General features: G+C 65.4%; 44 protein-coding genes and 3 tRNA genes (2 of these 47 cut by a window edge). 27 read left to right on the top strand and 20 right to left on the bottom strand.

The genetic code is table 11. From position 1 onward, the window contains the following. The 3 genes from IG178_RS05575 to IG178_RS25380 form a co-directional block, all read left to right on the top strand. Window positions 1-194: the final stretch of a GNAT family N-acetyltransferase gene (locus IG178_RS05575; protein ID WP_193211536.1), read on the top strand. It extends 355 nt beyond the left edge of the window; only the last 194 of its 549 coding nucleotides appear in the window; the start codon falls outside the window, past its left edge; its stop codon occupies window positions 192-194. A gap of 36 nt (window positions 195-230) precedes the next feature. Continuing rightward, complete coding sequence (locus tag IG178_RS05570; RefSeq protein ID WP_193211535.1) at window positions 231-956, top strand: RNA polymerase sigma factor; 726 nt, start codon at window positions 231-233, stop codon at window positions 954-956. 120 nt (window positions 957-1,076) lie between these two features. Next, window positions 1,077-3,275: a serine/threonine-protein kinase gene (locus IG178_RS25380; protein WP_226894921.1), complete on the top strand. Its 2,199-nt coding sequence runs from the start codon at window positions 1,077-1,079 to the stop codon at window positions 3,273-3,275. A gap of 8 nt (window positions 3,276-3,283) precedes the next feature. Here the strand turns inward: IG178_RS25380 and IG178_RS05560 are convergent, their stop codons facing one another. The 4 genes from IG178_RS05560 to pdxH form a co-directional block, all read right to left on the bottom strand. Beyond that, a complete protein-coding gene (locus tag IG178_RS05560) occupies window positions 3,284-7,288 on the bottom strand; it encodes a family 78 glycoside hydrolase catalytic domain (protein ID WP_193211534.1) in 4,005 nt (1,334 codons plus the stop codon). Between the two features lie 119 nt (window positions 7,289-7,407). Continuing rightward, a complete protein-coding gene (locus IG178_RS05555) occupies window positions 7,408-9,396 on the bottom strand; it encodes an ABC-F family ATP-binding cassette domain-containing protein (protein ID WP_193211533.1) in 1,989 nt (662 codons plus the stop codon). 186 nt (window positions 9,397-9,582) lie between these two features. Beyond that, the gene (locus IG178_RS05550; RefSeq protein WP_193211532.1) at window positions 9,583-10,686 is read right to left on the bottom strand and encodes an ECF-type sigma factor; all 1,104 of its coding nucleotides are present in this window, start codon (window positions 10,684-10,686) and stop codon (window positions 9,583-9,585) included. Between the two features lie 90 nt (window positions 10,687-10,776). After that, a complete protein-coding gene (gene pdxH, locus IG178_RS05545; protein ID WP_193211531.1) occupies window positions 10,777-11,412 on the bottom strand; it encodes a pyridoxamine 5'-phosphate oxidase in 636 nt (211 codons plus the stop codon). Window positions 11,413-11,509: 97 nt separating this feature from the next. On the opposite strand from pdxH, the gene IG178_RS05540 reads away from it, so the two are divergent. Continuing rightward, complete coding sequence (locus tag IG178_RS05540; protein ID WP_193211530.1) at window positions 11,510-12,076, top strand: hypothetical protein; 567 nt, start codon at window positions 11,510-11,512, stop codon at window positions 12,074-12,076. Window positions 12,077-12,214: 138 nt separating this feature from the next. Here the strand turns inward: IG178_RS05540 and IG178_RS05535 are convergent, their stop codons facing one another. Continuing rightward, window positions 12,215-15,859: a PQQ-dependent sugar dehydrogenase gene (locus IG178_RS05535; protein ID WP_193211529.1), complete on the bottom strand. Its 3,645-nt coding sequence runs from the start codon at window positions 15,857-15,859 to the stop codon at window positions 12,215-12,217. 138 nt (window positions 15,860-15,997) lie between these two features. On the opposite strand from IG178_RS05535, the gene IG178_RS05530 reads away from it, so the two are divergent. The 6 genes from IG178_RS05530 (at window position 15,998) to IG178_RS05505 (ending at window position 23,418) form a co-directional block, all read left to right on the top strand. After that, a complete protein-coding gene (locus IG178_RS05530; protein ID WP_193211528.1) occupies window positions 15,998-16,969 on the top strand; it encodes an AEC family transporter in 972 nt (323 codons plus the stop codon). Window positions 16,970-17,036: 67 nt separating this feature from the next. Further along, window positions 17,037-17,852 (top strand): IclR family transcriptional regulator, encoded by an 816-nt coding sequence (locus IG178_RS05525; protein ID WP_193211527.1) that lies wholly within the window; start codon window positions 17,037-17,039, stop codon window positions 17,850-17,852. Then, window positions 17,849-20,806: a PSD1 and planctomycete cytochrome C domain-containing protein gene (locus IG178_RS05520; RefSeq protein WP_193211526.1), complete on the top strand. Its 2,958-nt coding sequence runs from the start codon at window positions 17,849-17,851 to the stop codon at window positions 20,804-20,806. The genes IG178_RS05525 and IG178_RS05520 overlap by 4 nt, the downstream gene beginning before the upstream one ends. A gap of 2 nt (window positions 20,807-20,808) precedes the next feature. Next, the gene (locus IG178_RS05515; protein WP_193211525.1) at window positions 20,809-22,263 is read left to right on the top strand and encodes a DUF1501 domain-containing protein; all 1,455 of its coding nucleotides are present in this window, start codon (window positions 20,809-20,811) and stop codon (window positions 22,261-22,263) included. 50 nt (window positions 22,264-22,313) lie between these two features. Then, window positions 22,314-23,240 (top strand): ACP S-malonyltransferase, encoded by a 927-nt coding sequence (fabD, locus tag IG178_RS05510; RefSeq protein WP_193211524.1) that lies wholly within the window; start codon window positions 22,314-22,316, stop codon window positions 23,238-23,240. 101 nt (window positions 23,241-23,341) lie between these two features. Further along, window positions 23,342-23,418 (top strand) — tRNA-Asp (locus IG178_RS05505). Between the two features lie 265 nt (window positions 23,419-23,683). On the opposite strand, the gene IG178_RS05500 is transcribed toward IG178_RS05505, so the two are convergent. From IG178_RS05500 to IG178_RS05490, 3 genes are read right to left on the bottom strand one after another with little or no spacing between them, the layout of a single operon-like run. Then, window positions 23,684-24,190, bottom strand: coding sequence for a hypothetical protein (locus IG178_RS05500; RefSeq protein ID WP_193211523.1), 507 nt, complete (start codon window positions 24,188-24,190; stop codon window positions 23,684-23,686). Between the two features lie 7 nt (window positions 24,191-24,197). Then, entirely contained in the window at window positions 24,198-25,697 is a 1,500-nt protein-coding gene (locus IG178_RS05495) for a DUF1501 domain-containing protein (RefSeq protein ID WP_193211522.1), read from the bottom strand. Window positions 25,698-25,718: 21 nt separating this feature from the next. Continuing rightward, on the bottom strand, window positions 25,719-30,713 hold the full coding sequence (locus tag IG178_RS05490; RefSeq protein WP_193211521.1) for a DUF1800 family protein: 4,995 nt from the start codon (window positions 30,711-30,713) through the stop codon (window positions 25,719-25,721). 417 nt (window positions 30,714-31,130) lie between these two features. On the opposite strand from IG178_RS05490, the gene IG178_RS05485 reads away from it, so the two are divergent. The 3 genes from IG178_RS05485 to IG178_RS05475 all read left to right on the top strand — a co-directional run bounded on the left by IG178_RS05485 (window position 31,131) and on the right by IG178_RS05475 (window position 35,085). After that, a complete protein-coding gene (locus IG178_RS05485; protein ID WP_193211520.1) occupies window positions 31,131-31,586 on the top strand; it encodes an Hsp20/alpha crystallin family protein in 456 nt (151 codons plus the stop codon). A 272-nt stretch (window positions 31,587-31,858) separates the two neighbouring features. Beyond that, on the top strand, window positions 31,859-33,766 hold the full coding sequence (locus IG178_RS05480; protein ID WP_193211519.1) for a DUF1549 domain-containing protein: 1,908 nt from the start codon (window positions 31,859-31,861) through the stop codon (window positions 33,764-33,766). Between the two features lie 20 nt (window positions 33,767-33,786). Further along, window positions 33,787-35,085: a DUF1501 domain-containing protein gene (locus IG178_RS05475; RefSeq protein WP_193211518.1), complete on the top strand. Its 1,299-nt coding sequence runs from the start codon at window positions 33,787-33,789 to the stop codon at window positions 35,083-35,085. A 59-nt stretch (window positions 35,086-35,144) separates the two neighbouring features. On the opposite strand, the gene IG178_RS05470 is transcribed toward IG178_RS05475, so the two are convergent. The 3 genes from IG178_RS05470 to IG178_RS05460 all read right to left on the bottom strand — a co-directional run bounded on the left by IG178_RS05470 (window position 35,145) and on the right by IG178_RS05460 (window position 37,563). Next, complete coding sequence (locus tag IG178_RS05470) at window positions 35,145-36,314, bottom strand: helix-turn-helix transcriptional regulator (protein ID WP_193211517.1); 1,170 nt, start codon at window positions 36,312-36,314, stop codon at window positions 35,145-35,147. 121 nt (window positions 36,315-36,435) lie between these two features. Continuing rightward, window positions 36,436-36,939 (bottom strand): hypothetical protein, encoded by a 504-nt coding sequence (locus IG178_RS05465; RefSeq protein ID WP_193211516.1) that lies wholly within the window; start codon window positions 36,937-36,939, stop codon window positions 36,436-36,438. 12 nt (window positions 36,940-36,951) lie between these two features. Beyond that, window positions 36,952-37,563: an OmpH/Skp family outer membrane protein gene (locus tag IG178_RS05460; protein WP_193211515.1), complete on the bottom strand. Its 612-nt coding sequence runs from the start codon at window positions 37,561-37,563 to the stop codon at window positions 36,952-36,954. Window positions 37,564-37,678: 115 nt separating this feature from the next. On the opposite strand from IG178_RS05460, the gene IG178_RS05455 reads away from it, so the two are divergent. Further along, window positions 37,679-38,935: an FAD-dependent oxidoreductase gene (locus IG178_RS05455; protein ID WP_193211514.1), complete on the top strand. Its 1,257-nt coding sequence runs from the start codon at window positions 37,679-37,681 to the stop codon at window positions 38,933-38,935. A 3-nt stretch (window positions 38,936-38,938) separates the two neighbouring features. Here the strand turns inward: IG178_RS05455 and IG178_RS05450 are convergent, their stop codons facing one another. Next, a complete protein-coding gene (locus tag IG178_RS05450) occupies window positions 38,939-39,688 on the bottom strand; it encodes an AraC family transcriptional regulator (RefSeq protein ID WP_193211513.1) in 750 nt (249 codons plus the stop codon). A 97-nt stretch (window positions 39,689-39,785) separates the two neighbouring features. On the opposite strand from IG178_RS05450, the gene IG178_RS05445 reads away from it, so the two are divergent. The 12 genes from IG178_RS05445 to IG178_RS05390 all read left to right on the top strand — a co-directional run bounded on the left by IG178_RS05445 (window position 39,786) and on the right by IG178_RS05390 (window position 50,114). Next, window positions 39,786-40,742, top strand: coding sequence for a proline racemase family protein (locus tag IG178_RS05445; protein ID WP_193211512.1), 957 nt, complete (start codon window positions 39,786-39,788; stop codon window positions 40,740-40,742). A 12-nt stretch (window positions 40,743-40,754) separates the two neighbouring features. After that, the gene (locus tag IG178_RS05440) at window positions 40,755-41,660 is read left to right on the top strand and encodes a dihydrodipicolinate synthase family protein (protein WP_193211511.1); all 906 of its coding nucleotides are present in this window, start codon (window positions 40,755-40,757) and stop codon (window positions 41,658-41,660) included. A 49-nt stretch (window positions 41,661-41,709) separates the two neighbouring features. Next, window positions 41,710-43,284 carry an aldehyde dehydrogenase (NADP(+)) gene (locus IG178_RS05435; protein ID WP_193211510.1) on the top strand — a complete coding sequence of 525 codons (1,575 nt, stop codon included), beginning with the start codon at window positions 41,710-41,712 and terminating at the stop codon, window positions 43,282-43,284. A gap of 547 nt (window positions 43,285-43,831) precedes the next feature. Further along, window positions 43,832-43,902: transfer RNA gene (locus IG178_RS05430), tRNA-His, on the top strand. 22 nt (window positions 43,903-43,924) lie between these two features. After that, window positions 43,925-44,515 carry an HNH endonuclease gene (locus IG178_RS05425; protein ID WP_193211509.1) on the top strand — a complete coding sequence of 197 codons (591 nt, stop codon included), beginning with the start codon at window positions 43,925-43,927 and terminating at the stop codon, window positions 44,513-44,515. A gap of 69 nt (window positions 44,516-44,584) precedes the next feature. Further along, window positions 44,585-44,649, top strand: a tRNA-Phe gene (locus IG178_RS05420). Window positions 44,650-44,826: 177 nt separating this feature from the next. Then, window positions 44,827-45,579: a slipin family protein gene (locus tag IG178_RS05415; protein ID WP_193211508.1), complete on the top strand. Its 753-nt coding sequence runs from the start codon at window positions 44,827-44,829 to the stop codon at window positions 45,577-45,579. A gap of 150 nt (window positions 45,580-45,729) precedes the next feature. Next, on the top strand, window positions 45,730-46,290 hold the full coding sequence (locus IG178_RS05410; RefSeq protein ID WP_193211507.1) for a GNAT family N-acetyltransferase: 561 nt from the start codon (window positions 45,730-45,732) through the stop codon (window positions 46,288-46,290). 6 nt (window positions 46,291-46,296) lie between these two features. After that, window positions 46,297-46,851 carry a GNAT family N-acetyltransferase gene (locus IG178_RS05405; protein ID WP_193211506.1) on the top strand — a complete coding sequence of 185 codons (555 nt, stop codon included), beginning with the start codon at window positions 46,297-46,299 and terminating at the stop codon, window positions 46,849-46,851. Then, a complete protein-coding gene (locus IG178_RS05400) occupies window positions 46,848-47,408 on the top strand; it encodes a GNAT family N-acetyltransferase (protein WP_193211505.1) in 561 nt (186 codons plus the stop codon). The genes IG178_RS05405 and IG178_RS05400 overlap by 4 nt, the downstream gene beginning before the upstream one ends. Then, window positions 47,405-48,937, top strand: coding sequence for an RtcB family protein (locus IG178_RS05395; RefSeq protein ID WP_193211504.1), 1,533 nt, complete (start codon window positions 47,405-47,407; stop codon window positions 48,935-48,937). Before IG178_RS05400 ends, IG178_RS05395 begins: the two co-directional genes overlap by 4 nt. Before the next feature lie 58 nt (window positions 48,938-48,995). Next, on the top strand, window positions 48,996-50,114 hold the full coding sequence (locus IG178_RS05390) for a pyridoxal phosphate-dependent aminotransferase (RefSeq protein ID WP_193211503.1): 1,119 nt from the start codon (window positions 48,996-48,998) through the stop codon (window positions 50,112-50,114). Here IG178_RS05390 and IG178_RS05385 read toward each other — a convergent pair. From IG178_RS05385 to IG178_RS26130, 8 genes are all read right to left on the bottom strand, one after another. Then, the gene (locus IG178_RS05385; protein ID WP_193211502.1) at window positions 50,111-50,596 is read right to left on the bottom strand and encodes an MOSC domain-containing protein; all 486 of its coding nucleotides are present in this window, start codon (window positions 50,594-50,596) and stop codon (window positions 50,111-50,113) included. The two genes, IG178_RS05390 and IG178_RS05385, sit on opposite strands and share 4 nt — an antisense overlap. 31 nt (window positions 50,597-50,627) lie before the next feature. Next, a complete protein-coding gene (locus IG178_RS05380; protein ID WP_193211501.1) occupies window positions 50,628-52,841 on the bottom strand; it encodes a molybdopterin oxidoreductase family protein in 2,214 nt (737 codons plus the stop codon). Window positions 52,842-53,004: 163 nt separating this feature from the next. After that, window positions 53,005-53,433, bottom strand: coding sequence for an arsenate reductase ArsC (locus IG178_RS05375; RefSeq protein ID WP_193211500.1), 429 nt, complete (start codon window positions 53,431-53,433; stop codon window positions 53,005-53,007). Further along, the gene (locus tag IG178_RS05370) at window positions 53,430-54,101 is read right to left on the bottom strand and encodes an MIP/aquaporin family protein (RefSeq protein WP_193211499.1); all 672 of its coding nucleotides are present in this window, start codon (window positions 54,099-54,101) and stop codon (window positions 53,430-53,432) included. The genes IG178_RS05375 and IG178_RS05370 overlap by 4 nt, the downstream gene beginning before the upstream one ends. Window positions 54,102-54,103: 2 nt before the next feature. Beyond that, window positions 54,104-54,583, bottom strand: coding sequence for a DUF6428 family protein (locus tag IG178_RS05365; protein WP_193211498.1), 480 nt, complete (start codon window positions 54,581-54,583; stop codon window positions 54,104-54,106). Next, the gene (locus IG178_RS05360; protein WP_193211497.1) at window positions 54,580-54,957 is read right to left on the bottom strand and encodes an ArsR/SmtB family transcription factor; all 378 of its coding nucleotides are present in this window, start codon (window positions 54,955-54,957) and stop codon (window positions 54,580-54,582) included. Before IG178_RS05360 ends, IG178_RS05365 begins: the two co-directional genes overlap by 4 nt. Window positions 54,958-55,075: 118 nt before the next feature. Next, window positions 55,076-56,395, bottom strand: a complete 1,320-nt coding sequence (locus IG178_RS05355; RefSeq protein ID WP_193211496.1) for a DEAD/DEAH box helicase — start codon at window positions 56,393-56,395, stop codon at window positions 55,076-55,078. A gap of 205 nt (window positions 56,396-56,600) precedes the next feature. Then, window positions 56,601-57,149, bottom strand: a complete 549-nt coding sequence (locus IG178_RS26130) for a rhodanese-like domain-containing protein (protein WP_193211495.1) — start codon at window positions 57,147-57,149, stop codon at window positions 56,601-56,603. 109 nt (window positions 57,150-57,258) lie between these two features. Between IG178_RS26130 and pssA the strand changes: the two genes are divergently transcribed. Then, window positions 57,259-57,671, top strand: the 5' end (the start) of a protein-coding gene (gene pssA / locus IG178_RS05345) for a CDP-diacylglycerol--serine O-phosphatidyltransferase (protein ID WP_193211494.1). 454 nt of this gene lie beyond the right edge of the window; only the first 413 of its 867 coding nucleotides appear in the window; it begins with the start codon at window positions 57,259-57,261; its stop codon lies off the right edge, out of view.

Below are 57,671 nucleotides of genomic sequence, written 5' to 3'. Positions count from 1 at the left end.
GTGGGCTCGGCGTCGATCGGCTCCATGCGGAGGTTTCCATCACCGCGCTGCCCTTCTTCAAGCGCCACGGTTTCACGGTGCTGCGCGAGAACCTCGTCAACATCCGCGGGGTGGAATTGACGAATTTCATCATGGAGTGCTGGCTGCGGGAGCCGCCGGCGGCCGGTCAGCGGACGGACGCAATTGCTTTGTAATGCGGGGCGGCGATTCTGGTAAGGTGGATGAATCCGATGGACCCTTCCGATCCGAACCCGACGTTTTTCGCGACCACCCGCTGGACCCTGGTCGGCCAGGCCGTCCGGGGCGGCGACGACACCGTCAGTGCCACCGCGCTGGAGTCGATCTTCTCGACCTACTGGCAACCGTTGTACCGATATGCGCGGCGGCGCGGCCACAAGCCGGAGGATGCGGAGGATCTGGTGCAGGGCTTCTTTGCCCACCTGCTCGCCGGCAACGGGCTGCGGCTGGTCGATCAGGACCGCGGGCGCTTCCGGGCATTCATGCTGGGAGCGATGGCGAACTACATGGCCAACGAATGGCGGCGGGAGCACCGGCAGAAGCGGGGTGGATTCGCCGACCGCCTGTCGATCGATTGGAAAGACGCCGAGAGCGGCCTCGGGCTCGAGGTGGAGGACGGCCGCAGTCCGGACCGGGCCTTCGACCGGGAGTGGGCGCAGGCCTTGCTCGCCAAGGTGCTGCGTGACATGGCGGAGGACGAAGAGGACTTCGGGGCGTGGGAACCGTATCTGGCGATGAGCGGCGAGCAGCTGCCGTATGCCGAAATGTGCGCGCGTTTCGGGATGACGGAGAACGCGGCACGGGTGGCCGTGCACCGGCTGAGGAAGCGCTACCGGCAGCGGGTCCGCGACGAGATTGCGCGGACGCTGGAGAACCGCGAGATGGTGGACGAAGAGATGCGGGTGCTGTTTTCCGCCTTGGCCGAAGATTTTTCGTAATGCCCGCCGGGCTCCGGGTAAGGGCGCGATGCAATGAAAAGCAACCAATCATCGGAATGTCCGCAGTGCGGACGCACGCTGCCGGAGCAGGGCAAGCAACGCTTTTGTCCCACCTGCCTGATGGCGCAGGCGTTCGCCTCGCGGACGGGCGGGGATGATCCGCCCTTGCAAGCGGTCCCCGCGCCGGAGGACCTCGCCGAGCGCTTTCCGCAGTTCGAGGTGCTGGAGTGTCTCGGGCGCGGCGGCATGGGTGTGGTCTACAAGGCGCGCCAGAAAGCCCTCGACCGGCTGGTGGCGATCAAGGTGCTGGCCGGAGAGTGGCAGGGCGAACCCGGCTTCGCGGAGCGCTTCGAGCGCGAGGCCAAGACCCTCGCCCGGATGAGCCACCCCAACATCGTCACGGTGCACGATTTCGGCGAAACCGGCGGGCTCTACTACCTCGTGATGGAGTATGTCGACGGGGTGAACCTCCGGGACCTTTTGCGGGAGGGAAAGATTGCACCGGCACAAGCGCTGGCGATCGTGCCGCCGATCTGCGAGGCACTGCAGTATGCCCACGCCAAGCAGGTGGTTCATCGCGACATCAAGCCGGAGAACCTTTTGTTGGATCGCAGCGGGCAGGTGAAGATCGCGGACTTCGGGATCGCCGCGCTGGCCGGGGCGAGTGGCGACCGGTCCGGCACCCCGCCGTACATGGCCCCCGAGCAGGTGGCGGGTGAGACGGATGAGCGCGTGGATATCTACGCCTTGGGCGTGGTCCTGTACGAGATGCTCACCGGGGAACGGCCGTCAAAGGAACTGGTCGCGCCGTCGCGGAAGGTGCAACTGGATGTGAGGATCGACGAAATGGTGATGCGGGCCTTGGAGAAGGAACCGGAACGCCGCTACCAGACGATCGGGGAGTTCCGGACGATGGTCGAGACGGTCATCGACGGGAAGCCCGGACGGGCTCGCGGGACTTCGTGGCGGCGGGGCGCCGGGATCTTGTTCCTGATACTGCTCGGCATCGTGGGGTTCCTTCCTCCGGTCCCGGCCATCGCGGTTGCCCTGATCTTGCCGCTGGCGATCCTGTCGCTGGTCGTCGCCGTGTTTTCGTTCCGGACGAGCCTTGCCCGCGGACTGGCGACGGTCGCCGGGGTCGCGGCCTTGTTCTTTGTGATGTCGGGTGCGGGCAAGGGGCTGGCGAAGGCTCGGTGGGGCGCGCCGGGGGAGCTGGCGTTGTCGCCGCCCGCGCTGAGGTCGGCCAACACGGCGCGCGTGATCTCCGCGGGTCTGGCGGCGCCGGAGGAACCGTGGGCCTGGCAGGAACTTGAGCGCCGTCGCATCACGACCGCGGAGGCCGGGCAGATCTTCGATGGCCTGGCGAGCCGGCTCCGGGAGCAGGATCCGGACGGGCGGGAGCAGCCGTTGACCTGGATGCAGGGCCTGCTGGAGAAACTCCAGCAGGAAGGGTTGGTGGCGGACGAGTCGGCTGCCGGGCTGGTGAAGGTGGTGGAGGGCAAGGTCGTGCTCAATGAATTGCCCCGGGTGCGGGAGAAGGGAAGGAGCCTGACCGTGTCCGGAAAGTGGGGTTACCCTTGGGCGGAGTCCTTGCTCGGGCTGGTTATGATGAACGAGTTGCTGGAGGTGACCGTCGACGGGATTGCGGTGGAAGCCAGCAAACCGGCGGAATGGGACAGCGCGAGCTTCGTGTTGAATGTGCGGCTGCCGGCACTCGGCACCGGGACGCACGTCATGGAAGTGTCGGCGCGCCGGTCGCTGGTGAAGGAGACCGATGTGAAAGGCTTGCCGAGGAACGCGGCGCCCGCCGACTGGCCGCGTGCGCAGGAGAGCTGGGTCGAGAAGGTGAGCCGCGAGTTCCTCGTTTTCGGTCCGGACCAGCAGGTTGTGGCGATGACCCGTGAGCCGGGCTTGAACCCCGCCCTCGAGGGCGGTCTCAGCGTCGGCGACGTCGTGGTGCAGCCGGATGGCAATGGCGTTTCGCTGGTGATCCCGTTCGAGCCGGGCGACTTGAAGGTCCCGGTGAGCTTCGAGGTGACGATGAAAGCGGGAAAGCAGGAGTTTCCGTGCGGCACCTTCTGGATTGCTCCGGACCCGGTCGGGCGGCGGGTCACGACGAGTGGAACCGAGATGCGCGTCGACCTCGATCGCTTGGATCCCGGGGTGAGCGAGGTGACGCTGGTGTTGGAGCCTCAGCCCGATGCGATCGCGCCGGTGGCTTCGGTCGATCGCATCTGGGGCGAGCGGATGATCCTCGCAAAGGTGCCGGTGCGGCGGTTGGACCTGAACAAGACCGGGCCGGCTGGCGGCACCGATTGAGCGGAGACTCAGGGGAAGGTCGCCCGGTAGAAGCGGGCGGCCGGCAAGGGCGGGGTGTCGATGAATTCGAACATCCCGTCTTCGTCGGCCTGGATGCCGGCGCGGTTCACCCAGCCGGCGCCGCCCTCGAGTTGATCGCTCGATTGCACCTGATAGATGCGGCCCGGGATCCCGGCGAAGACGACACGGCAGGATCCGTCGGGCGACCGCTCGAAGGTCAGGGTGTACTGGACGGCGGCATCCTCGGGGATGATCCCGATCTCGACGGTCCGCGTGCTCACACCTCCCTGCTCGTCCCGGATCACGTAGCTGAAGGTATCGGGGCCGGTGACCCCGGGGGCGGGGGTGTAGTGGACCCAGCCGTCGATGATTTCGACACTGCCACCCTGGACGCTGAGCGGCCCGACGGAAAACAGTTCGAAGGGGCCGTCGCCGTCATTGCCGAGGAGGGTGGCGATGCGGATCTTCACCGGCGCCAGCGGATCGCGCATCACGGTGTCGTCGCCGGGGGCCGGGGTGGTGCCGGTGGTGAAGTGGTAGCGTCCGGATTCAACGTGGAAAACCGCCGCGCCGTCTTCCATGCGGAGGAAGGTCACGGAGTCCGCCGTGGATGCGGCTTGGCCGGACTCCATCACCTCGGACTCCGCGGTGGCGGGCACGTAAACGGTCGCCGAGGTGTTGGCGGGGATGGTGGTCTCGAGGGAGAATCCACCGTCGTGGGTGCGCCACGAGGACGTGATGAGCCCGTGGATCGACTTCAAGCTGCCGCGGGCGCTGTCGAGATTGCCGCCGGGGCGCGGGCGGATGATGATCTTCTTGTAGCCGGGGCCCTCGGGATCGAGGTCGATGCCGGCGACCGTCGAATACAACCACTCGCCGCAGGAACCGAGGGAGTAGTGGTTGAAGGAGTTCATGATGGTCGACTGGAAACCGGCTTCCGGCGTCCAGCCGTCCCATCGCTCCCAGATCGTGGTGGCACCGTGTTTGATCGAGAAGAGCCACGACGGGAAGGTGTCCTGATGGAGCAACTGATAGGCCACGTCGGTCCTGCCGGCTTCGGTGAGGACGGGCAACAGGTAGCCGACGCCGACGAAGCCGGTGGACAGGTGGTTGCCCCTCGCGACGATGTCATCGACCAGATGCTGGACGGCCGCCTCGCGGAGATTGGCGGGTATCAGATCGAACTTCAGGCCGAGCAGGTAGGCGCACTGGGTGCCGCCGGTCATGGCCCCGGTGGTGGGATTCACATACTTCGCGGCGAAGGCCGAACGGATCGTTTCGAAGAGGTTGCCGTAGGTCGCGGCGTCGGCGGTTTTTCCCAGGATCTCCGCCGTGTTGGCCAGCAGCTTGGTCGAGTAGGCGTAGTAGGCGGTGCCGAGCAGCTCCTTGTCGGTGTCGGCATTGATGGAAAGCCAGTCGCCGTAGTCGCTGCCGCGGGCGCGGTCGCGGATCGAGTTGGTGGTGTTCGACCGGCACCATTCGACCCAAGCGACCATCGAGTCGTAGCACTCTTCGAGGATCCGCGTGTCACCATAGGCCTGGTAGATCGTCCACGGGCAGATCACCCCGGCATCGCCCCAGGCCGGGGTGCCGGTCGAGGGGCCGGCGAAGGGCGCAACGTCGGCGAAAGCACCGCTGGCGAGTTGGCTGTCCCGGACGTCGGTCATCCACTTGGTGAAAAAGGCGGCGACGTCGGCGTTGTAGGTGGCGGTGCGGACGAAGACCTGCGCGTCGCCCATCCAGCCGAGGCGCTCGTCGCGCTGCGGGCAATCGGTGGGGACGCTGAGGTAGTTGCCGCGCTGGCCCCACTCGATGTTCGACTGCAGGCGGTTGATGACGCCGTCGGAGGTGGTGAGTTCTCCGGTGCGCGGGGTGTCGGAAGCGATCACGATCCCGCTGACGTCACCGACAGGCGGGGCTGCCGCGAGGCCGGTGATTTCGAAATACTGGAAGCCGTGGAACGTGAACTTCGGCTGCCAGGTTTCTTCCCCGCCGCCCTTGCAGATGTAGGTGTCGATCGATGGCGCGCCGCGGAGGTTGGCGGTGTAGAGGGTGCCGTCGGTGTTGAGACGCTCGCCGTGGCGGAGGGTGACGCGGGTGCCCGCTGCGGCCGTGACCTTGATCCGCAGGACGCCGACCATGTTCTGGCCGAGATCGTAGGTCCACTTGCCCGGGGCGGGTTCGGTGAGGGACACCGGCGTGAGTTGCATCACCTCGCGGGATGGCTCCATCACCTGGCCGACGAGGCGATGCTCGGGTTCGGGCCGCAGCAGCACCGAGGCCCATCCGGAATCATCGAAGCCCGGCTCGTTCCAACCGGGAACCTCGCGCCGGGCATCGTATTCCTCGCCGAACATGAAGTCGGTGTAGAGGGTCGGGCTTTCCCCGGATTTCCACGAGCCGTCGCTGACCACGGTTTGCGTCGTGCCGTCCTGGTAGGTGATTTCGAGCTGGGCCAGCAGTGCCGGGCTGACGCCCCAGTACTGGTAGCCGCCGTTGCCGATGTGGCCGGAGTACCAGCCGTGGGCGAGCTGGGCGCCGAGCACGTTTTCACCGTCGGCGAGAGCTCCCGTCACGTCGTAGGCCTGATAGCGGAGCCGCGAGCCGTAGTCGGTCCACTCGGGGGCGAGGGTGTGGTCGCCGACCCGTTGGCCGTTGAGGGAGAGTTCGTAAAGCCCGAGGGCGGTGGCGTAGACGGTGGCACGGGCGACCGGCTTGGTAACGGCGAATCCCTTGCGCAGGTAAGGCACGTTGGTCGGGGACTTCAGGTCGCCGGGGAAACGCAGCGTTGCATTCTCGTCGACGTATTTCACGAGGGCCCGTCCGTTGAGTTCATACTCGATCCTCAGGCGCTTGACCTTGTTCGGGGTTGGGTCTCCGCCGAGGTTGCCATTGCTGGCGACCATCGTGAAAGCTCCCGCCGTGGCCCGGGCGTTGAGATTGGCGAGCACGTCGTTGGCCCCGCTGCCGTCGATCGCCCCGTAGGTGGCGGCCGTCAGGGTCACTGGCAACAGTTCGGGCAAGTCGGCGGGGAAATGGAAGGTCGCCTGTTCGGCGGTGAAGGCGACGCCGCTGACGCCGTTCACTTCATATTCGACCCGCAGGCGCTTCACCTGGTTGACCGCCGGATCGGGGCCGAAGTTGGTGTTGTTGACGACCACCGAGTAGGGCTCGCCCTGATCGAGTCCCGCGAGAACACCGGTGACGTCGCGGAATCCGCCGCCTGCGACCGACTCGTAGCGTGCGCCGGTGATGACCGGCTCGGGAGCCGCTTGAAGGTCGGCGGGGAAGACGACCAGGGCGTCCTCGGCGAAGGTCTTCACCAGGGTTTGTCCGCCAAGCTGATACTCCACCCGCAGCTCCTTCAACTTGTTGTAAGCGGGGTCCCCGCCGAAGGTTTCGTTGGTCACGGGCAGGGCGTGGTTGCCCTCCGCGGCGAGCTCGGTCAGCAAGCCGAGCACATCGGCCGAGGCGCTGCCATCGACCGCGCGGTAGCTGGCGCTGATCAACAGCGGCGCTTCCGCACCGCTGGACGCCGGCACGGATCGCTGGCCGTCGATCCATTTCGCCGTCCAGTCGGATGCCTCGAGCAGGCCCATGCTCCAGGAGGCCGGAGCACTCCATTCCGACGGCATGTCGTCCTGGTTCCAGGAGCGGACCTTCCAGTGGCAGACGTCGCGCGAGGACAGGGCGGTGCCGGCATAGACAATCTGGCTGGTGGCGTCGCCGGCGACCTTGCCGCTGTCCCAGAGCGTTCCCTGGCCGGCGGCCAGTTCTTCCGGGGTGGCCGCAACCAGCACCTGCCAAGCGCTCTGGTTTTCGCCCCGCTCGAGCGACTTGACGATCCACGAAAGGCGCGGGCTGGTCTCGTCGATGCCGCGGGGATCGGTCAGGTACTCGCAGCGCAGCTGGTCGACCTCGAGGGCGCCGTCGGCGGTGAGCAGGCCGAGCAGGGAGGAAAGCGCGGCAGGGAGAAACCGGCGGAACAGGGAACCGGAGGCGATGGATGGCATGGGCACGGGAAGCGGTCGGGATGGTCCCGCGATGGCCGCGGGCGTGAAGACCGCACCATACCCGGCGTCGCCGTCCTGTGAACCTACCTGTTTCCATAGCCCCGGACCGGGGCGCCGGGTCAGAGCAGCTTCGCCTTCACCTGTTCGATCTCCTCGGTGAGCGATTCCCAGCGGGTGATCGCGGTTTCGAGCTTCTGCGTGATCTGCTCGACGGTGTTGGTGACGAGGCGGAACTTGGCGGGTGAGGCGACCACGTCGGGCTTGGAGAGGTCGTCGCTGGCCTTGGCCTGGGCCGCCTCGAAGTTGGCGATGGTCTTTTCCAGTTCGGCCAGGTCGTCCTCGAGCGGCTTGAGAACCTGGGTGCGCAGCTTGCGTTGTTCAGCTTCGATGCGTTTCTGGTCCTTGCGGCTCAGGGTGGCGGGCTTGGTCCCGGCGGATGCGGCGGCGGCCGCTGCTGCGGCGGCACCGGCCCGCGACGACAGGGTGTTGCCCATCTTGTCGTCGGCGGTCTTCTCGAGGTAGTAGGTGATGTTGCCTTCGAAAAGGCGCGGGTCCTCGCCGGGGCGGAACTCGAGGGTCTTGTGCACCACCGGGTCGAGGAAGTCGCGGTTGTGGGAAACGATCAACACGGTGCCGGCGTAGTCAGCCAGCGCCCGGCGCAGCACTTCCTGCGACTGCATGTCGAGGTGGTTGGTCGGTTCGTCGAGGATCAGGAAGTTCGCCGGCGCGACCAGCATGCGGACCAGCGCGACGCGGGAGCGCTCGCCTCCGGACAACACGCCGACCTTCTTGAACACGTCGTCGCCGCGGAACAGGAAGCAGCCTAACAGGTTCCGGCAATGCGGGGCGGAATCGCGCGAGGCGACCTCCTCGACGGTTTCCAGCACCGTCTTGGTCGGGTCGAGTTCATCGGCGTGATTCTGCGAGAAGAACGACGTCGCGACCTTCAGGCCGAAGCTGTGCTCGCCCTGGTCGGGGGCTTCCTGGCCGGTGATGATGCGGCAGAAGGTCGACTTGCCGGCGCCGTTCGGGCCGACGATGGCCATCCGCTCGCCGCGGTTGATCTCGAAGTCGAAGTTCTTGAACACCGTGAGGTCGCCATAGGACTTGCCGACCTTCTCCAGCTTGGCGACGAGGTTGCCGCTGTTCGGCGGCGGCGGGAACTTGAAACTCATCACCGCGTCGGCCGCTTCCGGGGCCGGGATGCGCTCGATCTTCTCCAGCATCTTGATCCGCGACTGGACTAGGGTGGCCTTGTTGGCCGACGCGCGGAAGCGGTCGATGAAGCGCTGGATGTCGGCGATCTCGCGCTGTTGCGCGGTGTACTGCTTGAGCTGGATCTCGCGCCGCAGGACGGACTCGGTCTCGTAGTAGGAATAGTTGCCGGCGTATTCCTCGCAGCGGCCGTGATGGAAGGCGAGGGTGCGGGTGCAGAGGGTGTCGAGCAGGGCGCGGTCGTGGGAAATGAGGAGGATGGCGCCGGGGTAGTTGACGAGGTATTGCTCCACCCAGCGCTGGGTGCCGATGTCGAGGTGGTTGGTCGGCTCGTCGAGCAGCAGGACCTCGGGTTCCTGGAGGAACAGCTTGGCCATGGCGATGCGCATCTGCCAGCCGCCGGAGAAGTGGCCGCAGTCGCGTTCAAAGTCGTCCTTGTTGAAGCCGAGGCCCTGGAGGACGGACTCGACCTTGGGCTTCATGCGGGCGGGATCGGTGTCGTCCAGCTGGAGCTCGAGTTCGCCGATCTCCTCGAGCAGGTCGCCGTAGGGCGACGACCGCGGGTCGAGGGTCTCGAGTTCGGCGGAGAGCCGGTCGATCTTTTCCTGGAGCGCGATCGACTCGCCGAAAGCGCGCATGGTTTCGTCCCACAGGCTGATGCCCTTCACGTGGATGCCCTCCTGTGGCAGGTAGCCGACGCGGGTGCCCTTGGGGACCACGACCTTGCCGCCGGAGGTCTCGATGATGCCGGCGATCGACTTCATGAGCGTCGACTTGCCGGCGCCGTTGTGGCCGGCGAAGGCGATGCGCTCCTTCGGCATGATGGAGAAGGTGAGGTCCGAGAAGAGGACACGGGCGCCGTATTCGACGCGGAGGTTGTGGACGGAAAGCATGGGGCGGGCGGAGACTTGCGGGGGACGGCCCGCTGGTCAAGGAGCGGTCGCGCCGGACCCCGGGGGGCGGGGGACGCCCACGGGCGCAAAGAAAAGCGCCCGGAGTCCCTCGAAAGGACCCCGGACACCTGCTGCCTGGTTCGGGAGGTCGGGCGGGTCGCAACCCAAAACGGCCCGCCGGCGTCCCTAATCTCCCACGCGGTAGAAAGCTTTCGACGAGCTGGCTTTCGGCGGCGGGGAGAAATCGATGAAACTGTCGGTCGACGCCGCCGGCTGGTAGGTGTCGACGATGTCCGGGAAGGTCGCGAGGTCGGTGCCGCGGACGAGTTTGTAGGTCTTGTTGACATTGAGCCCGCGGACCACGACCTCGACCTTGGTAACCTGGCCGGTGCCATCCCGGGTGGTGATGACATTGACAATCTGCAGGTTCGGCGCCGGTGAGTCCGGATCGAGCGGGTCGGTGCCATCGGTGACCTCGATGTCGGCGCTGGTCGCAGCGTCGCCGCTGTCGTCCGGGTCGAGGCCGTGGGCCAGCTCCCAGTCGTCGGGCATGTCATCCATCTCGGCATCGAAGTCGACGAGACGGGCGCGGACGTTGTCGAAGTGGATGTTCCGCACGGAAGTGCCGCCGGCCAGGTTCTTGATCGAGGCCATGGTCAGGCGGATCTTGCGGGTTCCGACGGGAGGGTAGGCGGCCTGCTGGATGGTCTTCCAGACCGGGCCGTAATTGCCGGACTCGAAGACGGAACGGTAGCCGAGGTCGTTGTCCGATGCGTCGAGGAACTCCAGGGTGACCATCGACTGGTCCGCGACGTCGTTGTCGAAGACCGCGAAATCCAGGAAGACGGTCTGGGCACCTTCATCGATCGCGGATGCCAGGGACGAAACGTCGATCACCTGTCGCATGCTCATCGACGCGTCGATACCGCCGACGTAGCCGCTCGGGTCAACATCCGGTTCATCGTCATCGGCGGGCTTGCTTTCGGCATAGTCCACCGGGACCTGGCGGAGCTTGCCGGCGTGCTTCTGGCGCCGGGTGCGGCGTGCCCGGTCGATGAGGATCCGCCGCATGGTTTTCGCCGCCGCGGTGCAGAAGTGGGTGGAGTTGCGCCAGACCTGGTCGCGTCCGCCGTGCATGCGGAGCCACGCCTCGTTGGCCAATGCGGTCGGCTGCAAGGTGTGCCCGGCCCGCTCGAAGACCATCCGCTTCCCGGCCATCGCCCGGAGCACCGGATAAAGTTGTCGCACCGCCTCGTCGGAGTCGTGGGAGAATTCGTCGTCTCCTTCCATGGTCGCCAAAATTAGTATGACAACTCCGTTTGCTCAAGCGAATCGTTTCCAGGATGTTCCGGCCCGATTCCTCCGTCGCGGGCACCGGCATCAGGGCGACAAGCGGGAGACATCCCAGCCGTCTCCCGCTTTCACATAGAGGAAGCGGTCGTGGATGCGGGCCGGGCCCCCCTGCCAGAATTCGATCGATTCGGGAACAACGCGGAATCCGCCCCAAAAGGAGGGCAGCGGAATCTCGCCGTGGCTGAACTTGTCTTTGATCTCACCGAGCTTCTGCATCAGCAGCTTGCGCGACGAGATCACCGAGCTCTGGCTGGAAACCCAGGCGCCGAGCTGGGACTCGCGGGGGCGGGAGGTGAAGTATTTCAAGGACTCGGCGGTCGAGACCTTTTCAGCCCGGCCCTGGACGATGACCTGGCGCTCGAGCGTGATCCACGGGAACAACAGCGAGACCTGGGGGTTTTCCGCGATGTGGCGGGCCTTGCGGCTTTCGTAGTTGGTGAAAAAGACGAAGCCGCCGTCGTCGAAGTACTTCAGCAACACGGTGCGGAGCAGGGGGCGCCCGAGGGCATCGGCCGTGGCGAGGCTCATGGCGTTCGGCTCGTGGAGCCCGAGCTCGACGGCCTGCTGGAACCAGGTCTTGAACTGGACCATCGGCGAGACGTCGAGGTCTTCGCGGTGAAGGCCGCGGTCGGAGTACTCCTTGCGGAAATCGGAAAGGTCCATGGGCGGGAAGTAACGGGGCCGGCCGGGAAGTGCAAGGGGGACGGTGGACTGAGGATCCCGCTTGCTTGGCTGGCCGCGGTGAGGGCAGTTTGATGCCATGGAAGAGAATCCCTACCAGGTGCCGGCGGTCGAGGAGGTGGTGGCACCCGTGGCCAGCGACGCGGAAGCGGTGCGTCAGGCTCACATCAAGCACGAGGCGTCGGTGAAAAGCATCGGGACGCTCTTTTTTCTCGGCGTGATCGTGATGGTGGTGGGATTTATCTCCCTGGCGGCCCGGGCCTCCTCCGAAGATGTCAGCCGGGGCATCGGTGGCTTGGAGGCGGTAATCATCCTGATTGTTCTCGGATTGCTGGTCGCCCAGGTTTTTGTCGGCTGGGGCCTTCGTCGCCTGAAACCGTGGTCACGGATCGCCGCGACGGTGTTTTCGGTGATCGGTTTGATCCAGTTCCCGGTGGGGACATTGATCGGGATCTATTGCCTGGTCATTTTCTACAGCAAGAAGGGAGCGATGGTTTTCTCACCGGCTTACCAGGAGATCATCGCACAGACCCCGCATGTGAAATACCGGTCGAGCAGGCTGATGAAAGTGATGCTGGTGATCGCGATCCTGCTCGCGCTGCTGGTGTTCGGCTCGATCACCTTCGCCACGCTTCGGAACCGCTGAAGCACCGCAAATGAAATCCCTCCGGCCCTTGCGGACCGGAGGGATGGACCATCCGAACACCAGGAAAAACAAAAGGGGTGATCCTCCGGAACTTAGCAGAGTGGCGGGTGTCCGTCCACCATGCGATGACGGAACATTTCAGGGTTTGTCTCCGCTGATCGTGACTCTGCGGAACTCCGCCGGGTCGTCGCAGGATCCGATGCCGAGCCGGCCGGCGGGAAAGGCGGTGTCGGTTGCGGTCATCACGGGCGTGGCGAGGTTGTCGACGTGGACGGAGATCGATCCGTTGGCGTTGTGGACGACCCGCAGTGTTTGCCAGTCCGATCCCAGGACGGGAGGCGGGACGGCCGGTGACTGGATGGGAGTGGCGGTGTCGCCATCGACCTTGATGATCGCGTTCCGGGTGATGCCGTCGGAGCTTGAACTCAGGGGAACGTAGTAGAAGTGGGTTTCATCGACGTAGCCGAAGATCAGGACGATGTCGCGCTGGGTGGTGGATGCCGGCCGCAAGGTCCGGGCTTCGACGGTGAGGGTGGCATTTCGCCAGTCCCCGGGCAGAAGGGCGTAGCCGCTGGGGCGCTCGACCATGCCGGACACCTGGAGCCCGGTCGCCGTGAGGGTCAGCCGGCCGGGTTCGAAGGACCATGCGCTGGAGGCCAGGAGCGTGATCCCGGCCGGGAGATCGGGACCGGGGAAGTCCGTGGTCCAGGAGGACGCGTGGTAGCTGCGGCGGGACAGCTCGGCGGCTTGGAAGAACCGGCGCTCGTGCGCGATCGGCACGGTCAGCTCGCGCCATTTTGCGTCGCCCTCGACCGACGGGCCGAGCGGCAGCCAGCCCTTCAGGTCGGCGGATTCGAAAAGCTGGAAGGCGCGGTTCACTGAGGTCGGATGGCCGAGAACGATCGAGTTCCCGCTGCGGGCCAGGGTGGTGGGCTGCCAAACCGGAGCCAGCGGATCAATGAGGCTCTGGCCTTCGAAGGCATGGAGGTCGTCGAGATGAATCGCCTGATTGTCGGCGCCGCTGCTGCTGGAGGCGATCGACAGGAAGTGGGTGATCGGGCTTTCCGCCTGGCGGCGGAAATGGACGGGAGGCCCGAGCGCGACGGGGCTGTGGTGGCTGTCGTCCTGGACATAGGCCTGCCAGACCTGTCCACCGGAGGCGGCCCCACGGTTGTTGGCGACGATCCAGACCTTGTGCCAGAGATTGCTTTCAAGGGCCGGGATGGTCGCATCGGTGAAGCCTTCGACGCCGGCCGGGCCGTCGTAGAGATGAAGGGTTCCGGGAGTGGGACTTGCATCGATCAGTAACTGCGGCGCGAAGTCGTCTTCCGTGAAATTCGCCGGGTCGGCGGGCGCGGTGGCACTTGCCCCGAGGGAGTGGTGCAGGTTTCCGCCCTCGAGCCGGAGGCGGAAGAAGAGCGTCAGGGTCCGGCTGACCTGGGTGTCGAATGGCAGGCGCTTGGCCGCGATCGCTTGCGGGTTGGGGACGCCCGATGCTCCTGCGGCCCGCCGCAAGTAGTGGTTGCCGGACGGCTCGGTGACGATGCTGACGGCTTGGTCGCCGACGCCGGGAAGATCCCAGCTTTCCAACGGATTTTCGCCTTCGAAGGCATCGACGAGGCGCCAGTCGGCGGTCCTCGGGTCGGTGAGATTGAGGTGGCTGGTGTCGGTGTGGAGGTCGTCGAAATACATCTCGGTACCCGGTCCCATGTGCCAGAAGAAGGTCTGGAGGGCGGAGGTGGTGCCGGACGAAAAACGGACCCCCGATTTGACCAGGGTCGGGACACCCAGTTCACCGCCCTGAAGGTAGAGGTCGAACTTGTCTCCCGAGGTTCCGGCGGCGTTGTTGACGTCGAGCCAGGCGGAATACCAGACGTCCGGCCGGACGGGGGCGGCCTGGAGGTAGGTCGAGCTGTCGCGCACCTCGAGGTAGCCGCTTTGGCCCGATGACCGCAGTCGGACGCGGAAGTGGCTGGAGGTCGATGGCTCGGCCTTCTCACTGAGACCCCAGTGGGCGTCGTGGTTCTGGTCGCGGAGGAAGAAGCGGAAGAAAACGGTGGCGCGGCTGCCGTCGGGGATGGGTGGGATCGGCAAGCTGGCGTTGAGGGTGGTGCTGCCGGCGGAACGGATGCGCAGGACGCGGTTGACCGGTCCCTCGGCGGGATCGTTGACGATCTGGGCCGAACTGCCGGGCGTCGAGGTGCTGAGGTCCGCGACCGATCCCGATTCGAAGTCGGCGCCGACCGTCCAGTCGGCGGCGGTGCCCGCGGGAGGTGGAGGGGCGCTCGACGCATCCGCTTGGATGCGGTAGATGGTGCCGTTCTGCTTGGAGAGCAGGTAGAGTTCGCCATGGTGGTCGATCCCGAACCTCAGGTCGGCGCGGCTGGCCCCGAGGATGGTGCGGAAGGTGGTGGCAACGCCGTTGTATTTGATGGCGAGGGTGCGGGCGGCAACGGGCGTCTCGCCGGTATCGGTGACGGCCGGCCGGTTCATCGCGGCGACCGGGGCGACGAAGAGATCCCCGCTGACATTGTCGCCGAAGAGATACTGGCCCTGCAGGTAGGGGATCGATGCTCCTCGATAGACATGGCCGCCGATCAGTGCGGCGCGGCCGTCGTCGTGGTCATACTGCGAGACCGGATAGGCGTAGCCGCCCGACTCCGGTGCGGGCAAGGGGTAGACGTGGGTCTTGTCGGCGGCGGTGAAAAGGAACGATCCCTCGCGGGACGGCCAACCGTGGTTGGACCCTTTGCTGACCAGTTCGACCTCCTCCACCATGCTTTCGCCGATGTTTCCGCAGAGCATTTTCCCGTCGTCCCAGGTGATGCGGTGGGGATTGCGGAAGCCGTTGGCATAGATCTCACGGACCACCGGAAAGCCGTCGCCGGGAGTGGGATCGGCGGCTCCGAAGTAGGGGTTGGCATTCCAGGTCGCACTGGGGATGTAGTAGTTGCCGTTGGCGGAAAGCGAGAAGTCGGCCGCTTGTTGGCCGTCCGCCAGGATCGGGGCGATGCGGAGGATCGATCCCAGCGGTGAGTCGATGCGGCCGATGTTCTCCGGGAGATCGATGACCACCGAGCCGCCGTCGCCGAGGCAGAGGAAGAGGCAACCGTAGTTTTCCGTCCCCGGGCTCGCCGTCGGGTCGAAGGCGATTTCCTGCAGGTCGTGGTAGTTGTAGGGGAAGCCGAAGCGGATGAGCTCGCGGCGGGTCGCGTTGGTCGGGCTGATGGCGCTGGCGCCGGGGGCGAACAGGGTCCACTCCGTGACGATCCCGAGCTGCGACAGGTTAGGGTTGAGGGGCCCGGTGAAGTCGGGCTCGCGACCGTTCACCGTCTCGCTGTGCGCGGTGTAGAGCTTTCCGAAACCCGGTTTGCCCGCTTGGTTGAATTCGGGGTGGAAGGCGAACGACGAGAAACCGGTGCCGAGTCCCGGGGTATGGATGAACTTCGGGAAATGGTCCGCAAGGTTGAGGTAGAGCGTGGCGGATGATGCCGCGTTGTCGCTGATCGCCCACATTTTGCCGCGGAGGTCGTTGCAAAACAAACGGCTGTCCCCGGGGCAGGGCTTGAGGTGGTTGATGCGCGCCTTGGGGCTGCCGGAACTGCTGGCCGGAATGGTGATCCAGGGACTGAGTTCGACCGAAAGGCCGGACGACGATGGGTCCGGCAAGGGGTCGGAAAGCGCGCCGGTCGCAGCCGCCGCGTGGCGGGCCAAGGCTCCTGCGGCCAGTCCGAGGGCGAGGAAAAGCGGTCGTAGCGGGATCGTTCCAGCGGGGGCTGTCAACGTGGGCACAGGTGGTTCATTCCAACATCCGATCTATCAAGCAAGGTGAATGATCTAACCATTAGATCCGGGCGGCGAAGTGGTGGAATCGGGTGATCCGGCTTGTGGTCCGCGGGGCGGCTGGAAATGCTCCGCGCCGTGGATGCATCGAAGGTGGTTCTCGCGGCGGTCCTGCCGGTCTATTTCCTGATCCTCGCGGGCGCGGTGCTGCGCCGCCTCGGCGTCTTGACCCGGGAACAGGACGAACCGGTGTTCCGGCTGGTGTTCAATGTCCTCTACCCCTGCCTGATCCTCGACAAGATCATCGGCAGCGACAGCATCCGCCAACCGTCCTCGGTGCTCTGGGGGATCGGCCTCGGCTTCGCGCTGACGGTGTTGAGCTTCGGCGGTGCCTGGCTGGCCGCGGGCGCGCTGCGGCTCCAGCGCGGCGCGGGCAAGCGCACCTTCACCCTTTCGGCCGGCGTCCAGAACTTCGGCTACACCGCCATTCCCGTGGTGCAGCAGGTGTGGGGCGTGGGCGCCACCGCGATGCTTTTCGTCCATAATCTCGGCGTGGAGCTGGCGATCTGGTCGGTGGGCGTGATGCTGATTTCGGGCGACAAGCAGATTCCCTGGCGGCGGATGGTGAACGGTCCGGTCATCTCGGTGTTGCTGGGATTGGTGCTGGTGGGCAGCGGATTGGACGGGTTTTTGGCCAAAGGAGATGCGGGCGAGGTGCATTCCATCGGCGGGCCCCTGCGGCAGGCGATGAGCTGGCTGGGGGCGGGGGCCTTTCCGGTGGCGATCCTGATCACCGGCGCCCTGATGATGGATTTGGTCGGGGAGGAGCGGCCTTCCAAGCGGATCGTGATCGGCGGCTGCGTGGTGCGGCTGGTCGTGTTACCGCTTTTCCTGCTGGCGATGGCAAAATTCCTGCCGGCCCCGGTGTCGCTCAAGCAGGTGCTGGTGGTGCAGGCCGCCATGCCGTCGGCCATGACCCCGATCATGCTGGCGAAGATCTACGGTGGTCGCCCGGGCGTTGCGGTTCAGGTGGTTATCGCCACCACGCTGGTCAGCCTGATTACCTTGCCCTTTGTGATTGTCTGGGGCACCCGCTGGCTGAATTTGTGATAGCCAACACCGTTTGGATCTGTATGACGGGTGCAATCCCGTTTGAAATACGGGTCGATCGTTCCATATGACAAACGAAACCGATTGGGACAGTGGTGAAAACCCGCGTGCCCGTTACATTGTTCCGAATCTCGATCGCGCCTTGGTGATGCTGGAGCTGTTGAGCACCCGGCCCGAAGGCATCAATGTCAGCGACCTCGGCGTCGAACTGAAGATCCCGAAAAACAGTGCGTTTCGCATTGCCGTGACCTTGGAAAACCGCGGCTTCCTCGAGAAGGTGGAGAACACCAAGCGCTACCGGCTGACCCCGCGCCTGCTGGTGCTCGGGGCGATGTCAGTGACTGACGCGAACCTTTTTGAAAAGTCGATCGATGTGATGCGCCGCTTGCGCGACGTCACCGGGGAGACCGCGCTGCTCGGCACCCTGGCGGACGACGAGGGCGTGGTCCTCGACCAGGCGCTGGGCACCCATCACTTCAAGTTCGCGGTGGATCCCGGCACCCGCTTCTGCCTGCACACGGCGGCGCCGGGCAAGGCGATGCTGGCGGGCTTGCCGGAAGACGAGCGCAAGCAACGGGTGGCCCGGCTGAAGATGCCGCGTTTCACTCCCAACACGATCACTTCGCACGAGGAGTTCCTCGAACACCTCAAGGAAGTCGCCGAGCGCGGCTACGGCTTCGACCTGGCGGAGGAGATGGAAGGCCAGACCTGCATCGGCGCGGCCATCCGCGGAGCCACCGGCGGCGTGATCGCGGCCCTGTGGATCACGGCCCCGTCGTCGCGGATCCCCGACAGCCAGCTTGATGCCTTCGGTGCCGTCGTGAAGGCACATGCCGACGAAATCTCGGGCCGATTCGGCGCCGTGCTTTCGCAGACTGCATGAGGCGCGGCATCGCCATCGCTTTCGGCACGATAGGAATCGCGGCGTCGTCCGGTGCCGTGGAAAGCGATGGCGTGCAGTTCTTCCGCGAGGAGGTGAAGCCGATCCTCGAGCAGAACTGCTTCAAGTGTCACGGCGGCCTCGACGAGAAGGGGACCCCGAAGGTCCGGGGCGGCTTGCAGTTGATCAGCCGCCGCGGGCTGCTCCAGGGAGGGGATCACGGGGCGGTCTTCGACGAGGCTGAACCGGATCGCAGCTTGCTGTTGCGGGCGGTTTCCTACGAGGACGAGAACCTGCAGATGCCGCCCCGCGGCAAGCTCGCCGACAGCGATCGGGAGAAGCTCCGGCGTTGGCTGTCGATGGGGGCGCCGTGGACCCCGGAGGATGCGGAGCGCCTGGTGGAGGTGCACGATCCGCTGGCGGGAGTCACCGTGGTCAACGAGAAGACCCGATCCCACTGGTCCTACCGCCCGATGGTGCGGGTGGAACCGCCGGTGTCGTCGGATCCGGAGTGGAACCTGAACCCGGTTGACGCGTTCATCCGGGCGAAGCTCGACGAGCAGGGGCTGGTGCCGGTCGGCGAGGCCCCGCGCGCGGTCTTGTTGCGGCGGTTGTCGTATGACCTGACCGGGCTACCGCCAACCCTCGCCGAAATCCGCGACTTCGAGGCGGACGGTTCGCCCGACGCCTGGAAGAGGCAGGTTGACCGCCTGCTGGGATCGAGCGCCTACGGGGAGAAATGGGGCAGGCACTGGCTCGATCTGGTGCGCTATGCCGAATCGAACGGCTTCGAGCGCGACAACGACAAGCCCTACGTCTGGCGTTACCGGGACTACGTCATTCATAGTTTCAACGAGGACAAGCCCTATGACCGCTTCGTTGCCGAGCAGATTGCCGGCGACGAATTGCCGGACAAGACGGTGGATTCGCAGGTCGCAACCGGGATGTTGCGGCTGATGGCATGGGACGATGATCCCGCCGATCCGGTGCAGAACTACCACGACGTCCTGGACGACAACGTCCGGACGGTGACCGAGGGCTTCCTCGGGTTCACCGCCGGCTGTGCGCGTTGCCACGACCACAAGGGCGACCCGATTCCCCAAACCGACTACTACCGGTTCGCGGCGTTTTTCCGCGGGATCGAACCGATGGGCCGGGGAGGACGGCAGACGAAGGTCATCGAGACACCGGAACTGGTCGAGGCCCGTGACCTGCAGCTGGAAAGCCTCTCGATGGAAGAGGAGGGGATCCGGCGGCAAATGGATGCCATCGAGGAGACGGCCTTCGAAAGTGTCAGCCGCACGCGATCGGACATCGCCGAGCGGGTGACGAAGCTGACGCCGATGAGCCGCTGGTTGATCACCGACGGCCGGCTGCGGCCGACGATCTGGCACTACACCGAGGAGTATCCAGGCGACCAGTGGTCGAGGGTCGGCTTCAGGGCGGAGCAGGAAGGCTGGCGGCAGGGGCCCGCGGGCTTCGGCACGGCGGCGCCGGGCGTCCAGGCCCGCACGGTCTGGACGGGACCGGAGATCTGGCTGCAGACGACCTTCGGATTGGAGTCCCTGCCCAAGTCGCTGCTGCTGCATCTCTATCACGACAATGCCATCGAGATCTACCTGAACGGCCAGCCGGTCCTGCACCGCGAGGGCTGGTCGACCGAGTATGCGAAGATCCCCGCGCCGGCGGCTTTCATGGCGGCCCTGCAAACCGGACGCAATGTCCTCGCGGTGCACGTGAGCCAGGACTTCGGCGGCCAGTTCTTCGACCTCGGGATCGAGATCGATGCGATCACCCGCAGCGACATCGTGCTCAACCCCGAGTTCGGCTCGGTGGGCGCGGCCGAGCGCGAGGCCTACCGGCTCGCCAGCGAGCGGATGGAGGAAATCCGGGAGCTCAGGAGCTCGGCGGGGGTCGAGGCGATGGTGATCACCGAGCGCAAGGAGATCCCGCCGACCCACGTGATGATCCGCGGGAATGCCCACTCGGAAGGAGAGGTGGTGGTCCCGGGCTACCCGGCGATCTGGGGCGGGGAAGACGCGTCGATTCCTCCCGAGTCCGGCGATGCATCGTCGAGCGGCCGTCGCCTTGCGCTAGCGGAGTGGCTGACCCGGCCGGACAACCCGCGCACCGCCCGCGTCATGGTCAACCGGATCTGGCAGCATCATTTCGGACGCGGCATTTGTCCCACTCCCAACGATTTCGGTTTCCTCGGCATGCCGGCGACTCATCCCGAGTTGCTCGATTGGCTCGCCACGGAGTTCGTCGCCCGGGGTTGGAGCATGAAGGCGATGCACCGCTTGATCCTGAATTCCAAGGCCTACCGGATGGCAAGTTCGTCGAAACCGGCGAACGCCGCGGTCGATCCCGACAACAACCTGTTCTGGCGATTCAATCCACGGCGCCTGGCGGCGGAGGAACTGCGGGATTCGATCCTGACCGTTACCGGCGAGCTGAATCCCGAGATGGGCGGTCCGAGCGTCTTCGTGCCGATGCCCGAGGAGGTGCTGGCGACCTCATCGACGAAGGAGGGCAAATGGGGCTTCAGTCCGCCCGACCAAGCCAACCGGCGCAGCATCTATGTGAAGATCAAGCGCTCGCTGCTGCCGCCGATGCTCACGGACTTCGATTTCGCGGAGGTGGACAATCCGTGCCCCGTCCGCTTCACGACCACGGTGCCGACCCAGGCGTTGGCGATGCTCAACAGCGAGTTCATCCATGATAAGGCGGCGGCCTTGGCGGCACGGTTGCAGGCCGAATGTCCGGACGACTTGCACGCGCAGGTTGTGCGCGCCTTCGAGCTGGTCCTGACCCGCGAGCCGGAAGAGATCGAGATCATCCGTGCCCTCACCTTGATCCACACGCTCAAGGCGGAGGGCCAGCTGACGCCCGGGGACGCGCTCCAGCGTTTCGCGCTCGCGATGTTCAACCTCAACGAGTTCATCTACCTCGACTGACCATGAGTGTCCTGTCCAGCAACGGCGGGTTTTGTCGCCGCATTCATCGCCGGGAGTTCCTGCATCAGGTGGGCGGAGGCTTCACCTCGCTCGCGCTGGCCGGGATGCTGTCGCGCGATGGGGCCTTCGGCGCGGAGCCCGGGTTCGGGAATCCGCTGTCGCCGAAACAGCCACAGCTCGCCGCCAAGGCGAAGTCGGTGATCTTCCTGTTCATGTATGGCGGTCCCAGCCACGTCGACACCTTCGACTACAAGCCGAAGTTGTACGATCTGGATGGCAAGACGGTGGCCATCAAGACCTTCGGTCGCGGCGGCAAGAAGAACGAGGGCCGGGTGGTCGGTCCGAAGTGGCGCTTCAAGCAATACGGGGAGTCCGGCAAGTGGGTGTCGGAGCTCTTTCCCCACATCGGCAGCTGCGTGGATGACCTCGCCTTCGTCCACTCGATGACCGCCGATTCCCCGATCCACGGGTCGGCGATGCTGATGATGAACAGCGGCTCGATCCTGAGCGGCAAGCCGACGCTCGGTTCCTGGCTCAACTACGGCCTCGGTTCGCTCAATGAAAACCTGCCGGGCTACGTGGTGATGCTCGACAAGACCGGGGGGCCGATATCCGGCGCCAAGAACTGGAGCAGCGGCTACATGCCCGCCAGTTACCAGGGTGTGGTGCTGCGGTCCTCGGGAAGTCCGATCCTCAACCTCTCGAACCGGCCGGGGATGGACCGGGTCCAGCAGCGCTCGCTGCTCGACTTCCTCGGCGACGTGAACGGGGCGCATCTCAAGGGCCGCGAGCACAACAGCGATCTCGCCGCGCGGATCGCTTCGTATGAACTGGCTTTCCGCATGCAGGCGAATGCGCCGGAGGCGATCGACGTCGACGACGAGCCGGACCACGTCAAGCGTCTCTACGGGATGGACGGGACGCGCACCGATGACTTCGCGAGGAAGTGCATCCTGGCCCGCCGGCTCGTCGAGCGCGGCACCCGCTTCATCCAGATCTACTCGGGTGGGGCGCACAACGACGACAACTGGGATGCCCATGGCAACCTGGAGACCAACCACGAGTACCACGCGGGCAACACCGACAAACCGGTCGCGGGACTTTTGAAGGATCTCAAGCAACGCGGCTTGCTCGACGAGACGCTGGTGATCTGGGGCGGCGAGTTCGGGCGCCAGCCCACCGCCGAGTATGCCACCGGCAGCGGGCGCGACCACAACTCCAAGGGCTTCACGATGTGGATGGCGGGCGGGGGGATCAAGGGCGGCGCCAGCTTCGGTGAGACCGACGAGTTGGGCGGCGAGGCGGTCCGGGACCGGGTCCAGGTAAAGAACCTCCATGCCACCGTCCTGCAGCAGATGGGCTTGGACCCGAACCACCTGAGCTACTTCTACGGGGGGCTGGACCAGCGTCTGGTCGGGGTGGAAGGGGCGGATCCGATCCGGGAGATCATTGCCTGAAAGGCCGTGCTTGCTCCGCTCCCTTGTCGCGCCTTAGGACAGGGGGCGCGATGAGTGACGCCGTACTTTTATTCTCAGGACAGGGCGCCCAGAAGGTGGGCATGGGCAAGGATTTCCACGAGGCCTCGGAAACCGCGAGGACGCTGTTCGGGAAGGCCGACGAAGCGCTCGGGTTCAGCCTGTCGTCGGTGATGTTCGAAGGCCCGGACGAGGAGTTGACCCGGACCTCCCGTTGCCAGCCGGCGCTCTACCTGCACGGCCTGGTCGCGCTCGCCCTGCTGAAGGAGCGGGTCGGCAACTTGAACCCGGTGGCCGCTGCCGGGCTTTCGCTGGGGGAGTTCACGGCCCATGCCGCGGCTGGCACCTTTTCCTTCGAGGACGGCCTGAAGATCGTCGCGCGCCGCGGCTTGTTCATGGAGGAAGCCTGCGAAGCCACCGAGGGCTCGATGGCCGCGCTGATCGGAGGCGACGAGGAGTCGGTCAAGGCGCTCGCCGACGAATGCGGGGTCGATGTCGGGAACTTCAATGCTCCGGGTCAGATCGTCCTCTCCGGTCCGGTTGCCGGCATTGACGCCGCTGTTGAAAAGGCCCGCGACCACGGCATTCGCCGCGCCATCAAGTTGAACGTCGCCGGCGCCTACCATAGCCGCCTGATGAAGTCCGCCCAGGACAAGCTGGCCTCCGAACTGGCCGGCGTGCCGATGCAGGCCCCTGCGATCCCCGTGGTCTGCAACTTCGGTGCATCCGTGGTCTCGGAGCCAGGCGAGATCCGGTTGATGCTCGAGAACCAGGTGACCGGATCGGTGCGGTGGACCGAGTCGATCCGCAAGCTCGTGGAAATGGGTCACCGGACCTTCATCGAGCTGGGTCCCGGCAAGGTTCTGGCCGGCCTCGTCGCCAAGATCGAGAAGGACGCGACGGTGTATTCCATTGAGGATCTGGCCTCTTTGGACGCGGTCGCCGAGCAGCTCGGATGAGGGTCGGAAAAAGGTCAGAAAAAGTGAAAAATGATGTTGCACGGGTCGGGGCCTCCCCCTAGCGTCCCGCCCACGCCGCAAGGCGGTCCGACTACCACAAAGGAGCGGTAGTTCAGTTGGTTAGAATGCTGCCCTGTCACGGCAGAGGTCGCGGGTTCGAGTCCCGTCCGCTCCGCCACTCTTTCAAGAGAGAGCCGCCCCGAAACGGGCGGCTTTTTCGTGGTTGGATCGCCGGAGATTCAGCGGGAGCGGGCGGGACTCGAGCCCTGACGAATCCCGCTTCGGGATGAGGCACCCGGTTCGAATGCGCGGGAGCTTCGCGACCTTCCTTCCATCGGCGCAGCCGCTCGGCGGCATGGCCTTGGCAATCCCGTCCGCTCCGCCACTCTTTCAAGAAAGAGCCGCCCCGAAACGGGCGCCTTTTCGTGGCCGTCAGGTCCACTTCAGCGGACGAAATCGTCGTCGGTGTAGAGCTTCCGGTCCTTGCCGGCCGACCGGATCTCCATCCGGGTGCCGCTGAGCTGGTGGAAGAACCACGGGCTGCCCCAGGGGTCGCAGAGTTCACCGGATTCGTTGACGGTCGATCCTTCAGGGACATCGAGCTGGAGTTGCTTGGCATTGTCGCCCTGCAGGGCCGCGGTGATCTCCGCGTTGGTGCCAACCGGATTCCCGCCGAGCGCATTGGCAAAGTCGCGGAACACGAACTCGAGGTTGTCGATGGCATCCCGCACTTGCTGGATCTCGGGACCGGTCAAGCCGGTCGGTATCGCTGTGGGTGCAGGCACGGGCGGGGCGACGTCTGCCGCGGTGATGGCATCGGCGGCGGCGGGGGGCGCCGCTGCAGGAGGAGGCGTGGGAGCCGAGGATACGTGAGTTTCGGATTCCCAAGGGCGCCAGAGCAGCAGGGCGAAGAGGAAGACGGCCAGCAGGGTGACGAGGAGATGCTTCATCGTCCCGTCAGCTCCGCATGAATCCAAGATCCGGCGTGGCGAAGCGCCCGAGGTTGGGGAAGACGACCGGCAGGTGGGTGGCGTCGACCCCGAACCACTTCGCGAGTGTCGCACTGTATTCATCGACGCTGGTCGATGGGATCCAGCGGCCGGTACTGGTGTCATCGGGACCGTTGACCTGGTGCACGGGGAAGGTGCCGAAGGTCCGCTGCCCGGCGACCGCGCCGCTCGCCGGATCGCCGGAACCACCGAAGATGAGATGGTGGCCGCCCCAGCCGTGGTCGCTGCCCTGGCCGTTGGTCGGGAAAGTGCGGCCGAAGTCGGAGGCGGTGAAGCCGACAACGCTGTCGGTGAGGGCGCCTCCGCCGTAAGTCGGATCGGCAGCGATCTGTTCGATGGCGCCTTGGAAGGCGGCGATCGATTCGCTCAGTTCGGCCAGCAGGTTGGCGTGTGAGCCGGTCAGGGGATCGTCGTTGTTGCCGCCGACCTGCGAGGTGTGCGTGTCGTAGCCGTTGACCGAAACGAAGAAGATCTGGCGTTTGATCTTCAACGCATCCCGTCCGGCGATGATGCGGGCGACCATCTTCAGTTGGCGGGCGAGCGAGACATCCGGGAAGGGGACGTCCCAGGTCCAGGCTTCGGTAGGTTCGATGGCCGAGTTCAGCACCGTCCCGGCGGCGATCGCGTTGTCGATCACGTCGCCATAGGCCGAGGCCTGGAGATTGGACTGTGCCAGTTGGGCGAGGCTGCGGACAACTCCCTCGCGCGTCGAACCCGGGGTTGCGCCGGCGAGGGTGACCGCGCCGCTGGTCGAGACGTGGTACTGTTGGACGCTCGCGCCGACCTCGAAGGTGTTGGAACCGGCGATGCTGGTGCAGAGGGAAATCCGCGCCCGCTCCACGGGGTCGAGAAGGAGCTCGTTCTGATAGGGGTGAAGCAGATCGGCAATGCGTCCGCCCCAACCGGTCTTTGGCGGTTGGTCCGGCAGTGATGTCTGCCAGTGGGTGACCTGGTCGGAGTGGGAAAAGAGCTGGGGCGGGAGGGCTACGAGCTTGCCCTTGTACTGCGCCCGGTTGGTCGGGAATACCAAGGGACCGACGTTGAACAGGAGCGCGAGCTTTCGCTCATGGAAGAGACCGGCGAGCTCCGGACACGACGGATGGAAGCCGTATTCGTTGCCGTCGTTGTTCAGCGGGGTCAAAGGCAGGAGCTCGCTTTCAGGGACGGCGAGGTTCTGGCGGATCGCAGCGTAGTTCGCGTGGCTGGCGCCGCGCGGGATCACGAGGTTGTTGCTGTCATTGCCTCCGCTGAGAAAGATGCACACCAGCGCCTTGTAGTCGTCGAAGCTGCCGGCGCCGCCGCCCTGGGCGAGCGCCGAGTTGATCAAACGGAAGTCGCGGATGGTGGACGAGACGGCGAGCGATCCCATCGCCGCGCAGCCGGCGGTGCGGAAGAAGTCGCGGCGGGTGCGGAGGAGGCGGGCGCGGTCTTGTTCGATCGAGGACATGGTCGTTTCAGGGTGAAGCGTTCAGCGTTGGATCGCGCTCTCGGGGGAAACGGCGATGAAGTAGATGACCGCACGCACGCGGTTGCGGCGCTGCGAGTCGCTGGCCGTGGAGTAGGAGATGTTGGCGGTGTTCGAGGTGAAGTTGTAGATTTCGTCTTCCATCGCGCTGCTCATCTGTCCGGCCATCAACAGGGCCGAGAGTTCGCGGATCAGGTCGCGGAGGTTGGCGTCGTCGGTCCAGTAGCCGCTGCCGCCGGGGCGGAGATCCATCCACGGAGCGAAGTCCATCATGATGTCATGGCCCCCCCGCTTGAAGCTGCTGAAGCCGTTGGTGTAACCGGAGGTCAAGCTGGTCGTGCTGCCGGTAGAGTAGATGCCCCCGAACAAGTAGTTCGCCTGCCGGATGACGTTAGTGTCGGAACTGATCTGGAACTCGGGAGTCGTCAGTCCGTTGGCGGCCAGGGTCCCGGGGAACTGGTAGTCGGGCTCGAAGAAATTGAACACCGTCGGCGAACCGAGCGGGGTCTGTCCAAGGTCGGTGTCGGTGTTGCCGACGTTCCAGTCGGAGTAGCCGGAAACGACATCGCCACTGCGGTCGAGGACGGGGCTGAGGGCGGCGGCGCGGAAGGTTCCGTCCAGGTTGTCATCGAGCGACAAGGTGCCGCTGACCGGTTCGAGGGTGTACTTGCGGGCGTCGACGGCGTCGACGGCGACGATGGTGTAGATCCCGTCATCCGGCGTTGAGGTCTGTCCGATTTTCGGGGTGAACCGGATTTCGACTTCTCCTCCGACCCCGAGGCCGGTGACGGTTCCGCTGGTGATCGTGAGTATCGTATTGGCCGTATCGACACCGTCCGAGTCCTGGCGGTAGGAGCCGCTGAGATAGGAGGCGTCGCAATCGCCGCTGCGCTCTGCGGAGTCGGGCGCGGTGACGGTGAAGGTGTTGCTTGCCGGCTCGCTGTCGATGGTCTGGACACCGTCGACAAGAACACCTCCGCCGCCGCTGCGGTAGCGGAGGTAAACCGGTTCGCCGGGAGAGAAGGTGTGGCTGCCGGGCGTGGTGACGGTGATGGTCGTGCCGGACTGGGCCCAGCTGCAGCGGTAGGTGTCCTGGGTCCGGACGGTGAAGCTGGTATCGGTCGGCGGGTAGGTCGTGCTCAGCGCGTAATCGCCGTCGGTTGCGGGAGTGCCCGCGCCGGAGAATCCGAGCAAGACCTTCTGGCTGCCGGTCAGGCGGTGGACGGTCGGGGACGAGTCGACGGTGATCAGCCCGCCGTCCTGGACGTAGGTTCCGCCGAAATTGTTCTCGGGTCGGAAGGCGCGGGCAAGCTGGGTGACTCGCAGCAAGGGCTCGCGCAGCTTTCCGTATCCCGGGGCGGAAGCCGCGACGTTCGAGCGGGCCTCGTAGTCGAGGAGGATCGCCTTGACCACGGCCGCGAGGTCACCCCGGATACCGCTGCCGTTGTCGTTGAATTTGCCGACCACCCGGTGGATGTAGCCGCGGCTGGGGGTCGATGTGACCAGCCGCTGGATCAGTTGACGGCACAGCAGCGGGCCGAGGTTGGGGTGGTTGAAGATTTGGTCGTGCACCGCCTCAAGCTCTTCCCGGGCCAGCGCCTGGAACACCGGCTCTCCGGAGATGGTCGAACTACTGTGGCTGGCGTAGGGATCGAGCGGGACCCCGTTGAGTTCGGGCAAGCCCGGCAGCACGACGTTGTTGAGGATGCGCTTCCTGCCGGTGAAATGACGGGCCGGGACCTCGCGCATCGGCTCGGTCCAGTTGGACGAACCGCTGAAGCTCGTCTTGTAGTCGCCGTCGTATTGGTAGTCCCAGCCGGTGAACACGTGGGCCAGTCCGATGACCGCGTCCTGGTCGTAGACGGGAATCGGCACGCCCTTCGAATTCAGGATCAACGAGCCGTCGGGATGGAAGCGGTAGAGGCCCAGCGAGAACAGCTGTAGGATCTCCCGGGCGTAGTTTTCGTTGGGAATCCTGCCCTTGGTCAGGTCCGGCTTGTCGTTCCGCAACATGTCGAGGTAGCGGCCCATTGCGGGATGGAGGGTCACGGCCTCCAGCAGGTCCCGGGCATTGCCGAAGGCATGGGCGAGCAGGGTGTCGTAGAATCCCGACAGCGCGCTCGCGCGGTTGTCAAGCGGACCGGACTCCGACACCACCATGATCTGGCTGAGGGCGAAGGCGACCCGCTGGCGGAGCTGGTCGTCGGCCTGGACCGAGGTCCGCCACCAGGAGTTGAAGGTTTGCGACCCGGAGAACTCCGAGTTGTTGGGGTTGGTGACGTTGCGGTGCGACTCGACGTAGGGAAGATGCTCGGACACCGGCAAGGCGATTTGATCGTCGATCCAGTCCTCGTAGGATGCCATCGATTGCAATGAGGCAATGTCGTCCGGATTCGCCCCGAAGGTCGCCTGTTGCAGGAACCTCGCCGCCGCCTTGGGGGCGGAGTTCGAAGTGGCGGGTTCGCCCGTCCACTCGGGCGGGGGAGGCGGCGGCGTGAAGGTGGCGGAACCATCGAGGGCGCGGAAGAAGCCTTTGATCTCGCCGCTTGGATAGTTGACGGTATGGACGTTCAGGTAGGCGAACTGGGCGAGGCCGTCGGCGATTTCCTGTGCGGTCAGGCCTCCGACGTCCTGGATTTCCCAGACATAGGAGCCGTCCGCGAGGTGCTCCACGCCGGGTTCGTCGAGGTCGAAGACGATGTTCGACGAGGATGGCAGGCGGGTGTCGTGGACGTGCATTCCCTGGAAGGGCGACCCGAGGTTGCCGAAGGTCGGGGTTACCCAGGCGGTGGTCTTGTCACTGGAGAGGCGGAGCGTGCAGGAACCGTAGGCATTGGTCACGGCTCCGGTCTGAGGGGTCAGGGCGGTGAAATAGAGGGTGCCGTCGGGCGATGAGCCCAGCGCCACGTCCTCGTAGCGCGTGAGGAGATAGCCGGGGATGATTTCCGACGGGCTGTCGTCGGGGTCGCCGGGTTTGGCCCAGGCGAGTGCGAGGTGGTCGCTGCCGCTGCTTTCCTTGTGGAGGATCTCGAGGAAATAGCGCCGACCGGCCTCGAGGTGCAGCAGCGCGGACGGGACGGCATCCGACCAATCGCCGGAACCCGTCGCGACGGTGGTAGCGGCGCGCAGCCACGAATTGACCGGTTCGTCGTCATCGGAAAGGTGGAACTCCGCGGCTTCGTCGGCCCGCAGGAAGAAGCGGTACTCGCCGGTGGCGGGCGCGGTGAGGAAACCGCGGATGCGCGCCCCGTAGTCGTCACCGGTGTCGGCGGGGCATTCCAATGATCCGAGCGGGGTGGTTGAAGCGGGTGCGGTGTCGAGCGGGATGTCGGCCACCTCGGATCCGGCCACGCCCGTCCACAATTCGCGGGTGATGCTGCCGCTGGTCTCGATCACGGTCAGGTCGAGGAAGGCGGACCCGGATCCGTGGGTGTTGGTGGCGGTCAGGGCGACCTGCCATTGACCGGGTGTCACCGGGTCGCCGCTGATCACGCCGCTCACGGGATCCAATGCGAGACCTGGCGGAAGATTGACGGCGGAAAAGAGCGTGGGGCTGCCGCTTGCCTCGATCCGGTAGCTGAATCCGGGAGCCCCGACAAAGGCCCAGGCTTCGAAGGGGCCGAGGATCCGCGGCGGGGTGTCCGGGAACAGGCGGGCCTGCGGGATGACCTCCTTTTCCAGGCTGGCCGACTTCCAAGACAAGGTGGCGCGGCTACGGCCGGTGTTGTTGTAATGCTCGAAGACCACCGGGTAGCGCTTGCCCGCGTCCAAGGCGATGATCGCGCTGCTTTCCCGGGAGGCCGGCCAGTTGTCGATCAGCAGCTGACCGTTGATCCAGACCCGCCCGGCGCTGTCGGTCCGCCCGTAGATCGTGTAGACTTGCGAGAACTCGGGAAGCAACTCGCCTTCCCAGCGGCTGGAATAGTAATCGGTGTAGGGAAGTGTCGTGGTGACCGGCGCTCCGGGCCAAGGCGTCAGGTCGCTGTCGAAGTCGACGACCGGATCGATCCGCGAAATATCCGGGGTCCCGGTGAAGACCGGCTGGTCCCGGGTGTTGTCAGGATGCTTCCAATAGTTCGCGGTGAGACCGGTGCCATTCGCCTGCACGTGGTCGTGGATCAACACTCCGGCCGAATCCGCGGCGCCCTTGGCGTAAGTGGCGCTGGACCCGACCTCGAGGACCACCACCTCGTCGGCTTCGAGAAGGGCGTCGGGAGAGGGGATCAGCGGTACATCCGCGCCGGTGGACGCGAGCGGGATCTCCACGCTATCGGGCAAGGCCTCGTGGTCCGCCGGGCCGGCCGAGCCGGATTGAGCCAAGGACACGACGACCCGGCCGATGCCGCCGGTGCGCTGGATCCGGAACATCCCGGAATTTGCGGCCGGCGATGAGGCGGGCTCGGTGGCATCGTTGTCCGGTGCTGAGATCGTGATCACCGGCTCGGCCTGCAGTTCCATGGTCAGGTGCTGGAGATCGCCCATTCCCATGTGGACGTGATTCATGGCGGGATCGTGCCCGGTCTGGAGCTCTTCCCAGTCGGTCAGTCCGTCGCCGTCGGTATCCGTGTCCGCTACCACGACCCGGAAGAAGGACGGGGATTGAACGGGAGCCGCCGTCGTCGCCGCGAGTTCATCGCCGGTCCCCGGATGAACGCCCGGAAGGATTTGCCAGGAAGCTTCGTCGCCGGGATCGGCGGTAGTCTGGAGCTGATAGACCTTTCCCGCCTGGCTGGGCCACCTCAGCTCGACCTGGCCGCCAAGCAGGGTGATGTCACTCACTGAAAAGACATCGGAAGCCTGGAGCGGGTCGGTGCCGGCCTCGGACTCTTCGCGGTTGCTGCGCCCGTCGCCGTCGTCGTCATTGCCGGGCAGGAGTTCCGCCGGTCGATACTTCGCCTCCCAGACATCGCCCAGGTCGTCGTTGTCGAGATCCAGGTCGGCCCGGGCAGCGGTGCAAAAACAGAGGACGAGCGCGGCGAAGCGGATCGTGCGGTGCATGGCGGTTGGTTGGTGGGAAACCGATCCGCGGGGGGACGCTCCGCGTTTTTGCGGGGGACGTCGGAAAGTTTTTTGGAGTGCGTCATCTGCCAGAACCGGGGAGGGCTGGCGAGACGAAAGTCATCACGCGGAGAAAATCAGACACGCTTGAGTTCAAGTGCGGCATCGCTGGCTCCTCCAGCGCTGTCCGGGTGTCAGCTTGGCGCGGCGGGCCGGGACATCCCGTCCAGGTCTTGCGTCAAGCTGTCGCCGGGCGACGGGTGGCTTCGGGGTGGGTGGATTGATAACCAGTGGCTTGTGTTGCTTCTGGCAGTGGCATGTCGATTGCGATTGAGGTGATGTGGCAGGTCGGAATGCGGCGGAGACCATGACCTGCCCGGCAACTGAAACCCTCCGCCTAACCAACCAAGCACCATCATGAATACCCTCAGACAATGGAATCCCATCCGTGAAATGCAGGACCTCCAGAGCCGCGTGCTTAGCGCTCTCCAGAGTTCCGCTTCACTCAAGAACGACGAATCCCGCGAATCGCTCACCGTCGCCGAATGGACGCCGGTCGTGGATATCACGGAGGACGCCGACGAGTATGTGATCAAGGCCGAGCTGCCCGAGGTCAAACGCGAGGACGTCAAGGTCACGGTCGAAAACGGCCAGCTGACCTTCAGCGGAGAGCGCCGGATCGAGAAGGAAGAAACGGGCCGGAAGTATCACCGGGTGGAGCGTGCCTACGGCAGCTTCCTCCGCAGCTTCCAGCTTCCCGAAAATGCCGATCCGGAGAAGGTCAGCGCCGATTTCAAGGACGGCGTGCTCAACATTCACCTGGGCAAGCAGGAAGCGGTGAAACCGCGCCAGATCGAGGTGAAAGTCGACTGAGGTCCGGCTTTTGGATCGAATGGGAAATCGCGCGGCAGGTCCTCCGGGGCCTGCCGCGCCGCCGTGTACCGCCGGCGCTTGCCGCCGACGGTTGGAGGCGTGGGGGCGCTCTTTCCGATTCACTGCAACTTTCTTCAATTCGGAGGGTTCAACCCCGGCACATTTCTTCGAAAGATGTCTGACAAGCAGTGCGTAGCCGCCCGAATCCCGGAAAGTCTGGTGGATTGACGCTAAGATTCCCGCTGCTAGCCTCTCCTGAACCCTTGAAAACCATGAAAACCCCAGCTGCCGGCCTGTTCGCGTGCCTGATTTTATCCAGCGCGTGCGGATTTGCCGCCGACAAACCTTCCCCCGCCGACGATCCCGCCTTCATTGCCAAGGCGGCGCGCTCGATCGACGGTCATGTGGCCTCCTGGTATCGCAAGCAGAAGCTCGCCGTACCCGAGGTGACGGACGATGCGACCTTCCTGCGCCGCACCTTTCTCGTGGCGATCGGCCGGATTCCGACCACCGAGGAGGCCCGGTTTTTCCTGGAAATCGATGACCCGACCAAGCGGGTCCAATTGATCGACTACCTGATCCAGTCCCCCGGCTATTCCAGTCACATGACAAACTGGGCCTTCGACCTGTTGCGGGTGACGGATGGCAAGCCGGGCTTCAACGGGAACTTCGAGGCCTACCGCGGCTGGATCCGTTCGGCTCTCGAAAACAACATGCACTGGGACGACTTTACCAATGCCCTGATCGCCTCCAAGGGCGACGGTTGGGCCCCGGAAAGCGCCGCGGTGGGCTACTACACCCGCGACCGCGGGATGCCGCTGGACAACCTGGCGAATACGATGCGGGTGTTCCTCGGCTCGCGCATGGAGTGCGCGCAGTGCCACGACGATCCGTTCGGCGAGACCGAACGGCATGACTTCTACGAACTCGCGGCCTTCACCGAAGGTCAGGACGCGATGCGCCGCAATTACATGCGGTCGCTGTGGGACGAGATCAATGACGGCGAACGCCGTCAGTCGATCGACTACAGCGTGGCGCAGATCATGTGGGACCGGGTCTACGGGTTGAGCCTCGGAGGCTCAGGGGCCGGCAAGATCCGCCTGCCGGACGACTATCAGTACCGTGACGGCCAGCCGGGAGAAATGATCGGTGCCAAGACGCCGTTCGGCAAGTCGGTGCGGATCTCGGAGCGCAGCGACAAGGGCGGCGGCCGTGAGGAGCTGGCGGAATGGATCACCACCAAGACCGGCGAGCAATTCGCCTCGGTGGCCGCCAACCGGATGTGGAAGCGGGTCATGGGACGCGGGGTCTATGAGCCGGTCGACGAGTACAAGCCGACGAAAGAGCTTCACCATCCGGAGCTGATGGCGACCTTGATCAAGCTGATGGTGGACCTCGATTACGACCTCCGCGCGTTCCAGAAGGTGCTGCTCAACACCAAGACCTTCCAGTTTGTCCCGAATCCGGAGCCGGCGAAAGTGGCCACCGGCGACGACTTTCACGGCCGGCAGCTTGCCCGCCTGTCGTCCGAGCAGCTCTGGGATTCCCTGATCACCCTGGCTTCCGGCGACCCGGACAAAAAGCCGCGGCGCACGGTTGATGACCGGATTTACGTCGGCAACAAGCCGGTGCTGGTCGGCAAGAAGAACATGGTGCAGCTCTCGAAGGAGGTGCTTGCGCTGAAGTCCGAGGAGGAAGTCCGTTCCTACTTCGACAAGTTGCTCGCCGATGTCCGCGGTGAAAGCGGTGCTTCGGGCGGGGGAGACAGCATGATGATGAACCAGGTTCACCGCTACGGCAGCAATTCCCCGGTGCGTGCCTCGGAGTTGCCGAGCCCGGCGCCGCGCGACCACCTGCTCTATCTCTTCGGCCAGTCGGACCGCATCGTCGTCGATGGATCGAGCCGCGAGCCGAACGTCGGTCAGGTGCTCTCGCTGATGAACGGTTACGTCCAGAAGCAGCTGGTGAACAATTCTGGAGCCCACCTTTACAAGAGCCTCGAAGGTGCCAGCAGCGACGAGGAGAAGATCCGCCGACTCTATGTGACCATCCTGAGCCGTCCGCCGAGTTCGGAGGAAATGGGCTGGATGCTCGATGAAGTGAAAGCGTCCGGTGAGGAGGGCTACCGGAACATCGTTTCCGCCCTGGTGATGTCCTCCGAGTTCCTCTTCGTGCAGTAAAACCCATTCCCCGAAAACCAATGAATGCCAACGATCTCAACCGCTTCGACGAACCCACCCGCCGTCGCTTCATCTCGAATGCCGCGCGGATGTACCTCGGGGTGAACCTGCTGCCGATGTTCGGGGCGAGCGTCGCCTCGGCCGCGCCCAAGTCCTCTGCCGCCGGCAAGGCCAAGAGCGTGATCTACCTCTACATGTCCGGTGGCATGAGCCATTTGGACACCTTCGACCCGAAGAAGAAGAAGGAGGTGATGGGCAAGACCGAGGCGATCTCGACCAGCGCCACCGACGTCATGGTCGGGCAATACCTGCCCAAGACCGCGGAGGTGATGGACAAGGTCTGCGTGATCAACTCGATGACCTCGCGGCAGGGTGCCCACGAACAGGGCGCCTACATCATGCACACCAGCTACGACATGCGCGGCACGGTGAAGCATCCTTCGCTCGGGGCCTGGGTGAACAAGCTCGGCGGACGCCTCAACCCGGAGATCCCCGGTTTCGTGGCCATCGATTCGTCGCCGGACACCTCGGGCGGCGGGTTCTTCGGTGCCAAATTCGCCGCTGCGCCGATCGGCAGCCCCCACGACGGGCTCCAGGACTCCCACAAACCGGGATCGGTTTCCCAGGAAGACTTCGACCGCCGATTGGCATTGGCGGACCGGCTCAACAAGCAGTTCCATGGCCGCTACCAGAATGCGGACGTGAAGGCTTATGAAGAGCTCTACCTGGAAGCGATCAAGCTGATGAACAGCAAGGACCTGAAGGCCTTCAACATCAACGATGAACCCGAGTCGGTGCGCAAGGTCTACGGTTCGGGACGATTCGCCCAGGGCTGCATGCTGGCCCGACGACTCGTCGAGCACGGGGTGCGCTTCGTGGAAGTCCAGCTCGGCGGCTGGGACACCCACTTCGACAACTTCGCGGCGGTCGAGGGCCGGTGCAAGGAGTTCGACCAGGCTTACGCCGGGTTGCTCCAGGACCTCGAGAAGCGCGGTCTCCTGAAGGACACGCTGGTCGTTGTGGCCACCGAGTTCGGCCGCACGCCGACGATCAAGACCGAGCACCAGAACGGTCGCGACCACCATCCCGCGGCATTCAGCTGCCTGCTCGCGGGCGGCGGCGTGAAGGGCGGGTTCAAGTATGGCGAGACCGATGCCAAGGGCGAGAAGGTCAAGGACAAGCCGGTGGCGGTCCAGGACTTCAACGCCACCATCGCCTACGCCTTGGGACTTCCCCACGACCTGGTGGTGATGTCGCCGTCGGGTCGTCCGTTCAGGTTCGCCGATAAGGGCGCACCGGTGACGGACGTGTTCGCCTGAGAGGCAAATCGATCTTTAAAAGCGCGTGTCCCGTCGACCGGGGCGCGCGCTTTGTCGTTTCAGGCTCCGGTCTGGGTGGGGCCGACGACTGCGAGGGCGTGTTCGTCGGGCGTGCGGAAGCTGAACTCACGGCCGCTGCCCGGAACCCGGACCAGCCAGCAGGAGCCTCCGTTGTCGCGGTTGACGAAGACCATGCCGCCGCGTTCGAGGACGTCGATGCGTGCCCGTTTGCCCAGCGGGGTGATCCAGAACAGCTCGACGATCTCGTGCATGGCGTTCGCCACCACCACGGTGTGCGGTTCGCCTTCGTGGTCGTCGTCGGGGCTGGTGGCCAGTTCCCCGGCTGGCAGCCACTCGACGGGCTCGCGCTCGGAAACCTTGCAAAGCTCGGTCAGATCGGAATCGCCCATCGAGGCCTGGTTCCAGGCCTTCCGGAATTGCAGGGGTGTCCAGCCGAATGCCTTGCTGAAGGACCGGATGAACTGCTCGCGGCTGTTGAAGCCCGAAAGGCGTGCGATCTCGATCACCGACTGGCCGGTGCGCATCAGCAGCGAACGGGCGAGGATGAGGCGGTGCATCGTCAGGTGCTCCGCGAAACCGGCGCCGGTCGTCTCCTTGAGGATCCGGATCAGCTGTCGCGGGCTTTTCTTCAAATGCTCCGCCGCGTCACCGAGCTTGACGGTGGTCTCGAGGTTCGGCCGCAACCATTCGTGGAGCTGGGTGACGATCTGCTCGCGCCGCGGGTTGCGGCTGCTGCCTTTTTCCGCCGCACCGGCGGCCACGGCGGCCTCCCGGGTCAGGGCGGCGAGCTTCATCGCGGCGGCGACGACCATGAGATTCCGCGACCAGTGATCGTCCGGATTGGCCTGGGACGCGGTCTGGGCCTCGATGGTCAACTCGCCGATCTGTTGGTAGATCGACGGCTCGACGGCACCAATGACCATCGGATCCCGTCCGGGCACCCGCAGGCGGATCGTCCCGAGCCCGGACTCGATCGCCAGCATGTGATCTGTGCCGCTCTTGATCCTGCCCTCGTGCTGTGACCAGAAGGACACCTTCACCGGGCCCTGGCCATTTTCCCAGCGATAGACGAAGGCCGGACCGTTCAGGACAATGTCGCCGGCGGAGTTCGACTCCAAAGGGACAGTCTCCCATGCACGCGAGCCCGACCATTGCGGGCCGGACGCATCGAGAACCTTGAGAATTTCGTGGTCGGGACTTTGAGGCATCTTGTTACCGCGGTTATGGGGAGGACGCGGGTGGTTCAGGGAAGACTCCGCCTTTCAATCATGGGATGGCAATCGCCGGGAAGGACATTTTTCAATGCACAACCGGCGGCCGGTCCGGCGATCATGCCTCCGTGTCGGGGGATCCCGATGAGGCATTCCCGCTGCCCATGCCGATTCCGGGGATGACCCGGCGCACCAGTTTCTTCAGGCCGCTCTCGCCGGCCTCGACCTCGGCTTCGGCCTGGCGCAGGGCTTTTTCCCATGCCGGGGCAAAGCCGGGTGCCTGCTCGCGCATCAGCCGGACGGCGCTCTCGGTGATCTGGGAATGCCGGAGTTCTGCTTTCCCCGGCTTGGCTTGCAGGGTGGCCAGGCTGACGCGGAGGTTCTCGTTCTGGCGGCGGTGCTCCTCCAGTTCCCGTTGCAGGGACTCGTTGCCCTGGGCATTGATCTTGAGCTGGGTGTTGAGGTGCCCTTGCAGTTCGCGCAACTCGTTCTCCAGGCGGCGAATGTCCTTGGCCAGGCGGCGGCGGGCCGAGAAGCCCGACTTCCAAGCGACGGTGGCAACGGCCAGACCCAGCAGGAGTCCCAGCGTGAAGGGGTGTTTGAGGTATTCCCAGATATCCATGGTAGAGGGGGATCAGCGGTTATCGGCGGCATCCTTGCCACCGGCGGTTTCTTTGTGGGTGGCCGTGTCGACCTGGCCGAGTGCGAGGAGCACGCTGCTGGTCAGGTCGTTGGTCCGTTTGGCATATAACAGCAAAGGCACCCCGGTATTGGAGTTGCCTGAACTGTCGAAAACCCAGTCGTATCCTTCCTCCTTGGCGAGCTTTTCCGCCGTGGAGTGGATCAAATCCAGCCGTTCGCGCATTCCGGCGACCATTTCGGCATTGATCTCCTTGTTCCGGTCCTCGCGGTAGCTTTCGAAGTCTTCGAGCAGGGACATGGCCTCCTGGCGCTTGAGGGCGAACTCGCGTTCCAGCTTCTGCCGGGTCGCGGGGTCGATCTGCGGGCCGCCCTTCGATAACTGTTTCCCGCGGACCTGCAGGTCGGCGTACATGGTCTGATAGTCGAGGAGCCGCTTGTCCTTGTTGATGGCCTCCCGCTTGGCGCGCAGGGCCTGGTTCGACTCGACCGTGCTTTCCAGCTGCTTGAATACGTCGGAGACCCTGACCACGGCAATCCGCGGCGGGTCGGCGGCCGCAAACAAGGTGGAAACCAGGAGGAGAAGGAGCGTGGCGACGTTCTTCATGAACCGCGACGATCATGTACCTGCTCCTTGGGGCTGTCCAGTGCCCGGAAGGATCCGCGATTTCTCAAGAGATTGCTCGAGTCTCCGGCAAGACGGCCGGGTTAAGGTGACCGGAGTGAACCAAGACAAAGACCGCGTGGTCATCCTCGGTGGCGGGGTGATCGGACTGTGCACGGCCTACTACGCCCTCAAGCGCGGCTTGCGGGTCACCGTCGTCCAGCGGGAGGAAGAGGGCGGGGACAACTGCTCCATGGGCAACGCCGGAATGATCGTCCCGAGCCACTTCATCCCCCTGGCGGCACCGGGTATGATTCCCAAGGGCTTGCGCTGGATGTTCAACCGCGAGAGCCCGTTTTACGTGCGTCCGAGGCTCGATTCGGCGCTGATCCGCTGGGCCTGGCTGTTCCATCGCAGCTCGACCGATCGCCACGTCGCGGCCAGCCGCGAGCTGCTGCGCGACCTGAACCTCGAAAGCCGCCGGCTGTTCGTGGAGCTGGGGGGGGACGATGACTTCGGCATGGAGCAGCGCGGCATGCTGATGCTGTGCAAGTCGGCAAAGGGGCTCGAAGAGGAGGCTGCGGTGGCGGAAGCCGCCCGGGAGATTGGCATCGATGCCGAGGTGCTGGATGCCGCCGGTGTGGCCCGGTTGGATCCATCCGTCACCATGGACCTGGCCGGCGCGGTGCATTTTCCGCAGGACTGTCATCTCGATCCCGCGCGCTTCATGCGTTCGATGCGGCGACGGGTGGCCGATCTCGGTGGTGAGCTGGTTTCCGGCATCGAAATCGAGTCCGTCGAGATGTCCCAAGGCAAGGTTGCTGCCTTGGCGGGAGGGGGGCACCGCTTTTCCGGCGGACAATTCGTCTTCGCAGGGGGATCCTGGACTCCGGGTCTGCTGCGCCAGCTGGGACTGAAGTTGCCGCTGCAGGCTGGCAAGGGCTATTCCCTGACCCTTTCCGGTCCGCCGGAGTTGCCGCGTTGTTGCTCGATCTTCGTCGAGGCAAAGGTCGCGGTCACTCCGATGGGAGGCCGCCTTCGCTTTGCCGGCACGATGGAAGTCGGGGGGCTGGATCTCTCGGTCGATCCGGCGCGGGTTCGCGGGATCGTCAAATCGGTGAACAGCTACTTCCCGAAGTTCAACGAGTCGGATTTCGAGGGCGTCCAGCCTTGGGCCGGTCTGCGGCCGGTGTCGCCGGACGGCATTCCTTATCTCGGGAAGGTTCCCGGAGTGGAAAATGCGATCGCTGCCACCGGTCACGCGATGATGGGGCTCAGCCTCGGTCCCGTGACCGGCAGTCTCGCCACCGGCCTCCTGACGGGGGATGTGCCGTTCCGTTCGATCGAAGCGATGGCTCCCGGGCGCTTCTCCTAGCGGTCAGCCCGCCTGCATCTTCTTACGGTAGGCCAGCGGGCTGATTCCGACCGCCTGCTTGAACTGCCGCGAGAATGCCGACTGGTCCGAGTAGCCGCAGCTCAGCGCGATCTGGGCAATCACTTCGTTCGTCCTCGAAAGCCGCTCGCACGCGGCGTCGATCCGGACTTTCACCAGATACTGCCCGGCGGTGACGTGGAACAACGAACGGATGCGCTGGTCGAACTGATAGACCGAGAGTCCCGCCATCTCGGCGAGCTGCGGGAGCCGCAAAGGCTCCTCGAAGTGACGGTGGATGTGGTCGATCGCCTTGGACATCGCGGCGAAGTCTTCCTGCCGGTCGCGGGCACCGTGGAGGTCCCGTGAAATGCCGCACACCCCGGTGATCCTGCCGTCCTTCGCCTTGACCGGTTCCTTGAAGGTCAGGCACCACCCCCGGCGGCCGCCGGCGTAGAGATGGAGCTCGAGGTGGTCGCGGATGCCGTGCCCCTTTTTCAGGATCTCCTGGTCTTGGGCGGCGAAGCCCTCGCCGAGCGGCGGCGGGAACAACTCCTCCGCCGTCAGGCCGATCGCCGACTCCTTGTTAGGCAGGCCGCAACGGGTCGCCAGCGTCTCGTTCACCGCCATGTAGCGCCCCTGTGCGTCCTTGATGAAGAACACGATGTCCGGCACCGCGTCGAACAGGTTGTCGACCGGAGGCATGCCGTCGAGGCTCTCGAAAAACGATCTGCGGAGTCGGTCAGCCGGGTTCATGGTTGCGATCGAGACTACTCCTGCACTGCTATACGGATTGAAAGGCCGGCGCTAGAGCTTTCGCCTAGACCCTGATGCTAAAAAGGTCCCGTAACCCATGAGCGAGACCTGCATCCACGTCATCGATTCCCATACCGAAGGGGAACCCACCCGCGTCATCGTCGGCGGAGCTCCCGCCCTCGGACCGGGAACGATGCGGGAAAAAGCGGATCGCTTCGCCGCCGAGTTCGACTGGGTCCGCTCGTCCGTCTGCAACGAGCCGCGCGGGCACGACGCGATGGTCGGCGCCCTGATCTGCGAGGCTCACGAACCGGACTGCTGTTGCGGCGTCATCTTCTTCAACAACGTCGGGACCCTGAACATGTGCATCCACGGCACCATCGGGTTGGCATCGGTGCTGGTGCACCAGGGAAAAATCGGTCCCGGGGAGCATCGCATCGACACGCCGGTCGGGGTCGTGGTCGCGCGGGTGAATGAGGATCGCTCGGTGACGGTCGCCAACGTGCCCAGCTACCGCAAGGCTGCCTCCGTCGAGGTCGAGGTGCCGGGGTGGGGGACCGTGCGCGGTGACATCGCCTGGGCGGGCAATTGGTTTTTCCTGATCGGTGGCCAGGGACCCGAAGTCTGCCACGCGAACCTCGGCGCGCTGACCGACTTCACCTGGGCGGTCCGCCAGGCGCTTGTTGGCCAGGGCATCACCGGCGACAACGGAATGGAAATCGACCACGTCGAAAGCTTTGGTCCACCCGCGGATCCGGCGATTGCCGACAGCCGGAACTTCGTGATGTGCCCGGGCAAGGCCTACGATCGCTCGCCCTGCGGCACCGGGACCAGTGCCAAGCTCGCCTGCCTCCATGCCGACGGGAAGCTCGCGCCCGGCGAGCCGTGGCGTCAGGCCGGCATCCTCGACACGGTTTTCACCGGCACCTACCAGCTGCTTCCCGACGGCAAGGTGCTCCCCAAGGTCACCGGCCGGGCGTGGATCACCGGCGAGGCCCGCTACTCCTTCGATCCCGCCGATCCGTTCCGCCACGGGATTCCTTCTTCTCTCTAACAAAACAAGACCATGAGCATCCATTGGAAGGGCGTCATGCCCGCGACCCTCACACAATTCAACGCCGACCTCACCATCGACCACGCCTTGATGGCGGAGCACGGCAAGTGGCTCGCCGACAGCGGTTGCAGCGCCATCATCGCCCACGGCTCGCTCGGTGAGGGGGCGACGCTTTCCTTCGAGGAAAAGGTCGCCTTGCAGAAGACTTACACCGACGCCTTGCCCGACACGCCCGTCATCCCAGGGATCGCGGCCCTTTCGACCAAGGAGGCCGTCGACCTTGCCAAGGCCGCCAAGGACAACGGTTGCCGCGGGTTGATGGTCTTGCCGCCCTATCTCTACGCCTCCGACTGGCGGGAGATGAAGACGCACATGTCCGCGGTCATTTCGGCCACCGACCTGCCCTGCATCATCTACAACAACCCCGTCGCGTACAAGACCGACTTCACGCCGCTGCACATCAAGGAACTCGCCGACGAGCACGCGAACGTCGAGTCGGTGAAGGAATCCTCGACCGACGCCCGCCGCGTCGCCGGGATCCGGGAAGTGTGCGGGGATCGCCTGGTCCTCGGGGTGGGGGTCGACGATTGCGCCCTCGAGGGAGCCGCCATGGGGGCGAAGTTCTGGATCACCGGCGTCGGCGGCGCCTTCCCGAAGCACAACATCAAGCTCTGGGACCTGGCGACCTCGGGCAAGATCGAGGAAGCAATGCCGATCTACACCTGGATGCTGCCGATGCTGCGCATGGACACCGTGGTCAAGTTCGTGCAGCTGATCAAACTCCAGCAGACCCTCGCCAGCGGCGGCACGCTCGGCAACAACCGGGTCCGTCCTCCGCGCCTCGAGCTGGTGGGCGAGGAGCTCGCCGAAGCCACGGCGATCATCGAAAAGGCCATCGCCACGGCCCCGGCGGTCTGAGATCGAATCCCGCCTTGCGTCCGCTGCCTCCACGCCTTTTGTCCCGTTCATGAAATCCCAACTCCTCGGCTCGTCCATCATCGGATTTTCCCGCGGTGCCGGCACCACGGTGGCCGGCCATGCCGTCCATCCCGCCAGCAATGCCCGGCTCGAACCTCCCTACCTCGCCGCGACGACGGAAGAAGTGGAGCGCGCGGTCGAACTCGCCCGTCAGGCTTTCCCCGCCTACTCGGCCTTGCCCGGCGCGGTGCGGGCCGGCTTCCTGCGGGCCATTGCCGGGGAGATCGAGGGCATGGTCGACGACATCGCGGAGCGGGGGACCCTTGAGACGGGCCTGCCCGACGCCCGCATGCGCGGCGAGACCGGAAGGACGGTTGGGCAGCTCCAACTCTTTGCTTCGCTGATCGAGGAGGGATCGTGGGTCGATGCGCGCATCGAGCAGGCCCAGCCGGACCGCCAGCCCTTGCCCAAGCCCGACATCCGTTCGATGCTGCGCCCGCTGGGTCCGGTGGCGGTCTTCTGTGCCAGCAATTTCCCGCTGGCCTTCTCGGTCGCCGGCGGGGACACGGCATCGGCGCTCGCTGCCGGCTGCCCGGTGGTCGTCATCGCCCACGCCTCTCACCCGGGCCTGGCGGAAATCGTCGGTGCGGCGGTGATGCGGGCGGCGCTGGCAACTCGCATGCCGGAGGGGGTCTTCTCGTTGCTTTACGGAGGGGGCCGCACGGTCGGGGCCAGCGTGGTCCAGCATCCGGCCATCCAGGCGGTCGGCTTCACCGGTTCACGCGCAGGTGGCATCGCGCTGATGAACCTGGCGGCAAACCGCGAGCAACCGATCCCCGTCTTCGCCGAGATGAGTTCCGTGAACCCCGTCGTGATCCTGCCGGGAGCCCTTGAACGCGGCGAGCCGGCTCTCGCCGAGGCGTTCGTCGGATCGCTGACGCTCGGTTCGGGCCAGTTCTGCACCAATCCCGGTTTGATCTTCCTGCCGGAAGGGAAGGGGCTGGTGTTCATGGACAAGCTCAAGTCACTGGTGGCGGCCGCCGCTCCGGGACTCATGCTCAACGACTCGATCTGCCGCGCCTATGCCGATGGCGTCGAGACGATCTCCGGCATCGAGGGCGTCGAGACCGTGGCGCGCAGCGCGAGTCCCGCCGGGACCGGCCAGGGCGCTCCTGCGGTGTTCAGCGTGTCGCTGCGCCGGTTCCTCGAGGAAGACCTCCTGAGGGGGGAGATGTTCGGACCGGCGGCGTTGATCGTCCGTGGTTCGATCGATGAGATCGAGGCCGCGATTCCGGAACTCGAGGGGCAGTTGACCGGCAGCATCCATGGCACGGATGCGGAACTGGCGGAACATGCCGGACTGGTCTCTGCATTGGAGCAGAAGGTCGGCAGGTTGATCTTCAACGGCTTTCCCACCGGCGTTGAAGTCTGCCACAGCATGGTCCATGGCGGGCCCTTCCCGGCCACCTCCGATGGGCGTAGTACGTCGGTCGGGACCATGGCGATCCACCGGTTCGTCCGACCGGTTTCCTGGCAGGGCTTCCCGGATTCGTGCCTGCCGGACGAGCTGCGGGACGACAATCCGCTTGGCATCCGGCGCACGGTGGACGGCGAGGTCCGTTGAATGAAGATGAAGAATTGTGAAAATCAGGATTGACCGCAAGGTCGTGAATCCATATCTACCCGCAACTTCAATCCGCTCCGATGCGTCTCCACCGTTCCATGCTGCAAAGCCCCGTCGACCTCATGACCGAGGTTTCGGCGCTTTGGCTCCGCACGGTCGACTCCGCGTTTCACACCGGTTGCCGCCGGTCTTTCGAAGGAATGGCCATTGCCGCCAAACCGGAGCCAATGAGAAGCAGGATCAGACTCCCGGAGATCTGAAAGCCGCGTAGATCCAAGGATTTTCCCGCAGCCCTGCTTCCAACCGGAAGCAGGGCTTTTTGTTTTTCCCGACCCGCTTCCTCGTTCCACTTCAACCTTCTTCCCGCAATTTCATGGTGATCCAAAAATCCCTCTGAACCTCGTTCCCTGATTCCTTCCGCCGCACGCGGCGGGCAACCGGCTTTCCGATACGGAAGTCGATCTTTCGTCCGGTATATCGTTTTCCGGATCGATCGACATATCACGTTTCGTGGGAGAACTGTTGTCTTTTTGCGGCGGCCCCGGATTTGACCTTGGTGTAGCGGAAGCACCCCGCGTTGTGAACGCGGCGGGGCGGGTTCGAGTCCCGCAGGTCAACCTCATTTCCTCCCGTCTTCTCCATGACCACGCCCATTCTCCAACGCACGACCGTCCTGGTTCTCAACCGGCGGTGGTTTGCCATCGATGCCATCACGCCTGCCGAGGCCTTCGGCCATCTGGCCTGTGCCACCGCACGGGCGCTGAGGATCGACGGCGATTCCATCCAGGCTTTCGGCTGGGATGACTGGCGCGCCTTGCCGCCGGGATCCGGCGACGCGGTGGTGGGGACGCCCCGCGGACCGGTCAGGATTCCCACCGTCATCGTCCTGGCCCGGTTCGACCGCGTTCCGGTGCACCGGCCGAAGTTCGGTTTCCGCGCCTTGTGGGAACGGGATGGCGGTCGCTGCCAGTACAGCGGCCGTCGGCTCAGCCCGGGGGAGGCGAACATCGACCACGTGCTGCCCCGTTCGCGGGGCGGGCGCGACGAATGGACGAACTGTGTGCTCTCCGACCGGGCGATCAATACCCGCAAGGGGGCAAGGACTCCCGCCGAGGCGGGGCTCCAGCTCGTCGCGCCGCCCCGGGTCCCGCGACCGGTCCCTGCCACGCAGCGTATCCGCAACCATTGGAACGTCCCTGATTGGAATCACTTCCTCAATCTCTCGGCCTGACCATCCATGCGGCCTCGAAGGGTCTTCCCGGACAGGTCCCGCACATCGGACCGGCAGGTCGATTCACCCCAGTAGCTCATTGGTAGAGCAGTCGACTGAAAATCGATCGGTAGCGGGTTCAAATCCCGCCTGAACCTAACGGAAATCCCCGCCCCGGCTTCCCCGTGAAGCAACCGCAAACGGGCCCTGCGAGGGCCGCCCCTCGAGCCGCCGCCCACGGCAGCGGATCGATGCGGACCCTCCCGCCCGGGATCGGTGGGGCGGGGATTCTCCCGCCCAACTCCGGTGACCACCACCCACCATTCAATCTCATGATACTTTACCTCATCCTCTTCTCGATCCTCGCGTTCCTCGCGTCGCTTGCCTGGGCACGTTGGGTCACAACCGTGATCGTCCGCCAGCATCAGGCCGCCTTGCTCTCCCGGCATGGCAAGCTCTGCCGGTCGCTTGGCCCCGGCCGGCACCGGATCTTCGGATCCGGATACGAGGTCGAACACTTCGACCTCCGCCGGACGGAGATCCAGGTCGTCGGCCAGGAGTTCCTCACCGCCGACAAGGCCGGGTTGAAGGTCAGCGCGGTGCTCGAGTACCACATCGCTGATCCCGCCCTGTATGTCGGTGCCGCCGCGAATCCGGTGGCGACCCTCTACGGGGCCGTCCAGGTCGCCCTGCGGGATGTGATCGGTGGACTGGCGCTCGATGCGGTGCTCGACCGCTCGAACGATCTGTCGGCGGAGCTGATTGCCCGGGTCGCTCCCTTTGCCGGGGGCCTTGGCCTTGCGGTCAACGGACTTGCGGTGAAGGACCTGATGATCGGAGGCGATCTCCGGAGGGTCTTCACCGAAGCCCTCACCGTCCGGCAGCAGTCGCTGATCGCCCTCGAGAAAGCCAGGGCCGAGGCCGCCGCGATCCGGACTCTAGCGAACGCGGCCCGGGTCTTCGAGACCCATCCCGCGCTGCTCCAGCTCAAGTTCCTCCAGACGCTTGAAAAGGCCGACGGGGGAATCTCCCAGCCCCTCGCTCTCGGCACTGCCGGGCAGTGGCTGGATTTCCTCAAGAAGTAACCCCCGGGGGAGGGGGCGTCCGCCTCCTCCCCCGATTTCCCGCCATGGACACCGTGACCCTCATCCTCGCCATCCTGACCGCCGGCTTCGCGCTGCGCTTCGTTTGGCTCGAACTCACCGATCCTTGAAAAATCTCTCTCTAACAAACCAATGAAGACCATCGCCCCGACCGCCCTCGAAACTGAACGCCTGATCCTGCGCCAACCGGAGGCGGCGGATATACCCGCCATTGTCCGGCACGCCGGCGACCCGAGGGTCGCCTTGAAGACCAGCGTGATGCCGCATCCCTATTTCGCCAGTCATGCCCACCAGTGGCTGGCGGAAGTGACTGCCGGGCGTGCCAATCGTTCGAACCATACCTTCGCGATCGAGAGGAAGGCCGATCCCGGAATGATCGGTGTTATCAGCCTGGAGGTCCGCGAGGACCGCTGCAGTGCCGAAGCCGGCTATTGGCTCGGCGTCAAGTTCTGGCGCAAGGGCTTCATGACCGAGGCCCTGCGCCGGATCCTGGACCACGGGTTCGGGGAGCTCGGCTTGCTCTACATCACCGCCGGTCACATGGCCGGAAATCCGGCCTCGGGCCGGGTCATGACGAAGGCCGGCATGAAGTTCGAGAACATCGTCGAAGGCGGGATCACCCGCGCCGGCATCCACTACGAGCGCGTCAACTACGGGCTGTTCGCCGACGAATGGCATGCGCGCAAAACCTGACTCACCATGAAACTGACCACGGATCGCCTGATCTTGAAACCACCCGCAGAAGAGGACATCGACGCCATCGTGGCGGTGGCCTCGGACTGGCGGATCGCTGAAATGACCCTGGTGCCCCATCCCTACCTGCCCAACCACGCGCAGGAGTGGATCGGGCGCGCCCGGGAAAACTGGGAAACCAACGGGATCGGAGGTTTCGCGGTATTCACGCGACACGACGGCGCCTTCATCGGGGCGGCCGGCCTCCGCTTGACAGAGACCGCCGGCCACGCCAGCGCTGGCTATTGGTACAGCCCTCGGGTGTGGGGGCGCGGCTATGCCCCGGAGGCGCTTTCGGCGCTCCTGCGCTTCGGCTTCGAGGATCGCGGGCTGGCCCGCATCGAGGCCAACCACCTGCTCATCAATCCGGCATCCGGCCGGGTGATGGCGAAAGCCGGCATGTCGCACGCGACGGCGGTGGAGCTCCCTCACCGCGACGGCGAGGGCATGGTTGCCGGCTTCTCGCTCCACATCGACGCCGCGGAATGGCGTGCCCTCCAATCCTCAAGACTCTCGGCATGAAACCGATGACTTTGAAAACCAACCGGCTGATCCTGCGCCCTCCCGTTCCTGCGGACGCCGGGGCGATCGAAGGCTTTGTCAGCGATCGCCGCGTCGCGGAGATGACCGCGCTCATTCCTCATCCCTATCCGGCAGGCGGGGCACTGGAGTGGATCGAGGCATGCTGCCAGGCGCAGCGGGACGGGAAGAAATCGACCTGGGTGATCTGCCTGCGTTCCACCGGTGAACTCGTCGGGGCGATCTCGATCGTCGACGATGCCCGGGACGTGATGCTGGGCTACTGGATCGGCGTTCCGCACTGGGGCAACGGCTACGCCACCGAGGCCCTGCACCGGGTCATCCGCCACGGTTTCAACCAGCTTCGCCTGCGCTACTTCAGTTCCTACCACTTCGCCCATAACCCCGCCTCAGGACGGGTGATGCAGAAGGCGGGACTCCTGTACCAGGGCGTCCAGGTCCTCTCTTGCAAGCGTGGCGACCAGGTCTACGACAGGGTTTGCTACGGCATCACTGCCGCGGAATGGCGGGCGAACCTCACTGCCTTTTCCCGACCATGAAACTGCTTACGGAACAACAACTGATCGACGCCGGCTACGACCCGGGGCCGCTCTTCGGCGAGCTGTTGGCCAAGGTCTCGGAGTACGAGTCCCGCGGCATCAGTGATGCGAAATATGCCCTCAAGCTGTTGAAGCGCGACGTTGGTCCGCCGCCGCCGAAATCGGTGATGCGCGAGAAACCGGCGCCGCTGGCGGAGGCGATCGTCCCGGTGACCAAGGACGAGCGGGCCAACGTCGACGCGGTGCGCCGGCAGATGCACCAGCTGCTCAAGGCCCCGGTGATCGTCCGCGGGGTGATCATGCCGGATGCCTGTCCGGTGGGGCCCGGTCACGCGGCGACGCCGGTCGGCGGGGCGATCGCGGTGGACAACGCGATCATTCCCTCGGCCCACTCGGCGGACATCTGCTGTTCGATGTTCGCGAGCTTCTACGAGGAGCGCAGTAGTGTCGCGAAGGAGCTCGACGCGTTGATGTCGTCGACCCGCTTCGGGCCGATGCACCGGCACCTGGATGACCTGATCCACGATCCGGTCCTCGACGAGGATGTCTGGCAGAACCGCTTCCTCAGCGGGCTGCGCGACCACGCCCGGACGCAGATCGCCGACCAGGGCGACGGCAACCATTTCGCCTACCTCGGCGAGGTGGCTGTCGACGACGCGATGCTGGCGATGCTGCGCCTGACCGGGCACGCCGAGTTGGCGGCCGGCTTGTCCCCGAGGAAGCGCTACCGGGTGCTGGTCACCCACCACGGTTCCCGCAGCCTCGGTGCCCACGTTTACAAGCGCGGGCAGATCGCGGCGGAGAAACACGTCGCCCGCACGGCCCGGCACATCCCGGCGGCCGCGGCGTGGCTCGATGCCCGCTCCGACACCGGCCGCGACTACTGGCATGCCCTGCAATATGTCGCCCGCTGGACCAAGGCGAACCACCGGGCGATCCACCGCCGCTTCCTGGAGCGGATCGGTGGACGCTCCTTCGCGGAGGTGGGCAACGAGCACAATTTCGTGTGGCAGCGAGGCGACACCTGGTACCACGGCAAGGGCGCGACACCCGCCTGGAAGGATGGAGACGGGCGGCCGCAGCTCGGGCTGATTCCCCTCAATATGGCGGAGCCGGTGCTTCTGGTCCTCGGCGGCGACCGGGAGGAGTTCCTTTCCTTCGCGCCCCACGGGGCGGGTCGGAATCTCTCCCGCACCGCGATGCGCAAGCGCTTCCACGACGAGGCCGACCGCCGGCATGCGATCGAGCGCAGCACCGCGGGCATCGATGTCCGCTGGTATTGCGGCAAGCCCGATCTGAGTGAAACGCCCCTGGCCTACAAGGATGCGGCCCGGGTGCGGGAGCAGATCCGCGAGTTCGGGCTGGCGGAGATCGTCGCCGAGATCCGTCCGCTCGGCTGCATCATGGCCGGGGACACCGGCCGTTCGTGGCGGGACCGGGGGGAGGAGCTCACCCCGAAGCAGAAGCGCCAGATCCAGCATCGCGCCGAACGCCGGCGGGTGAAGCAGGAACTCCACGACGAGTGGTGAGCCGGGAATCGCGCTCGCCATCCGCCGCGGCAATTGGCACGTAACAGGAAACACGATCATGAGCCGACTCGCCGAACGTACCAGCCGCATCGATGCCTCCGGAATCCGCAAGGTCTTCGACCTCGCGAAGAAGCTGAAGGACCCGATCAACCTCTCGATCGGCCAGCCGGACTTCGACGTTCCGGAAGAAGTGAAGAAGGCTGCCCACGAGGCGATCGATGCCGGGAAGAACACCTACACGCCGACGCAGGGGATCGCCGAGCTGCGCGAGCAGCTGATCGCCGAGGAAAAGGAATTCACCGGCCGGGAATGGGGGGCGGATGAGCTTCTCGTGACCTCGGGCGTGAGCGGCGGCCTGTTCCTGGCGCTGCTCGCCTTGGTCGAGGACGGCGACGAGGTGATCATCCCGGATCCCTACTTCGTGATGTACAAGCACCTCGTCCGCTTGTTCGGCGGGACGCCGGTCTACCTCGATACCTACGACTCCGGGTTCGGGATCGACCCGGCCAAGCTGGAAGCGTTGATCACGCCGCGGACGAAGGTGTTGCTGTTGAACTCACCGGCCAACCCGACCGGGCGGATCCTTTCCCGGGGCGAGCTCGAGGGCGTGGCTGCAGTTTGCCGCAAGCACGGCTTGCTGGTGATCAGCGACGAAATCTACCGCAAGTTCGCCTACGTCGAGATGGTCTCGATGGCCGAGGTTTACGAGGACACCTTGATGCTCGGCGGTCATTCGAAGGCCTTCGGGATGACCGGCTGGCGGCTCGGGTATGCCTGCGGCCCGGCGGACGTCATCCAGGCGATGACGAAGGTGCAGCAGTACAGTTTTGTCTGTGCTCCGGCGGTGACCCAGTTCGCGGCCCTGGCATGCCCGCAGGTGGTGCTGGAGCCCTACATCGACGCCTACCGGGCGAAGCGCGACCTGATGGTGGGAATTCTCTCCGAATGCTTCGAACTCGGACCTCCGGACGGGGCGTTCTACCTGTGGGCCAAGGCGCCCGACGGATTCACCGGGAGCAGTTTCGTTGAAAAGGCGATCGCGAACAACCTGCTGATCATCCCGGGGAATGTTTTCAGCGAGAAGGACACCCATTTCCGGATTTGCTACACCGTGCCGGACGACAAGCTGAAGGAAGGTGCCGAGCTGCTGTGCCGGATCGCCCGCGGCGAAGTCTAGGTCGCGAACTCGACCTCGCCGAGACCGAGTCGGCCGCCGGTGAGGATCTTGCAACGGAGCCCGCCGCGGTCGTGCATCAGCTTCTCCGTGCCGGGCTTGCCGCAGGCCTCGTCCATCCAGTAGCAGGGCGCGCACTTCTGGGTGCCTTCCAGCAAGGTGTCGCCGAGGCGGAAGGCACGGCCGACCAGCCGGTTCAGCTCGATGCCGGAGGTCACCACGTTGCGCCGGAAGGCCGAGGCCGGAAGATCGGGGTTTCCGGCGTGCTCGCGGACCGCCTCGATCACCTCCCGGTCGATCAGGGTCACCTGGCCCTTGTAGTCGTCTTTCCAGCCGAAGAAGCGGTCACCCGGGATGCCCTTGCCGGCAACGAGTTCGACCGAGTCGTGCTCCTCGACCGGATGGTCGCCGGAGGGCTGGCCATGGTGGCCGAAGTAGTTATGCCCGGGCGAGGTGTAGAGGGCGTGGATGACGGCGCGGGTCATGGGGATAACCTCGGCTGGCAAGCGGTTCGCCTCAATCGGCAAATCGGCGGATCTTGGTCAGGGAAACCGCGCAGGCCTTGTAGTTCGGCTGGCGCGAGTGGGGATCGAACGACGGATGGGTGAGCCGGTTCACCTCGGGATAGTGCATCGGGAGGAAAAGCTGTCCCGGCTGCACGGTCGGCGCGATGTAGATGGCGGCATTCATCACGCCGCGGCGCGAGCGGACGGTGACGGTGTCGTGCTCCTTGAGCGAGAGGCGGGTGGCGTCGTCGGGATGGATCTCGATGTAGGCATCGTGCGGGTAGAGCTTGCGCAGGATGTCGGACTTCGATGTCCGGCTCTGGGTGTGCCATTGGCTGCTGGTGCCCCGTCCCGTGAGCAGCAGGAAGGGGAAGGTGGAGTCGGGGGCTTCCGGTAGCGGGGCCGGCGGAGAAAAGAGCAGCCTGGCCTTGCCACTGGGCGTGTAGTAGTTTCCGTCTTCGAAAAGCCTCCGCTCCGTGTCAAGGGCCGGTTCCACGGTCGGGCTCCCGGCGGGATAGGGCCACTGGATGCCACCGAGGCGGTCGATCATTTCGAAGCCCTCGATGCCGGTGATGTCGCAGGGACGGTCCCTGGTCAGGTCGCGCAGCAGTTTGAACGCGGACTCCGGGTCCTTCCAGCCGGCGAACAGGTCGCCGCAGCCCCAGGCCCCGGCGATCAGCCGGAAGATGCGGAAGTCGGAGAGGGCCACGCCGGGGGCGCGGCGCACCGCCTTGAGGGTGCCGATCCGGCGTTCGGAGTTGATGAAGCAACCTTCCTTCTCGCCCCAGGCCGCGGCGGGCAGGACCAGGTCGGCCGCCAGGGCGGTCTCGGTGGTGCGGTACATGTCCTGCACCACCAGGAATTCGAGGTTTTCACGCAGGGCGGCGAGCTTGCCGCTGTCGATCCACGAATGGAACGGGTTGGTGGCGATGACCCACAGCGCCTTGATCCGGCCCGCTTCCGCGGCAGCGAGGATCTCGTCGTAAGCAAGCGACGGATCGGAGGGAATCGCATCGCAGGGGATGCCGAGCCCCGTGGCGACCTTCTCGCGGTGGCCGGTGTTGGCGAAATCGTGTCCGCCGACCAGGGAGGTGGTGTTGGAAAACAGCCGCGATCCCATCGCATTGCACTGGCCGGTGATGGAATTCGCGCCGGTGCCGGGCTTGCCGATGTTGCCGGTGATCAGGGCCAGGTTGATCATCGCCTGGGCGACCCGGACCCCTTCGTAGGACTGGTTCACGCCCATGGTCCACCACCAGGAAACGCGCTTGCCGGGTTCCGAGACGGTGCGGGCGAGGGCTTCGATTTCCTCGACGCTGAGACCGGTCGCCGGGGCGACCGCAGCGGGACTGTAGTCCATGAGGAACTCGGTGAGTTCCTCGATTCCCTCGGTCCGCTCGATCGATGCGGCATCGGTGCGGCCGTCGCGGATGATGCAGTGGGCGAGGGTGTAGAGCAGCGCGAGGTCGCCCTTCGGTTGGAGCTTCACATGGCGGGTGGCGGCCTGGGCCGTCTCCGTCGCGCGGGGGTCGATGACAATGATCTCGGGATTGCGGCGGTTCCGCATCACCCGCTGCCAGAGGATCGGATGAGCGATGCACAGGTTGGAACCGACGAGGACGATGACGTCGCTTTCCTCGAAGTCCGCGTAGGAATAGGGCGGCGCGTCGAAGCCGAACGACTGCTTGTAGGCGGTGACCGCGGTGGCCATGCACTGGCGGGTGTTGGCATCGCCGTGGAGGAACCCCATGCCGAACTTGAAGAGGCAGCCGAGGAAGGCCATTTCCTCGAAGGGGATCTGGCCGGTCGAAAGGAATGCCACCGACTCGCGGCCGTGCTGCTCCTTGATCGCCTGCAGCCGGCCGGTGAACGCGCCCATGGCATCGGCCCAGGTCACGGCCTGCAGGGTGCCGGACTCATCACGCAGCAGCGGGACGGTCGCGCGGTCCGGGGAATCGAGCGGATCGAGCGCCTGCCAGCCCTTGGGGCAGGCCATGCCGAGGTTGACCGGGTAGCCGGCCTGCGGGCTCAGGTTGACGGCCCGGCCCTGCTCGTCGAGGTGGAGTTTCAGCTGGCAGCCGGTCGCGCAGTAGCCGCAGATCGAGGTGACGGTGGAGGCGGGCTTGAGGCGGCGCGGCACTTTGCCGAGCCCGAAATGTCCGGGCTCCTGCACCAGGTCCGCGGTCAGCGGGCCGGTGTGCTGTTTGAGGAACTTGGCGAGCATGGAAGCAAGGTAGTGGGCCGGTGGTTGCCTTCCACCAACGAGCATCTGGCGTGCAGTTCCAGAACTTAGGAAAGGAGCGGGCGAGCGGTCGAGTCATTCGCCGCATGAAACCGCCTCATCCGCCGGTCCGCCCGTCCACCGGGCGCCACCGCTTGAAGCGGCGTTACTTCGCGTCGCGGCGGCCGGCGGCGTAGGCCTCGAAGACCCGCCGGATTTCATCGCGGACCCGGCGAAAGACCGCGAATTGCTCGTCCTCCGTGCCGGTGGCGTGGGCCGGGTCGTCGAAGCCCCAGTGGTGCCGGTTCATCTGGCCGGGGAAGGCGGGGCAGGCCTGGTCGGCGTTCCCGCACACCGTGATCACGGTTTCCACCTCGCCGGCGAGGAACTCGTCCATGTGCTTCGAGTGATGGCCCGAGATGTCGATCCCGATTTCTGCCAACGCCTTGATCGCCAGCGGGTGAACGTAGCCGGCGGGCTTGGAGCCGGCACTTTGGACGTCGAGGAGGTCACCGGCGGCGGCGCGGAGAATGCCTTCGGCCATGTGGCTGCGGCACGAGTTGCCGGTGCAGAGAATCAGTACGGTCGGTTTCATGAGTTGGAGCAGTTGCCGCCGCAGCAGCCGGGCTCGCGCAGGGCGCTGCAGAGCGGTACGGCGACCAGGGCACCGAGGACGGTGGCGACGGGATAAAGCCAGAGGTGCTCGAGGTGGCCGCTCACAACGGCGGGTGCCAGCGAGCGGGCGGGATTCATCGATGCACCGCAGATGGGCCCCGCGAACATCGCCTCAAGGCCGACCACCGCCCCGATGGCGATGCCGGCGGTGATGCCCTTTTCCTTGGCACCGGTCGAGACGCTGAGGATCACCAGCATCAGGATGGCGGTCAGCACGACCTCGAGGATGAAACTTTGTTGCACGGTGCCGGCCGGAAGGGTCGCGCCCAGCGATCCGGGCCCCGGGAAGAGCCCCTTCAGGAGGCCGCTGGCGACGAACGCACCGGCCAGTTGGGCCGCGATGAAGAGAGGCACCTGGCTCCATTCGAAACGCCGCGATACCGCGAAGCCCAAGGTGACCGCCGGGTTGAGGTGCGCGCCGCTGATGTCCCCGAAAGTGTAGATCATCGCCATCACCACCAGACCGAAGACCAGCGCGATGCCGGCATGACCGATCGTTCCACCGGTTTCCTGGTTGATCACGATCGCTCCCGTGCCCGCGAACACGAGGACGAAGGTGCCGAGGAATTCCGCCAGCGCTTTTTTCATGATCAGCAGCAGCCGTCGGGGCCGCAGCAGGGGGCCTTGCCGCCGATGGCCGGCAGGCGGTTGATGGCGGGCAGCCCGCACAGCTCCGGGGCGAGGCACTCGGTGTGCTTGTGGGCCAGGTTGAGGATCACCGCTTCACCGGTCAGGTCGTGACCTTCCACCGTGTACTGGGAAATCACCCGGTCCTCGTACTCGATTTCGACCGGGATCGTCTCGTCGGGCAGGTAGGCCGCGGCCTTGTCGAGGATCGAGGCCATCTTTCCGGTCTCGATCCGGTGGTCGTAATCCTCGCCGACCCAGATCTGGAGCTGGCAGGTAAGGGTCTCGCGCAAGGTGCCGCCGCAGTCGAGGAAGGTCTTCTGGACCCGGCCGACCTCGGTGACGTGGAACGACACCGGCACGGCGGATCCGTCGGGCAGTCGGATGCGGAAATGGCGGTCGGCGTGCTCGCGGAGCAGGGACTTGAGTTCGGACAGCTTCATGGAGTGGCGTTGGTTCTGCGGGGGCGCTTGAGCTTCTTCGGAGCGGGGCAGCAGGAGTCCTCCCGTTCCGCCAGGCGGCGGGTCATTTTCTCCACATCGGCTGCCGGAGAGCCGTCGCCGAAGGCGCTGGCGATGCTCCGCAAGAGGCGGAGCTGAGGCCGGGCGATGCGGAAATAGGTCCACTTCTCCTGCTTCTCGCTTTCCAGCAGGCCGGCCTTGCGGATGACCTGGACGTGGCTGGAGACCGTCGACTGTGGCATTTCCAGGATGTCCGCGAGTTCGCAGACACAGAGGGCCTCATCCATCACCAGACGGACGATGCGCCAGCGGGTTTCATCCGCGAGCGCCCGGGCGAAGGCGACGACATTGCTCATGACGAAAATATTCGTTATGAGTATCCTCGTTACGTCAAGCGGCAAGATCGCCGGCCCCCCGGATGCGGAGAGGCCGCGCGGGATCTCCGAGCGGCCTCTTGGAAGAACAGGTGGGGGTTCAGCGGCCCGAGCGGGACGGCCTGCGTCCGCGGCGGCCCTGACCTCCGGCGCCGCCCGGGGCGCCACCGCCATTCCCGCCGCGGCCACGGTTACCACCGCGGCCTTGCTGGACGCGCTTCGGCGGGGCACCGCGGCCCCCCTTGGCGTAGCGTTCGGCAAAACCGGCGTGGTGGTGGTCGTGACCCTCCCAGACGGGGACCGACATGCGGATGGTCTTTTCGATGTCGCGCAGGTAGTCGAACTCCTCGTCGGAGCAGAAGGACACCGACAGGCCGTCGGCACCGGCGCGGCCGGTGCGGCCGATGCGGTGGACGTAGGCCTCCGGCTCGTTGGGCAGGTCGAAATTGACCACCAGGCCGACGTCCTTCACGTCGACCCCGCGGGCGGCGACGTCGGTGGCGACCAGCACCGGGGTCAGGCCCTTGCGGAAGCGTTCGAGCGCCTTTTCCCGTTGGGCCTGCGACTTGTTGCCGTGGATCGCGTCGGCCTGGAAGCCGGCGGCACTGAGGCTCTTGGCCAGCTTGTTGGCGCCATGCTTGGTGCGGCTGAAGACGATGGTGAGCCGTGCGCTCTCGGCGCGCGACTGCTCGGCGAGGAGCTGTTCAAGCAGCGGCCGCTTCGAGTCCTTGGTGACGAAGCAGACCTTTTGCTCGATGCGCTCGGCGGTGGTGACTTCCGGCTGGATGGTGACCTGGGCGGGATCCTGCAGGATGCTGTGGGCCAGCTGGACGATGTTCGGAGCGAGGGTGGCGGAGAAGAACAGCGACTGGCGCTTCTTCGGGAGCATGGCGACGATGCGCTGGACGTCGCGGAGGAAGCCCATGTCGAGCATGCGGTCGACCTCGTCGAGCACGAAGAACTCGACGCCGGAGAGATCCACGAAGCCCTGTTCGATCAGGTCGAGCAGGCGGCCGGGGCAGGCGACGAGGACATCGACGCCGCCGCGCATGGCATTGACCTGCGGGTTCTGGCCGACGCCGCCGTAGATCATGGTCTGGCGGAAACGGATGTGCTTGCCGTAGGTGGTGAAGCTCTTCGCCACCTGGACCGCGAGCTCGCGGGTCGGGGTGAGGACCAGGGTGCGGGCGCTTTTCGGGCTGAGCCGTTGCGGCCGCTCGTGAAGCGCGTTGAGGATGGGCAAGGCGAAGCTGGCGGTCTTGCCGGTGCCGGTCTGGGCGCAACCGATGAGGTCGCGGCCTTCTAACAGGAATGGGATGGCCTGGGCCTGGATCGGCGACGGAACGGTGTAGTCAAGCTCGCGCAGGACGCGGTGAAGGGGCGCGGCCAGGGGCAGCGCCTCGAACGATGTCGGGGTCATATGTGGGATGCCTGCCCGCACGGGGATCCGGCGGCTGGCGGTGTCGATGAGCAATCAGGTGGGATCCCCGAACCATCTCTCATCGATGAAGACCGGAAAAGGGCTGGGACCGTCGATTGGCCCCGTCGGCCGCAGCCAACGCGGCGTGCTGATAGACGGAAATGCGCCGGATGCAAGGCTTTTCCCTGATGCGGGAGGAAGTCGATCAGTCGATCTCGATGCGATAGCGCGGCAGAGCAGGGTCGATTTCAAGGCTCCAGGCGTCGATGCCGCCGCGGAGGGCCCGGGTGTTCTTGAGGCCGTGGCCCAGGAACCAGGCGCAGGTATCGAGGACGTGGCGGCCGGAATGGTCGTGGAGGATGATGCGCCGCCCGGGGTCGCCGGCGAAGAGTTGTTGCTGCAGGTCCTGCTCGAGGAAAACGGCGCCGGCGATCCTGACCGCGTCGTGTTCCTCCCTGGTGCGGGTGTCGAGGAGCAGGGGCGGGGAGGATGATTCAAGCTCGGCGCGGAGCTCGGCCGGGGAGATCATCATCGACTCGTCGTGCTGCCGGCTGGCGACGAGATGCGCGCGGACTTCCTCGACATCGAGATCGCCGGCCCGGGCGCAGAGCTCGGCGAGGGTCTCGGTGTCGGAGAAACCACAGCTTTGGCAGCCGCCGAGATGATAGCGGGAAAACAGCGCGCGGCGGGCGCCGGGGTAGGCGTCCATGATGCGGCCCATGGGAGTGTCGGCGGCGATGGGGTCGGTTTCCACGCCCGGACGATAATGGTGGCATGCACGGTGGCAAGGGCGGCGGACTGCAGAATGCCCGCATTGATTTTGGCCTGTTTCAGGACTGTGCTTTCGGTCAACGTTCGGCCGTATGGCCCGCGAGCGAGACCCCGACGAACCGAGAATCTACCTGCTGCCGAACCTGATGACGGCGGGCAACCTGGCCTGCGGGTTTTTCGCGGTGTTGACGATTTTCAAGGGGATCTCCGTCGCGACCACCTCGGCGAGCTACGATTTCGCCGCCGCGCAGCCCTACTACGAGAAGGCGATCCTGCTGATCTTCGCGTCGTGCATCTTCGACCTGCTGGACGGGCGGCTGGCGCGGTTCGGCGGCCAGGATTCTCCGTTCGGCCGGGAGTTCGACTCGCTGGCGGATGTGATCTCCTTCGGCATGGCGCCGTCGATGTTGATGGCCAAGGCGGTGCTGTTGCCGCTTGATGAATCGGTGGTCGGGCTGGGCTGGGTGCTGGCGTGCATCTACGTGTTGTGCGGGGCGATCCGGCT

Source organism: Neoluteolibacter marinus (genome assembly GCF_014904755.1).
Classification (GTDB): Bacteria; Verrucomicrobiota; Verrucomicrobiia; order Verrucomicrobiales; family Akkermansiaceae; genus Haloferula; species Haloferula marina.
The sequence above is the reverse complement of the archived record's forward strand: the minus strand, read 5'-3'. Positions and strand labels throughout refer to the sequence as shown.

What these genes read in the sequence shown, in the direction of transcription:
- IG178_RS05570 (WP_193211535.1), top strand. Translation starts at nt 231, where the DNA reads ATGGACCCTTCCGATCCGAACCCGACGTTTTTCGCGACCACCCGCTGG.
- IG178_RS25380 (WP_226894921.1), top strand. Translation starts at nt 1,077, where the DNA reads ATGGCGCAGGCGTTCGCCTCGCGGACGGGCGGGGATGATCCGCCCTTG.
- IG178_RS05560 (WP_193211534.1), bottom strand. Translation starts at nt 7,288, where the DNA reads ATGCCATCCATCGCCTCCGGTTCCCTGTTCCGCCGGTTTCTCCCTGCC.
- IG178_RS05555 (WP_193211533.1), bottom strand. Translation starts at nt 9,396, where the DNA reads ATGCTTTCCGTCCACAACCTCCGCGTCGAATACGGCGCCCGTGTCCTC.
- IG178_RS05550 (WP_193211532.1), bottom strand. Translation starts at nt 10,686, where the DNA reads ATGGAAGGAGACGACGAATTCTCCCACGACTCCGACGAGGCGGTGCGA.
- pdxH (WP_193211531.1), bottom strand. Translation starts at nt 11,412, where the DNA reads ATGGACCTTTCCGATTTCCGCAAGGAGTACTCCGACCGCGGCCTTCAC.
- IG178_RS05540 (WP_193211530.1), top strand. Translation starts at nt 11,510, where the DNA reads ATGGAAGAGAATCCCTACCAGGTGCCGGCGGTCGAGGAGGTGGTGGCA.
- IG178_RS05525 (WP_193211527.1), top strand. Translation starts at nt 17,037, where the DNA reads ATGACAAACGAAACCGATTGGGACAGTGGTGAAAACCCGCGTGCCCGT.
- IG178_RS05520 (WP_193211526.1), top strand. Translation starts at nt 17,849, where the DNA reads ATGAGGCGCGGCATCGCCATCGCTTTCGGCACGATAGGAATCGCGGCG.
- IG178_RS05515 (WP_193211525.1), top strand. Translation starts at nt 20,809, where the DNA reads ATGAGTGTCCTGTCCAGCAACGGCGGGTTTTGTCGCCGCATTCATCGC.
- fabD (WP_193211524.1), top strand. Translation starts at nt 22,314, where the DNA reads ATGAGTGACGCCGTACTTTTATTCTCAGGACAGGGCGCCCAGAAGGTG.
- IG178_RS05500 (WP_193211523.1), bottom strand. Translation starts at nt 24,190, where the DNA reads ATGAAGCATCTCCTCGTCACCCTGCTGGCCGTCTTCCTCTTCGCCCTG.
- IG178_RS05495 (WP_193211522.1), bottom strand. Translation starts at nt 25,697, where the DNA reads ATGTCCTCGATCGAACAAGACCGCGCCCGCCTCCTCCGCACCCGCCGC.
- IG178_RS05490 (WP_193211521.1), bottom strand. Translation starts at nt 30,713, where the DNA reads ATGCACCGCACGATCCGCTTCGCCGCGCTCGTCCTCTGTTTTTGCACC.
- IG178_RS05485 (WP_193211520.1), top strand. Translation starts at nt 31,131, where the DNA reads ATGAATACCCTCAGACAATGGAATCCCATCCGTGAAATGCAGGACCTC.
- IG178_RS05480 (WP_193211519.1), top strand. Translation starts at nt 31,859, where the DNA reads ATGAAAACCCCAGCTGCCGGCCTGTTCGCGTGCCTGATTTTATCCAGC.
- IG178_RS05475 (WP_193211518.1), top strand. Translation starts at nt 33,787, where the DNA reads ATGAATGCCAACGATCTCAACCGCTTCGACGAACCCACCCGCCGTCGC.
- IG178_RS05470 (WP_193211517.1), bottom strand. Translation starts at nt 36,314, where the DNA reads ATGCCTCAAAGTCCCGACCACGAAATTCTCAAGGTTCTCGATGCGTCC.
- IG178_RS05465 (WP_193211516.1), bottom strand. Translation starts at nt 36,939, where the DNA reads ATGGATATCTGGGAATACCTCAAACACCCCTTCACGCTGGGACTCCTG.
- IG178_RS05460 (WP_193211515.1), bottom strand. Translation starts at nt 37,563, where the DNA reads ATGAAGAACGTCGCCACGCTCCTTCTCCTCCTGGTTTCCACCTTGTTT.
- IG178_RS05450 (WP_193211513.1), bottom strand. Translation starts at nt 39,688, where the DNA reads ATGAACCCGGCTGACCGACTCCGCAGATCGTTTTTCGAGAGCCTCGAC.
- IG178_RS05445 (WP_193211512.1), top strand. Translation starts at nt 39,786, where the DNA reads ATGAGCGAGACCTGCATCCACGTCATCGATTCCCATACCGAAGGGGAA.
- IG178_RS05440 (WP_193211511.1), top strand. Translation starts at nt 40,755, where the DNA reads ATGAGCATCCATTGGAAGGGCGTCATGCCCGCGACCCTCACACAATTC.
- IG178_RS05435 (WP_193211510.1), top strand. Translation starts at nt 41,710, where the DNA reads ATGAAATCCCAACTCCTCGGCTCGTCCATCATCGGATTTTCCCGCGGT.
- IG178_RS05425 (WP_193211509.1), top strand. Translation starts at nt 43,925, where the DNA reads ATGACCACGCCCATTCTCCAACGCACGACCGTCCTGGTTCTCAACCGG.
- IG178_RS05415 (WP_193211508.1), top strand. Translation starts at nt 44,827, where the DNA reads ATGATACTTTACCTCATCCTCTTCTCGATCCTCGCGTTCCTCGCGTCG.
- IG178_RS05410 (WP_193211507.1), top strand. Translation starts at nt 45,730, where the DNA reads ATGAAGACCATCGCCCCGACCGCCCTCGAAACTGAACGCCTGATCCTG.
- IG178_RS05405 (WP_193211506.1), top strand. Translation starts at nt 46,297, where the DNA reads ATGAAACTGACCACGGATCGCCTGATCTTGAAACCACCCGCAGAAGAG.
- IG178_RS05400 (WP_193211505.1), top strand. Translation starts at nt 46,848, where the DNA reads ATGAAACCGATGACTTTGAAAACCAACCGGCTGATCCTGCGCCCTCCC.
- IG178_RS05395 (WP_193211504.1), top strand. Translation starts at nt 47,405, where the DNA reads ATGAAACTGCTTACGGAACAACAACTGATCGACGCCGGCTACGACCCG.
- IG178_RS05390 (WP_193211503.1), top strand. Translation starts at nt 48,996, where the DNA reads ATGAGCCGACTCGCCGAACGTACCAGCCGCATCGATGCCTCCGGAATC.
- IG178_RS05385 (WP_193211502.1), bottom strand. Translation starts at nt 50,596, where the DNA reads ATGACCCGCGCCGTCATCCACGCCCTCTACACCTCGCCCGGGCATAAC.
- IG178_RS05380 (WP_193211501.1), bottom strand. Translation starts at nt 52,841, where the DNA reads ATGCTCGCCAAGTTCCTCAAACAGCACACCGGCCCGCTGACCGCGGAC.
- IG178_RS05375 (WP_193211500.1), bottom strand. Translation starts at nt 53,433, where the DNA reads ATGAAACCGACCGTACTGATTCTCTGCACCGGCAACTCGTGCCGCAGC.
- IG178_RS05370 (WP_193211499.1), bottom strand. Translation starts at nt 54,101, where the DNA reads ATGAAAAAAGCGCTGGCGGAATTCCTCGGCACCTTCGTCCTCGTGTTC.
- IG178_RS05365 (WP_193211498.1), bottom strand. Translation starts at nt 54,583, where the DNA reads ATGAAGCTGTCCGAACTCAAGTCCCTGCTCCGCGAGCACGCCGACCGC.
- IG178_RS05360 (WP_193211497.1), bottom strand. Translation starts at nt 54,957, where the DNA reads ATGAGCAATGTCGTCGCCTTCGCCCGGGCGCTCGCGGATGAAACCCGC.
- IG178_RS05355 (WP_193211496.1), bottom strand. Translation starts at nt 56,395, where the DNA reads ATGACCCCGACATCGTTCGAGGCGCTGCCCCTGGCCGCGCCCCTTCAC.